At 62.2% G+C, this 56,008-nt stretch carries 51 protein-coding genes and 1 pseudogene (1 of these 52 cut by a window edge); 30 read left to right on the top strand and 22 right to left on the bottom strand.

Going from position 1 to position 56,008, the window contains the following annotated elements:
* A protein-coding gene (locus tag LNV06_RS11420) for a ParA family protein (RefSeq protein ID WP_263538409.1) crosses the window boundary here: on the top strand, positions 1–469 show its 3' portion. Its footprint begins 302 nt before the window's first position; only the last 469 of its 771 coding nucleotides appear in the window; its start codon lies off the left edge, out of view; the stop codon is at positions 467–469.
* A complete protein-coding gene (locus LNV06_RS11415) occupies positions 466–1,257 on the top strand; it encodes a GNAT family N-acetyltransferase (RefSeq protein WP_263538408.1) in 792 nt (263 codons plus the stop codon). The genes LNV06_RS11420 and LNV06_RS11415 overlap by 4 nt, the downstream gene beginning before the upstream one ends.
* A gap of 11 nt (positions 1,258–1,268) precedes the next feature.
* Here the strand turns inward: LNV06_RS11415 and LNV06_RS11410 are convergent, their stop codons facing one another.
* A complete protein-coding gene (locus tag LNV06_RS11410; RefSeq protein ID WP_263538407.1) occupies positions 1,269–1,712 on the bottom strand; it encodes a GNAT family N-acetyltransferase in 444 nt (147 codons plus the stop codon).
* Positions 1,713–1,739: 27 nt separating this feature from the next.
* Entirely contained in the window at positions 1,740–2,681 is a 942-nt protein-coding gene (argC, locus tag LNV06_RS11405; protein WP_263538406.1) for an N-acetyl-gamma-glutamyl-phosphate reductase, read from the bottom strand.
* Positions 2,682–2,732: 51 nt separating this feature from the next.
* Here argC and LNV06_RS11400 point away from each other — a divergent pair, with 51 nt between their 5' ends.
* The 5 genes from LNV06_RS11400 to LNV06_RS11380 all read left to right on the top strand — a co-directional run bounded on the left by LNV06_RS11400 (position 2,733) and on the right by LNV06_RS11380 (position 9,548).
* On the top strand, positions 2,733–3,272 hold the full coding sequence (locus LNV06_RS11400) for an RBBP9/YdeN family alpha/beta hydrolase (RefSeq protein WP_263538405.1): 540 nt from the start codon (positions 2,733–2,735) through the stop codon (positions 3,270–3,272).
* Positions 3,273–3,297: 25 nt separating this feature from the next.
* A complete protein-coding gene (locus LNV06_RS11395; RefSeq protein ID WP_263538404.1) occupies positions 3,298–4,209 on the top strand; it encodes a ParB/RepB/Spo0J family partition protein in 912 nt (303 codons plus the stop codon).
* A 415-nt stretch (positions 4,210–4,624) separates the two neighbouring features.
* Positions 4,625–6,547: a PrkA family serine protein kinase gene (locus LNV06_RS11390; protein WP_263538403.1), complete on the top strand. Its 1,923-nt coding sequence runs from the start codon at positions 4,625–4,627 to the stop codon at positions 6,545–6,547.
* A 122-nt stretch (positions 6,548–6,669) separates the two neighbouring features.
* Positions 6,670–7,953 carry a YeaH/YhbH family protein gene (locus LNV06_RS11385; protein WP_263538402.1) on the top strand — a complete coding sequence of 428 codons (1,284 nt, stop codon included), beginning with the start codon at positions 6,670–6,672 and terminating at the stop codon, positions 7,951–7,953.
* Positions 7,954–8,039: 86 nt separating this feature from the next.
* Entirely contained in the window at positions 8,040–9,548 is a 1,509-nt protein-coding gene (locus LNV06_RS11380; protein WP_263539127.1) for a SpoVR family protein, read from the top strand.
* 141 nt (positions 9,549–9,689) lie between these two features.
* Here the strand turns inward: LNV06_RS11380 and LNV06_RS11375 are convergent, their stop codons facing one another.
* Positions 9,690–11,090: an FAD-binding oxidoreductase gene (locus tag LNV06_RS11375; RefSeq protein ID WP_263538401.1), complete on the bottom strand. Its 1,401-nt coding sequence runs from the start codon at positions 11,088–11,090 to the stop codon at positions 9,690–9,692.
* Between the two features lie 255 nt (positions 11,091–11,345).
* On the opposite strand from LNV06_RS11375, the gene LNV06_RS11370 reads away from it, so the two are divergent.
* From LNV06_RS11370 to LNV06_RS11355, 4 genes are all read left to right on the top strand, one after another.
* The gene (locus LNV06_RS11370) at positions 11,346–12,821 is read left to right on the top strand and encodes an OmpP1/FadL family transporter (protein WP_263538400.1); all 1,476 of its coding nucleotides are present in this window, start codon (positions 11,346–11,348) and stop codon (positions 12,819–12,821) included.
* A gap of 101 nt (positions 12,822–12,922) precedes the next feature.
* Positions 12,923–13,180 (top strand): hypothetical protein, encoded by a 258-nt coding sequence (locus LNV06_RS11365; protein WP_263538399.1) that lies wholly within the window; start codon positions 12,923–12,925, stop codon positions 13,178–13,180.
* 101 nt (positions 13,181–13,281) lie between these two features.
* Positions 13,282–13,863 (top strand): cob(I)yrinic acid a,c-diamide adenosyltransferase, encoded by a 582-nt coding sequence (locus LNV06_RS11360; RefSeq protein WP_263538398.1) that lies wholly within the window; start codon positions 13,282–13,284, stop codon positions 13,861–13,863.
* A 166-nt stretch (positions 13,864–14,029) separates the two neighbouring features.
* The gene (locus LNV06_RS11355) at positions 14,030–14,431 is read left to right on the top strand and encodes a DUF3597 domain-containing protein (RefSeq protein ID WP_263538397.1); all 402 of its coding nucleotides are present in this window, start codon (positions 14,030–14,032) and stop codon (positions 14,429–14,431) included.
* Between the two features lie 67 nt (positions 14,432–14,498).
* Here the strand turns inward: LNV06_RS11355 and LNV06_RS11350 are convergent, their stop codons facing one another.
* Positions 14,499–15,500 carry a helix-turn-helix transcriptional regulator gene (locus LNV06_RS11350; RefSeq protein ID WP_263538396.1) on the bottom strand — a complete coding sequence of 334 codons (1,002 nt, stop codon included), beginning with the start codon at positions 15,498–15,500 and terminating at the stop codon, positions 14,499–14,501.
* Between the two features lie 154 nt (positions 15,501–15,654).
* On the opposite strand from LNV06_RS11350, the gene LNV06_RS11345 reads away from it, so the two are divergent.
* Both LNV06_RS11345 and LNV06_RS11340 read left to right on the top strand, forming a co-directional pair.
* Positions 15,655–16,803, top strand: coding sequence for a hypothetical protein (locus LNV06_RS11345; RefSeq protein WP_263538395.1), 1,149 nt, complete (start codon positions 15,655–15,657; stop codon positions 16,801–16,803).
* Between the two features lie 219 nt (positions 16,804–17,022).
* A complete protein-coding gene (locus LNV06_RS11340; protein ID WP_263538394.1) occupies positions 17,023–17,820 on the top strand; it encodes a PEP-CTERM sorting domain-containing protein in 798 nt (265 codons plus the stop codon).
* 51 nt (positions 17,821–17,871) lie between these two features.
* Here the strand turns inward: LNV06_RS11340 and LNV06_RS11335 are convergent, their stop codons facing one another.
* From LNV06_RS11335 to LNV06_RS11305, 7 genes are all read right to left on the bottom strand, one after another.
* Complete coding sequence (locus LNV06_RS11335; protein WP_263538393.1) at positions 17,872–18,102, bottom strand: hypothetical protein; 231 nt, start codon at positions 18,100–18,102, stop codon at positions 17,872–17,874.
* Positions 18,103–18,158: 56 nt separating this feature from the next.
* A complete protein-coding gene (locus LNV06_RS11330; protein ID WP_263538392.1) occupies positions 18,159–18,626 on the bottom strand; it encodes a PIN domain-containing protein in 468 nt (155 codons plus the stop codon).
* Positions 18,623–19,180, bottom strand: a complete 558-nt coding sequence (locus tag LNV06_RS11325) for a hypothetical protein (RefSeq protein WP_263538391.1) — start codon at positions 19,178–19,180, stop codon at positions 18,623–18,625. Before LNV06_RS11325 ends, LNV06_RS11330 begins: the two co-directional genes overlap by 4 nt.
* 240 nt (positions 19,181–19,420) lie before the next feature.
* Positions 19,421–19,939 carry a GNAT family N-acetyltransferase gene (locus tag LNV06_RS11320; protein WP_263538390.1) on the bottom strand — a complete coding sequence of 173 codons (519 nt, stop codon included), beginning with the start codon at positions 19,937–19,939 and terminating at the stop codon, positions 19,421–19,423.
* A gap of 147 nt (positions 19,940–20,086) precedes the next feature.
* On the bottom strand, positions 20,087–20,761 hold the full coding sequence (locus LNV06_RS11315) for a 3'-5' exonuclease (protein WP_263538389.1): 675 nt from the start codon (positions 20,759–20,761) through the stop codon (positions 20,087–20,089).
* Complete coding sequence (locus LNV06_RS11310) at positions 20,758–21,084, bottom strand: nucleotide pyrophosphohydrolase (protein WP_263538388.1); 327 nt, start codon at positions 21,082–21,084, stop codon at positions 20,758–20,760. The genes LNV06_RS11315 and LNV06_RS11310 overlap by 4 nt, the downstream gene beginning before the upstream one ends.
* Positions 21,085–21,538: 454 nt before the next feature.
* Entirely contained in the window at positions 21,539–23,863 is a 2,325-nt protein-coding gene (locus LNV06_RS11305) for an alkaline phosphatase D family protein (protein WP_263538387.1), read from the bottom strand.
* A 443-nt stretch (positions 23,864–24,306) separates the two neighbouring features.
* On the opposite strand from LNV06_RS11305, the gene LNV06_RS11300 reads away from it, so the two are divergent.
* Positions 24,307–25,452, top strand: coding sequence for an SGNH/GDSL hydrolase family protein (locus LNV06_RS11300; RefSeq protein ID WP_263538386.1), 1,146 nt, complete (start codon positions 24,307–24,309; stop codon positions 25,450–25,452).
* A 30-nt stretch (positions 25,453–25,482) separates the two neighbouring features.
* Positions 25,483–26,160: an OmpW/AlkL family protein gene (locus LNV06_RS11295; protein ID WP_263538385.1), complete on the top strand. Its 678-nt coding sequence runs from the start codon at positions 25,483–25,485 to the stop codon at positions 26,158–26,160.
* A gap of 389 nt (positions 26,161–26,549) precedes the next feature.
* Here the strand turns inward: LNV06_RS11295 and queE are convergent, their stop codons facing one another.
* The 4 genes from queE to LNV06_RS11275 form a co-directional block, all read right to left on the bottom strand.
* A complete protein-coding gene (gene queE / locus LNV06_RS11290; protein WP_263538384.1) occupies positions 26,550–27,185 on the bottom strand; it encodes a 7-carboxy-7-deazaguanine synthase in 636 nt (211 codons plus the stop codon).
* Positions 27,182–28,300 carry a 6-pyruvoyl trahydropterin synthase family protein gene (locus LNV06_RS11285; protein ID WP_263538383.1) on the bottom strand — a complete coding sequence of 373 codons (1,119 nt, stop codon included), beginning with the start codon at positions 28,298–28,300 and terminating at the stop codon, positions 27,182–27,184. Before LNV06_RS11285 ends, queE begins: the two co-directional genes overlap by 4 nt.
* A gap of 385 nt (positions 28,301–28,685) precedes the next feature.
* Positions 28,686–29,402 carry a class I SAM-dependent methyltransferase gene (locus tag LNV06_RS11280; protein ID WP_263538382.1) on the bottom strand — a complete coding sequence of 239 codons (717 nt, stop codon included), beginning with the start codon at positions 29,400–29,402 and terminating at the stop codon, positions 28,686–28,688.
* Between the two features lie 195 nt (positions 29,403–29,597).
* Positions 29,598–31,853, bottom strand: a complete 2,256-nt coding sequence (locus LNV06_RS11275; RefSeq protein ID WP_263538381.1) for a helicase-related protein — start codon at positions 31,851–31,853, stop codon at positions 29,598–29,600.
* Positions 31,854–32,015: 162 nt separating this feature from the next.
* Here LNV06_RS11275 and LNV06_RS11270 point away from each other — a divergent pair, with 162 nt between their 5' ends.
* From LNV06_RS11270 to LNV06_RS11260, 3 genes are all read left to right on the top strand, one after another.
* Positions 32,016–32,813, top strand: a complete 798-nt coding sequence (locus LNV06_RS11270; protein ID WP_263538380.1) for a CHAP domain-containing protein — start codon at positions 32,016–32,018, stop codon at positions 32,811–32,813.
* A gap of 89 nt (positions 32,814–32,902) precedes the next feature.
* The gene (locus tag LNV06_RS11265; protein ID WP_263538379.1) at positions 32,903–34,333 is read left to right on the top strand and encodes a DUF2868 domain-containing protein; all 1,431 of its coding nucleotides are present in this window, start codon (positions 32,903–32,905) and stop codon (positions 34,331–34,333) included.
* Positions 34,323–35,729 (top strand): GTPase/DUF3482 domain-containing protein, encoded by a 1,407-nt coding sequence (locus LNV06_RS11260; RefSeq protein WP_263538378.1) that lies wholly within the window; start codon positions 34,323–34,325, stop codon positions 35,727–35,729. The genes LNV06_RS11265 and LNV06_RS11260 overlap by 11 nt, the downstream gene beginning before the upstream one ends.
* Before the next feature lie 10 nt (positions 35,730–35,739).
* Here the strand turns inward: LNV06_RS11260 and LNV06_RS11255 are convergent, their stop codons facing one another.
* A complete protein-coding gene (locus tag LNV06_RS11255) occupies positions 35,740–36,339 on the bottom strand; it encodes a DUF2242 domain-containing protein (RefSeq protein ID WP_263538377.1) in 600 nt (199 codons plus the stop codon).
* A 164-nt stretch (positions 36,340–36,503) separates the two neighbouring features.
* Here LNV06_RS11255 and LNV06_RS11250 point away from each other — a divergent pair, with 164 nt between their 5' ends.
* The gene (locus LNV06_RS11250) at positions 36,504–37,001 is read left to right on the top strand and encodes a cache domain-containing protein (RefSeq protein ID WP_263538376.1); all 498 of its coding nucleotides are present in this window, start codon (positions 36,504–36,506) and stop codon (positions 36,999–37,001) included.
* Between the two features lie 6 nt (positions 37,002–37,007).
* Here the strand turns inward: LNV06_RS11250 and LNV06_RS11245 are convergent, their stop codons facing one another.
* Positions 37,008–39,239: an ATP-binding protein gene (locus LNV06_RS11245; RefSeq protein WP_263538375.1), complete on the bottom strand. Its 2,232-nt coding sequence runs from the start codon at positions 39,237–39,239 to the stop codon at positions 37,008–37,010.
* 112 nt (positions 39,240–39,351) lie between these two features.
* Between LNV06_RS11245 and LNV06_RS11240 the strand changes: the two genes are divergently transcribed.
* The 6 genes from LNV06_RS11240 to LNV06_RS11215 all read left to right on the top strand — a co-directional run bounded on the left by LNV06_RS11240 (position 39,352) and on the right by LNV06_RS11215 (position 43,956).
* Entirely contained in the window at positions 39,352–41,220 is a 1,869-nt protein-coding gene (locus LNV06_RS11240; protein ID WP_263538374.1) for a DUF885 domain-containing protein, read from the top strand.
* A 163-nt stretch (positions 41,221–41,383) separates the two neighbouring features.
* The gene (locus tag LNV06_RS11235; protein ID WP_263538373.1) at positions 41,384–41,785 is read left to right on the top strand and encodes a hypothetical protein; all 402 of its coding nucleotides are present in this window, start codon (positions 41,384–41,386) and stop codon (positions 41,783–41,785) included.
* Positions 41,786–41,939: 154 nt separating this feature from the next.
* Positions 41,940–42,326 (top strand): GNAT family N-acetyltransferase, encoded by a 387-nt coding sequence (locus tag LNV06_RS11230; protein WP_263538372.1) that lies wholly within the window; start codon positions 41,940–41,942, stop codon positions 42,324–42,326.
* Between the two features lie 29 nt (positions 42,327–42,355).
* On the top strand, positions 42,356–42,706 hold the full coding sequence (locus LNV06_RS11225; RefSeq protein ID WP_263538371.1) for a DUF3147 family protein: 351 nt from the start codon (positions 42,356–42,358) through the stop codon (positions 42,704–42,706).
* Positions 42,707–42,751: 45 nt separating this feature from the next.
* A complete protein-coding gene (locus LNV06_RS11220; protein WP_263538370.1) occupies positions 42,752–43,396 on the top strand; it encodes a LysE family translocator in 645 nt (214 codons plus the stop codon).
* Positions 43,393–43,956, top strand: coding sequence for a DUF2939 domain-containing protein (locus LNV06_RS11215; protein WP_263538369.1), 564 nt, complete (start codon positions 43,393–43,395; stop codon positions 43,954–43,956). The genes LNV06_RS11220 and LNV06_RS11215 overlap by 4 nt, the downstream gene beginning before the upstream one ends.
* Here the strand turns inward: LNV06_RS11215 and gshA are convergent, their stop codons facing one another.
* Positions 43,957–45,510: a glutamate--cysteine ligase gene (gene gshA, locus LNV06_RS11210; RefSeq protein ID WP_263538368.1), complete on the bottom strand. Its 1,554-nt coding sequence runs from the start codon at positions 45,508–45,510 to the stop codon at positions 43,957–43,959.
* A 159-nt stretch (positions 45,511–45,669) separates the two neighbouring features.
* On the opposite strand from gshA, the gene LNV06_RS11205 reads away from it, so the two are divergent.
* From LNV06_RS11205 to LNV06_RS11190, 4 genes are all read left to right on the top strand, one after another.
* Positions 45,670–46,932, top strand: a complete 1,263-nt coding sequence (locus LNV06_RS11205) for an acyl-CoA dehydrogenase family protein (protein ID WP_263538367.1) — start codon at positions 45,670–45,672, stop codon at positions 46,930–46,932.
* Positions 46,933–47,031: 99 nt separating this feature from the next.
* Entirely contained in the window at positions 47,032–48,585 is a 1,554-nt protein-coding gene (locus tag LNV06_RS11200) for a diguanylate cyclase domain-containing protein (RefSeq protein ID WP_263538366.1), read from the top strand.
* A gap of 98 nt (positions 48,586–48,683) precedes the next feature.
* A complete protein-coding gene (locus LNV06_RS11195) occupies positions 48,684–49,232 on the top strand; it encodes an adenine phosphoribosyltransferase (RefSeq protein WP_263538365.1) in 549 nt (182 codons plus the stop codon).
* Between the two features lie 22 nt (positions 49,233–49,254).
* Entirely contained in the window at positions 49,255–49,488 is a 234-nt protein-coding gene (locus tag LNV06_RS11190; protein ID WP_263538364.1) for a DUF2805 domain-containing protein, read from the top strand.
* A gap of 22 nt (positions 49,489–49,510) precedes the next feature.
* On the opposite strand, the gene mnmE is transcribed toward LNV06_RS11190, so the two are convergent.
* From mnmE to LNV06_RS11170, 4 genes are all read right to left on the bottom strand, one after another.
* Positions 49,511–50,887, bottom strand: coding sequence for a tRNA uridine-5-carboxymethylaminomethyl(34) synthesis GTPase MnmE (gene mnmE / locus LNV06_RS11185; RefSeq protein ID WP_263538363.1), 1,377 nt, complete (start codon positions 50,885–50,887; stop codon positions 49,511–49,513).
* Between the two features lie 81 nt (positions 50,888–50,968).
* On the bottom strand, positions 50,969–53,170 hold the full coding sequence (locus LNV06_RS11180) for a TonB-dependent receptor plug domain-containing protein (RefSeq protein WP_263538362.1): 2,202 nt from the start codon (positions 53,168–53,170) through the stop codon (positions 50,969–50,971).
* Between the two features lie 102 nt (positions 53,171–53,272).
* Entirely contained in the window at positions 53,273–53,941 is a 669-nt protein-coding gene (locus LNV06_RS11175; RefSeq protein WP_263538361.1) for a response regulator transcription factor, read from the bottom strand.
* Positions 53,942–54,024: 83 nt separating this feature from the next.
* On the bottom strand, positions 54,025–55,632 hold the full coding sequence (locus LNV06_RS11170; protein ID WP_263538360.1) for a sensor histidine kinase: 1,608 nt from the start codon (positions 55,630–55,632) through the stop codon (positions 54,025–54,027).
* Positions 55,633–55,791: 159 nt separating this feature from the next.
* On the opposite strand from LNV06_RS11170, the pseudogene LNV06_RS11165 reads away from it, so the two are divergent.
* A pseudogene (locus tag LNV06_RS11165) lies at positions 55,792–56,008 on the top strand (YncE family protein); the annotation flags it as partial.

The following is a 56,008-nucleotide window of genomic DNA, read 5'->3' as shown; positions in this document are numbered from 1 at the left end:
GGAGCGCCGCGAACGTCGTTTGAAGACCGCCTTGGCCGCCGCCAAAGACGATTACGACTTTGTGCTGATCGACTGTCCGCCCTCGCTGTCGATGCTGACGCTGAACGGCTTGTGCTGCGCTCACGGCGTGGTCGTGCCCATGCAGTGCGAGTATTTTGCTCTCGAAGGCTTGTCGGACCTGGTCAACACCATCAAGCAGGTGCATGCCAACCTGAATCCCGACCTGCAAATCATCGGCCTGCTGCGGGTCATGTTCGACCCCCGCATCACCTTGCAAAACCAGGTCAGCGATCAACTGAAGAGCCACTTCGGCGACAAGGTGTTCGACTCCGTCATTCCGCGCAATGTGCGCTTGGCCGAAGCGCCCAGCTACGGCCTGCCCGGCGTGGTCTTTGATCCCTCATCCAAAGGCGCGCATGCCTTCGTGGACTTCGCACGTGAAATGGTGCGCCGCGTCAACACGATGTGATTCAGGAGCAAGCCGGCTTGGTCGATGAAGCGCTGGCGCGTCGCGCCGAAGAAGCCGGGCTGAACGCCAGCGCACCGCCGCAGCAAAGAACGGTGGATGGCTGGCTGATCCGCCTCTCCCCCGGCAAGGCCAAACGCTCGCGCTGCATCAATGCGCTGGCCCAAGGCAGCCTGCCTTTGGACGAACTGCTGGCGCGCAGCGAGGCCGCCTTCAAGGCCGCCAAATTGCCGCTTATCGTCCGCGTTACGCCTTACAGCCAACCGGCAAATCTTGACGAGCTCTTGGCCGCCAAAGGCTGGCTGGCTTTTGATTCAGCCGATGTCTGGGTGCTGAATCGCATCGACGCCCAGGGCCCTGAGGACAGCGCTGGAGAACATCGTTTGGAACGCCTGGAGGCGGAAGCCTATGCCACCCTGGTCGGCGCCCTGCGCGGCTCATCCGCGACCGCCATCGCCGCCCACGCCGAGCGCATGAAAAAGTCGCCTGTGGTCTATCGGGGCTTTGCCCTGCGAGATGCGCAAGGCGCCCTCCTGGCTTGCGGGCAGTTCGCCCGCGAAGACACCCTCGTCGGTCTGTACGACATCTTCACGCCGCCTGAGCAGCGCGGTCGTGGTCATGCATTTCAGCTGTGCAGGCAGTTGCTGCAAGAGGCTCGAGCCGAAGGTGCTAAGCAAGCCTATCTGCAAGTGGGTTCGGATAACGCGGTGGCCCAGCGTGTTTATGCGCGCCTCGGCTTTGTTTTTGCCTACCGCTATCACTACCGCAGCCCGGAGTCGGTGGTCGACTGAGCGCCCTGCCTTCAGTCGCGCGGCTTCCAGACCTTCAGCAAGATATGGCGGGTGAAGCCCGGCACATAGTCGTGCACATGGGCGATGCAGACATAGCCCAGATGCTCATCGATCTGCGCCGTGTCGTCCGACAGGGTTTCGATCAAGGCGTCAATACAGCCGCGTTGCAGCGCTTGGGCCTCTAACTGGCGCAGGCATTTGCTGCCCAAGCCCTGGCCGCGATGCTCGGCCTCGACCCACAGATAGTTGATGTAGAGCCGCCCGAACTCGGTGCGGCCCTGGGCGCCCGCCAAGAGGCGCTCGCCTTCATACAAGGCGCAAGCGATGTCGCGTGCATCGCTGCCCTGAGCTTGCTGGCGGCCGTACAGCAAGACGCCCGCGCGTACCGCATCCAAATCGGCCTGCGGCACTTCGGCATCACGCCGCCAAATCAAAGACTGATCAGCCGAAGTCACCTGAGCCTCTCAATGCCCTTAGGGCGATTAAAGGCCCAGACCCTCATCAAGCCCCAAGTGCACATTCATCGCCTGCACAGCGGCCCCGCTGGCCCCTTTGCCGAGGTTGTCCAGGCGAGCCATCACCAAGACCTGGGTCTCGGAGCCAAACACGAACAGGTCGACCCGGTTCGTGTCATTGCAACCCTGCACATCGAAGAAGCCGCAGGCCAAGGTGTCGGCATCGCGCAGCGGCATCACGCGGATGAAGCGTTCACCGGCGTAATGGGCAGACAGCGCGGCATGAATATCCTCAGCGCGCGCACCAGCGCGCAACTGGCTCAGGTGCAGCGGCACGGTCACCGCCAGGCCTTTGTAGAAGCTGCCGACGATGGGCATGAAGACCGGCGCGTTTTTCAAACCGGTGTGCGCCATCATCTCGGGCAGATGCTTATGCGCCAGGCCCAGGGCATAAGGACGGGGTGAGTTCAGCAAAGCATTGCCGCCCGCTTCGTACTCGGCAATCATGCTTTTGCCGCCACCGGAATAGCCGGTGATGGAAGTGGCCGAAACCAAAGCGTCCGGGCTCAGCAGACCGGCATCGACCAGTGGGCGCAGGGCCAGAATAAAGGCCGAGGCATGGCAGCCGGGGTTGGCGATGCGTTTGGCGGCGCGCAGTTGCTCGCGCTGGCCCTTGGCCAACTCGGGCAGGCCAAAGGCCCAACCCGGCACGGTGCGGTGCGCGGTGCTGGCGTCGATCAAGCAAGTATTGGGATTCGTGATCATGGCGGCCGCTTCACGTGAAGCCGCATCGGGCAGGCACAAAAACGCCACATCGGCCGCGTTCAACAAACGCGCACGTTCAGCGGGGTCCTTGCGCTTGTCGGCGTCGATGCGCAGTACTTCCACATCGCTGCGCGCCGCCAGATATTCGTGAATACGCAGCCCCGTCGTACCCTCTTGGCCATCCACAAAAACCGCGTAAGTCATGATCTCTCCAGCACAATCAAATTCAAAGACAGCTAAGCATAAGGCAAGCCCATGAATCAAGAACACCGAGTGCTGCTCTTACCCGGTTGGCTGAACTCTGACCCCGCGCATTGGCAGAGCCTGTGGGAGCAACAATTTGGTTTTGAGCGCGTCGAACAGGCCGACTGGGACTGGCCGCGCCGCGGCGACTGGATGGCCCGCTTGGATGAAGTTTTGCTCGGCGACGAGCGCTCCGCCTTGCTGGTCGCCCACTCGCTGGGCTGCCAATTGGTGGCCAGCTGGGCCGAGCATTCGCGCCATACCGCACGGGTGGCCGGCGCGCTGCTGGTGGCGCCGCCCGACACCGAGCGCGCGGACATGCCGCCGCAGCTGCATAACTGGCGACCCATTCGGCGCAGGCGCCTGCCCTTCCCCAGCATCGCGGTGATCAGCAGCGATGACCCCTTTTGCGCACCCGAGCGCGGCAGTGCCATGGCCGCCGACTGGGGTTGCCGATTGGTCGAGGCCGGGCCACGAGGACACCTGAACAGCGAATCAAAGCTGGGCGACTGGCCAGAGGCTCAGGCCTGGCTGGCCGAATTACGGGCCTAGACAACGGTAAGAGACAATCGCACCCATGGTCACAAAAAAACCCAAAGGCCTCGGCCTCGGCCTTGAAGCACTGCTCGGCCCCAAAGTCAGCGATTCCGAAGCGGCCGCCGCCCGCGAAGGCAGCCCTAGCGCCTTGCGCCTGGAACAGATGCAAGCCGGCAAGTACCAGCCACGCACCCGCATGGACGAAGGCTCGCTCTATGAGCTGGCCGAGAGCATCAAGGGCCAGGGCATCATGCAGCCCATCCTGGTGCGACCCATCAAGCCGCCTTCAGACCTCAGCGAAGTGCGCTACGAGATCATCGCCGGTGAACGCCGCTTCCGGGCCGCCAAGCTGGCCGGTTTGCGCGAGGTGCCGGTGCTGGTCAAGGCCGTCCCCGACGAGGCCGCGGCCGCCATGGCCCTGATCGAAAACATCCAACGTGAAGACCTGAATCCGCTGGAAGAAGCGCAAGGCCTGCAGCGCCTGGTGAACGAGTTCCACCTGACCCATGAGCAGGCCGCGCAAGCGGTGGGCCGCTCGCGCAGCGCCGCCAGCAATCTGCTGCGCCTGCTGCAATTGGTGGAACCGGTGCAAAACATGCTGATGGCCGGCGATATCGACATGGGCCACGCGCGTGCGCTGCTGCCTTTGGACGGCGCCCATCAGATCACCTGCGCCACCGAGATCGCCGCCAAGAAGCTCAGCGTGCGCGAGGCCGAGAAGCTGGTGTCACGCCAAGGCGCAGGCCGGCAGACGCCGCTGCTGCGCGTCAAAGGCGACAAGAGCCGCGATCTCTTGCGCTTAGAAGAAGAGTTATCTGATCTGTTGACCGCCGTCGTCGAGGTGCGAGTCAAGAAGCGCACCAAGCGCGGCGAACAAGGCGAGTTGTCGATTCAATTTGGATCGCTCGATGAGCTGAACGGTCTGATCGACCGTCTGCGCGGCCCGCAATAAGTCGGCATCCGTCGCAAGGCCAAGCGCTAGTTTGCTTGGCCAACTTTCTAATCTACACCGACTGCGGCCACGCCGACCGCGCTGCCGAAAAATTGCCTTGTTTTCGCGACAGCCTTTGCAGCAGTTCTCGCAAGGCCTAAGCAGGCCACAAGCAATCGGCGTAGCATCGCATCCAGAATTGCTCAGCAAGCAGTTTTGTACCAAGCTGAACTCTGGCCTTTTCATTCGTTCAATGGAAGCCCAAGAGTTCAAGCTCTGAGCAAGGACTGACAGAGCCGCTCTCGGAAAGCTCTGATGACGCCCCAGCCCTCGCGCGCCCGATGTGGCCCGCACGGGACGCCATCAGAACTTCCCAGCCGGCACATAGCCACCCTGTGTGTCTGTGTGTCGCCTGGGCCCAACCGGAGGCCAGAGCATGGACGTGATCAGCAGTTTCACCAAGCGCTATGAACGCACCCGCGTCGAAGAGATGTCTCTTGAAGACTATCTCGCGGAATGCAAAAACAACCCCATTGCCTACGCAAGCGCCGCCGAGCGAATGCTGCAGGCGATTGGCGAACCCGAGATGATCGATACGCGCAACGATGTGCGCCTGTCGCGTCTGTTCGCCAACAAAACCATCAAGATCTACCCCGCCTTCGCCGAGTTCTACGGGCTTGAAGAGGCGATTGAACAAGTCGTTAGCTATTTCCGCCATGCCGCCCAGGGCTTGGAGGAAAAGAAGCAGATCCTTTATCTGCTCGGGCCTGTGGGCGGCGGCAAGAGTTCGATCGCCGAACGCCTCAAGCAGTTGATGGAGCAAGTGCCCTTCTATGCCTTGGCCGGCTCGCCGGTGAATGAGTCGCCGCTGGGCTTGTTCGACCCCGCCGAAGACGGCCCGCTGCTGGAGAAGGAATACGGCATTCCGCGCCGCTACCTGAACCGCATCCTCAGCCCCTGGGCGGTCAAACGCCTGGATGAGTTTGGCGGCGACATCCGCCGCTTCAAGGTGGTGAAGCGCTACCCCAGTGTGCTCAAGCAGGTGGGTGTGGCCAAGACCGAGCCGGGCGACGAAAACAACCAGGACATCAGCTCTCTGGTCGGCAAGGTCGACATCCGCAAGCTCGAGACCTTTGCGCAGGACGACCCCGATGCCTACAGCTACTCCGGCGGTCTGTGCCTGGCCAACCAAGGTCTGCTGGAGTTTGTGGAAATGTTCAAAGCGCCCATCAAGGTGCTGCACCCACTGCTGACCGCAACGCAAGAAGGCAATTACAAAGGCACCGAAGGCTTTGGCGCGATTCCCTTCGACGGCATCGTGCTCGCGCACTCGAACGAGAGCGAGTGGAAGACCTTCCGCAACAACAAGAACAACGAAGCCTTCCTGGACCGCATCTACATCGTCAAGGTGCCGTACTGCCTGCGCGTTAGCGAAGAGGTGAAGATCTACGAGAAACTGATCCGCAGCTCATCCCTGGCCGAGGCCAAGTGCGCCCCCGGCACACTCAAGATCATGAGCCAGTTCGCGGTACTGACTCGGCTGAAAGAGCCGGAGAACTCCTCGCTGTACTCCAAGATGCAGGTCTACGACGGCGAGAGCCTGAAGGACACCGACCCCAAGGCCAAGAGCTTCCAGGAGTACCGCGACTACGCGGGGGTGGACGAAGGCATGAGCGGCATCTCGACCCGCTTCGCTTACAAGATCTTGTCCAAGGTCTTCAACTTCGACTCCTCCGAAGTGGCGGCCAATCCAGTGCACCTGATGTATGTGCTGGAGCAGCAGATCGAACGCGAGCAATTCCCCACCGACACCGAGCAAAAGTATGTGGGCTTCATCAAGGAGCTGCTGGCGCCACGCTATGCCGAGTTCATCGGCAAAGAGATCCAAACCGCTTATCTGGAAAGCTATAGCGAGTACGGCCAGAACATCTTTGACCGTTATGTCACTTATGCCGACTACTGGATCCAGGACCAGGAGTACCGCGACACCGACACCGGCGAGGTCTTTGACCGCTCGGCCCTGAACGGTGAGTTGGAGAAGATCGAAAAGCCCGCCGGCATCAGCAACCCGAAAGACTTCCGCAACGAGATCGTCAACTTCGTGCTGCGCGCCCGCGCCAATAACGCTGGCAAAAACCCGGCCTGGACCAGCTACGAAAAGCTGCGCACGGTGATCGAGAAGAAGATGTTCTCCAACACCGAGGAGTTGCTGCCGGTCATCAGCTTCAACGCCAAGGCCAGCACCGACGAGGCCAAGAAGCATGAGGACTTCGTCAATCGCATGGTCGGCAAGGGCTACACGGCCAAGCAGGTTCGACTCTTGTGCGAATGGTATTTGCGCGTCAGAAAGAGTTCTTGAAGCCAGCCTGGCCCCTGGGTGCGCCTGAAGCACCCAGGGTGACCAGGCGCCGCATCTAAGCCGGCACTGGGCTGGTGAAGGCTTTGCTGACACACCGCTGAGCGGGGGAAGGCATTTTTTCCATGCTTCAACAAATCATCGATCGCAGGCTCTCGGGCAAGAACAAGTCCATTGGCAACCGCGAGCGATTTCTGCAACGCCACAAGGAACAGGTGCGCGAAGCGGTACGCCGGGCGGTGGATGGACGCGGCATCCGCGATATGGAGCGCGGCGAGGATGTGCACATCCCGAAGAAAGACCTCAGCGAGCCGGTCTTCGGCCATGGTGAAGGGGGTGTGCGCGAAGTGGTGCGGCCCGGCAATACCGAGCATGTGAAGGGCGACCGGGTTGCCAAGCCCAAAGGGGGTGGCCAAGGTCAAGGGGGCGGGCAAGCCAGCGACTCCGGCGAAGGCGAAGACGACTTTGTCTTCCACCTCAGCCGCGAAGAGTTCATGCAGGTCTTCTTCGAGGATCTGGCCCTGCCCAATTTGGAGCGCACCCAGTTGGCCGAAACCCCGGAATGGAAGAGCCACCGAGCCGGCTTCGTCTCCGACGGCACCCCCACCAATCTGCATGTGGTGCGCTCGATGCGCGGTGCCCTGGGTCGACGTATTGCGCTGGGCACCAGCAAGCGCCGCGAATTGCATGAGTTGGAAGAACGCCTGGAGTTACTGCTCAAGCATGAGAACCCGGCTGACCCCGAGGTCCAGCGCATGCGCGTCGAGACCGAGGAGCGCATCGCCTTTTTGCGCGGGCGCATCGCCGCCATTCCCTTTCTGGACCCGATCGATCTGCGTTTTCGCAACCGAGTGCGCGTGCCGGTGCCGAGCAGTCGCGCCGTCATGTTTTGCCTGATGGATGTATCGGGCTCGATGGACGAAAGCCGCAAGGACCTGGCCAAGCGCTTCTTCATCCTGCTCTACCTCTTCCTGACCCGGCATTACGACAAGATCGAGGTGGTCTTCATCCGCCACCACACCCAGGCGCAAGAAGTCGACGAGCAGAACTTCTTCCATGCCACCGAAACCGGCGGCACGGTGGTGTCGAGCGCGCTGGTCTTGATGGAAGAAATCATCCGCGCCCGCTACCCGCGCAATGAATGGAATATCTACGGCGCCCAGGCCAGCGATGGCGACAACTGGCACCACGACAGCGGCCGTTGCCGCGAACTGCTGGCCCAGCAGATCCTGCCGCTGTGCCGCTACTTCGCCTATGTGCAGGTGGCCGACGCCGAACAAAACCTGTGGGAGGAATACAGCAAGCTCAGCGAAGAGGTTGGGCACTTTGCGATGCGCAAGGCCACCGAGGTTTCGCAGATTTACCCGGTCTTCCGTGAACTGTTCAAGAAGGAAGGAGCGCGGGCATGAGCCAGATTGAAAACCGCCGCCAGATCGGCATCGCCCCCCTCACCGATGAGTACGGCGGGCGGCGCTGCAAGCCGCCGCTGCGCGAAATGCTGCCCTTGAAAGCACGCCCAAGCCAACCACTGGCCTCGCCCAGCGACTGGACCTTTGAGCTGATTGATGAGTACCACGACGTGATCCGCGCCACCGCCGAGCGCTTTGGCCTGGACACCTACCCCAACCAACTGGAGATCATCACCGCCGAGCAGATGATGGATGCCTACGCCTCGGTCGGCATGCCAGTCAATTACCGGCACTGGAGCTACGGCAAGGAGTTCATCGCCACCGAGCGCAATTACAAGCGCGGGCAGATGGGCTTGGCCTATGAAATCGTCATCAACTCCGACCCCTGCATCGCCTATCTGATGGAAGAAAACACCATGGCCATGCAGGCCTTGGTGATCGCCCATGCCTGCTATGGGCACAACAGCTTCTTCAAAGGCAACTACCTGTTCCGCATGTGGACCGATGCCTCCAGCATCATTGACTATCTGGTCTACGCCAAGAACTTTGTGGCCGATTGCGAGCAGCGCCACGGCATGTCCGAGGTCGAAAAAACGCTGGACTCCTGCCACGCCTTGATGAGCTACGGCGTTGACCGCTACCGCCGCCCGGCCAAGCTCTCGCTGAGCCAGGAGCGCAGCCGCCAGGCCGACCGTGAGGCCCATGCACAGCTGCAGATCAATGAACTCTGGCGCACCCTGCCCAAGCGGGCCGATGCCGCGGCCGAAGCCGCCTCCGCGCGCCGCTTCCCCGATGAGCCGCAGGAAAACATCCTCTACTTCATCGAAAAGAACGCGCCGCTTTTGGAGCCCTGGCAAAGAGAAATCGTGCGCATCGTGCGCAAGATCGCCCAGTACTTCTACCCGCAGCGCCAGACCCAGGTGATGAACGAAGGCTGGGCCACGTTCTGGCACCACCGCCTGCTGAACCAGATGTATGACGACGGCTATTTGAGCGACGGCATGATGATTGAATGGCTGAAGTCGCACACCAATGTGGTGGCGCAGCAGCCCATGGCCAATCTCAACCCCTATGCGCTGGGGTTTGCGATGTATACCGACATCAAGCGCATCTGCGAAAAGCCCACCGAGGAAGACCGTCGCTGGTTCCCCGACCTGGCCGGTGGTGACTGGCTGCCCACCATCGACCATGCGATGCGCAACTTCAAGGACGAGAGCTTTATCGGCCAGTACCTGAGCCCGCATTTGATGCGCGAGTTCCGGCTCTTCTCCATCGTCGACGACGAAAAACAAGCCGAGTACGAGATCTCCGCCATCCATGATGAGAGCGGCTACCAGCATGTGCGCGAGGCGCTGTCGCGCCAATACGATCTGAGCACCCGTGAGCCCAATATCCAAGTCTGGAACGTCAATCTGCGCGGCGACCGCTCGCTGACGCTGCGCCACACCCAGCATCTAGGCCGTCCTCTGCACGACAGCGCCCAAGAGGTGATCAAGCATGTGGCGCGTTTGTGGGGTTTTGGCGTTGAAATCGAAAGCGCCAATGAGCGCGGTGAAGTGACACAGCGTTGGACCGTACCCGCACCGGCGCACTGATAAGCCTCTGAAGTTGAAATTTGCGGTTTGCAACCACGGAGGCGCGCAGGCCCAGGGTGTTGCAGGACCTCGGGTCCGCCCTCCGCCTACGCGCCTCTGTGCTTGCTCTTGAACTCGCGTCGCTAAGCCAAAAGCCTGGCTTTAAAGCCTGAAGATCTTGCCGGGGTTCATGATGTTTTGCGGGTCCAGCGCCTGCTTGAGGCTGCGCATCATGGCCACCGCCGCCTCCCCCAACTCCTCCAACAAGAAATCTTGCTTGTGCAGGCCGATGCCATGCTCGCCAGTGCAAGTGCCGCCCAAGCGCAGGGCACGGGCCACCATTTGCTGGCTGAGCCGCTCCGCCGTCTCGCGCTCGGCAGGCAAGGCCGGGTCGATCAAATAGCCCATATGGAAATTACCATCGCCGACATGGCCGACGATGAAATGGTCCAGGCCGGAGACCTGGGCTTCGCGGACCGATTCATTGATGATCTCGGCCAGATGCGATATCGGCACGCAGGTGTCGGTGGTGACACAGCGGCAGCCCGGCTTGGTCTGCAAGGCCGACAGATAGGCATGGTGCCGCGCAGCCCAAAGCCGGCTGCGCGCCTCGGGTGTGGTGGCCCATTCAAAATCCTCGCCGCCCTGCTCTCGCGCCAGCTCCTGCACCGTCCGCGCCTGCTCTTCCACCGAGGCCGGGCTGCCATGAAACTCCATCAAGAGCATGGGCGCTTCGCGCAGGCCTAACTTGTCATGCGCATTGACCGCACGAATCGCATGCGCGTCCAACAACTCACAACGCGCGATTGGCACACCCAGCTGAATGATCAGCATGGCGGTCTGTACCGCCGCATCGATGCTGGGGAAGAAGCAGATCGCCGCCGACAAGGCCTCAGGCAGCGGATAGACGCGCAAGGTCAGCTCGGTGATCACGCCCAGCGTGCCCTCGCTGCCGACGAAGAGCCGCGTCAAGTCATAGCCCGCACTGCTTTTGCGCGCACGGCTACCGGTGCGGACCTCTTGCCCTTGTGCGCTCAGCAGTTTCAGGCCCAAAACGTTTTCGCGCATGGTGCCGTAGCGCACTGCATTGGTCCCGCTCGCTCGGGTGGCCGCCATGCCGCCGAGCGTGGCGTCTGCACCGGGGTCGATGGGAAAAAACAGGCCCGCGTGTCGCAACTCCGCATTCAGCTGATGACGCGTCACACCGGCCTGCACCGTCACCGTCAAGTCCTGCGCATGAACCGCCAGGATTTGCTTCATGCGCGACAGGTCCAGGCTGATGCCTCCTTGCACCGCCAAAAGATGGCCCTCCAAAGAAGTACCCGCGCCATAAGGAATCACCGGCACCTGGTGCGCGTGGGCCTGCGCCAGCACGAAAGCGACGTCCTCGGCCGACTCGGCAAACACCACCGCAGCTGGCGGCGCCACATCAAAGGGCGACTCGTCCCGGCCATGTTGCTGGCGATGCGCCAGCGCCATCGTCAAACGTTCGCCCAAGCGCTCTTGCAGCGCCGTCAAAAAGTCCTGGGGCAAGGCCTCGGAGGGCAGGGTCGGGTTCAACATAACAAGGCTCCGGTCGAATCAAGAGGCTTCATATCAGAACCTTCAAGTTCAGATCTAGGTTCAAGACCTTGCACTTGCTGCAAGCTAAAGATGGCTTACACCAAACGGGGCGGCCTGTGCTCGAACCCGTGTTTTTACCTATGGAGAGTTAGCTCTAATTCGGGATTGTCACAACACTGAAATTTGGCGGGCCCTCCTATCATGAGGTCACAAGCGACCCCTTTTCGGGGGTGACATGAATACAACGGAGACCTTATGCAGTTCAAACTCTCTTCTCTGAGCCTGGCCCTGATCGCTAGCCTGTGTGCTGGCAACGCCCTGGCCTCGGGCTATCACTTTGGCTCCCAGTCGGCCGCTTCGCAAGGCACGGCCAATGCCAATTCAGTTGAGGGCGATGATGCTTCGGGCTTGTTCTACAACCCGGCCGTCTCCAGCCGCCTGAAGGGTCTGCAAGTCTCTGGTGTTTTGAACGTGGTTCTGCCCACGGGCGAGTACGAAGACAAGGGCAGCATCACCGCCCTGCGCACGCCCACCGGCGGCGGCAATGGCGGCAAGTTCGTCAAGCCGACCGCGGTGCCCCATGCCTATCTGTCCTACCAGCTGAGCGATCAGCTGAGCTTGGGAATGGGCATGTTCGTGCCCTTCGGCTCCAAGAGCGAGTACGAGAAAGACTGGGCCGGCCGCTACAACACCATCGGCACCGAGTTGAAGACTTTTGCCTTGAATCCGTCGATCGCCTTCAAGGTCAACCCCACCCTGAGCATTGGTGCCGGCGTGACGGCTCAGTACATTCAAGGTGATCTGACCAAGGGCGCCGACTTCGGTTCGGGCGTGATCGGTTTGATCGTTCCCGGTCTGCCTCCTGCCCTGCAAGGCCCACTGACTGCTGCACTGGTCCCCAAGCTGGCCGGCAATGCCAGTTCCTCGGGCGGCGTTGAAGTGTCCGGCAAGGACTGGGGCTACGGCTTCAACCTTGGCCTGATCTTGAACTACGACGAAAACACCCGTTTCGGCGTGGCATACCGCTCCAAGATCTCGCACACCCTGACCGGCGATGCCAAATGGCAAGTCAAGGATCAAGCCGCTTACATCGGCCAGGTTCTGGGCGCAATTCCCGCCCTGGCTGCCACCGGCACCGACAAGAAAGTCGTCGCCGCCCTGCTCGCCAAGTATCAAGACGGTGGCGCCAGCCTGGATGTGGTCACGCCTGAGTCCCTGTCCTTCTCGGTGTTCAAGCAGCTCGACCCGCGTTTGGCGGTGATGGCGGATGCCACCCTGACCCGCCACTCGCGCTTCCAAGAGCTGCGCATCAACTTCGATCAGCCCACTTTGGCTGACTCGAATACACCGCAGCGCTGGGTGAAGACGGTGCGCGCCGCCTTTGGCGTGAACTACCAGCTGAGCGATGCCATCAAGCTGCGCGGCGGCCTGGCATTTGACCAGTCGCCCGTCAGCGATGCCAACCGCACACCGTCGATTCCCGATGGTGACCGCAAGTGGATATCCGGCGGCCTGAACTGGAAGCTGGACCAGCAAAGCTCCGTCGACTTCGCACTGAGCTACATCCAAGTGAACACCGGTCTGGTCAACAACTATGACAACGGCGGCATCACCAAGAACGGCGTGGCAAGTTGCGACTCCAACCTCAACACCTCCAGCTGCGCCACCATCAAGGGCAACTACAAGCTGAGCTCGGGTCTGATTGGCGTGCAGTACAACCGCCAGTTCTGATGCACTGAAGGGCAAGCAAGACCGCAGCTTGATCCAGAGCACTTGTCTTTGGCTCGCTGCGGTGCGAGCATGAAGCATCGCCCACCCACAAGGAGATGCTCATGTTCGGACTGGATCTAGGCTGGATTGCTCTGGGGCTGGTCTTGCTGCTCGCCATCGCTGGCGTGCTGCGCTGGGACTTGCTGCGAGCCATGGGGCGTGAGGCCCTCAACAAGCCTTTGAATCCTCCCACCGGCTTTGCAGCAGGCGGCGCCGAGCCGCAACACGGCCACGCGCCGCTGGATCTGAATCACGCCGAGCAACAGCAGCGGCCCACCCACCCCAAGCCTGAATTCCATCGTTCGGGCAAGCGCAACTGAAGCCACCGAAGCCGCCCTAGCGCGCTTCACCTGTCAGCCTCTGGGGCTGATGGATTTCGGGCAAGATGCGGGTCTTCTCAGCCTGACCCGACTTCAGCCCCATGGCCAATCGACTCTCTCAAATAGCCACCCGCACCGGCGACGACGGCAGCACCGGCCTCGGCGACGGCAGCCGCGTGCCCAAAGATCATCTGCGCGTGCAAGCCATGGGCGATGTGGACGAGCTGAACTCCAATCTCGGCGTGCTGCTGGCCGAGCCGCTGCCCAACGATGTACGCGAGCTGCTGATCACCATTCAGCACGAGCTCTTCAATCTGGGTGGCGAGTTGTGCATGCCAGGCTATGAGTTGCTGAAGATCGACGCGGTCTTGCGCCTGGATGAAGCCCTGGCCCATTTCAACGCCGAACTGCCACGCCTGAAGGAATTCATCCTGCCGGCAGGCACCCGCAGCGCCGCCATCTCGCATGTGTGCCGCACCGTGGCCCGCCGCGCCGAACGCGCCGTGGTGACCCTGGCCGCCAACGAGACCATCAACGCCGCGCCGCGCCAGTACCTGAATCGCCTTTCCGACCTCTTGTTCGTCTTGGCCCGCGTCTTGAACCGCGCCAATCTGGATGGCCTGGGCGGCGACGACGTCTACTGGCACAGCGAACGCCTGCAAAAGCTGCAAGCCGAGAGCTAAATATTCCCATTCCCTGAATCCCTAGTTCGGCGGTGCCTCCGCAGAGCCCAACGGTCACAATGCTGACGCCAAGTCTAGACAGACTGGGCTTCTTCATTCGCCTCGGCCTCACCCTCAAACTCGAGGCTGCGGGCGGCCACCATTCCAACTCAGGGAGAGATTAAAAATGGGAATGTTCAGCAATATCCTCAGCAAGCTTGGCTTCGGTCCCAAGTCCGCCGCCCCGGTCGAAGCACCGGTTCTGGAAGCTGCATCCGCCTCGGCGGCTCCAGCCGAAGTCGCAGCCCCTGCACCGGTCGCCATCTCGGTGGTCGATGTGGTGTCGCAACTGGAAGGCCTGGCCGCCAAGCACGCCGAAAAGCTCAACTGGAAGGTCTCCATCGTTGACCTGCTGAAGCTGCTGGACCTGGACAGCAGCCTGGCCTCGCGCAAGGAACTGGCCACCGAACTGGGCTGCCCGGCTGAAAAAATGGGCGACTCGGCCCAGATGAATATGTGGCTGCACAAGACCGTGCTGCAAAAGCTGGCCGCCAACGGCGGCAATGTGCCGGCTGATCTGATTGCCTGATTTTTTGGGTTTGGCCTTGGGTTCTTTGATCGGTTGATCGCTTGATAGGCGGACCGGTCAAGCCAACTCAAGCCTCCAACTGAGCGACCGCCTCACGTAGTCGTTTGGCATAAGCCGCCCGCAAGTCTGCGGGCGCTTTTACTTCCACCTGCCCCGCATGGCGCAGCAGGTCCATCAACAGCTCGGTGGCATCGACAAAAGGCACTTTCAAGCGCCAACGGCCGTCCTCCAACCATTCACTTTGCTGAGCCGGGTGCCATTCCTCTTTGGACACCCACTGCGCCGCCTCGGCGCTGAACACCAAGTTGGCTTGCTTTGGGCTGGCGCCGGCAAAGATGCCGTAACCCTGGTCCAACTCGGCCTCCAACTGCGCGGTCGGCACGGTCTTGGCTTTCTCGTCCAGCAACTCGGCCCCTTCCATTGCATCCAGGGCAAAGCGCCGGAAACCCTCGCTCTGATGGCACCAGGCGTCCAAATACCAAGTGTTTCGGTAATGCACCAGGCGCTGCGGTGAGACCTCGCGCGCACCGGCTTTGGCCGTTCGCCTTGCAGCGGCACCCTCGCCGCGCCCCCGGCTGCGATACAGCAAACGCAAACGCCGGCGCTTCACCACCGCGCTGCCTACGGTCTCGAAATACTCCGACGCCACCCGCCGCCTGGCGGTGCTGATCAGTTTGATGCGCCGGGTCAGTTCCTGCGCCTCGACCTCGTCCACGCCCAGCATGCCGGTCAGCTTGTCGAACATCGGCGTCAGGTGCCGGCTCAAGATGCCTTGGTCATCCAGGCTGGCCAGCATTTGGTGCATGGTCAACAAGGCATGCAACTCTTTCTCACTGAACCAAACGCCGGGCAGCTCATGCTGGCGCCCGCGCCATTGCTTGCCGAAGCGATAGCCATTGCCCATGGCGTCGTACTCAATCGGCGCATCCATGCGCTCGCGCAGGTATTGCAGATCGCGCTTCAAGGTGGCCGGCGACACCTCCAGCGCCTCTAGCAAAGTGGCAAAGCTGACGCATTCGCGCGAACGAATCAGCATTTCGATTTTGTAGAAGCGCTCGGTCCGGTCCATGGCGTTCTTCCTAACTTTTTATCGCTTGGCTTTTACTGGCTCACGCAATGAGCCAGTTGAGATCGAGACTGTGCCACAAGCTTGAACGAAATCCCTCGATCAAGCCCCAAAGTCAGCAGCGGCAGCAGAAACGGCCGCAACACCGGAGCAAGCCATGGCACAGATCGCAAGCACAGCAGCAGTCACCCTTCCAACAAGCAACTTGTTGGCAGCCCAACTCGAACTTGGCATCAGCAGAGATGAGGCCCAAGACGTAGTGGCCGAGCCTGCCGCCGCCTTGCCGGCAAGCCAAAGCCTGGGCTTCGCCCTCGGCTGGGACTATGCCCACCATGGCCTGACGCCCCCTGCCCTGCATCTGTTTGCCGCCTCACCGCTGCGCCAAGGCTATCAAGCCGGTTGCGCCACCTTTGGCCACCGCACCCTGCGTGCCCACCGCCACACCCAGCTCTGGCTGGCACTACGCACCCATGCCTGGACCCGCGGCCGCAGCTTTGAGGATGTGCAAGTCACGCCCAACTACCTGCAGCAGATCGAGGTCAGCCATTGCCCCATCACCCGCCAGCGTCTGGACGATCATCCCGGCAGCAGCAAGCAACGCAGCATCGACCGGGTGCGCAACGACGCCGGCTACGCGGCTGGCAATCTGGTCATGATGAGCCGCGCCGCCAACCTCGCCAAAGCCGAGCATGGCTGGCTGCAGGCCTTGGAGGTGGCGCGCAGTGTCGAAGCCGGCCCCATTCAGCGCATTGCCAGCCTGGGGCCTGCCGAATGGCAACGCGTGGCGGTACTGAGTTCCTTCGTCACCGAATTGAGCCATGAAGAAGCCGCTGCAGTACCTCTGCTGGTGATGCCGCCGAATCGCCTGCGTCTGTTCAACCCCATCCAGGCCTTGCAAGCCCTGGTGACTCGCCAACTGGCCACGCCGGGCTGGAGCGCCCGCCTGGCGCGCATTGAAGCCCTTTTACCTACCGAGGGTGCCAAGGGCGATTTCAATCGCTTCCTGATGGCTTTGGCGCCCCGCGTGCTGGCGGTTCAAGACCTGAATCAAGAGCCGCAGATCCGCTGGGCCCTAGAAGACGCCTGGCAACAGCCGCTGCTGCAAAAACGCTGGCTGCGCTTTGCCCTGCACCTGAACGCCGCTCAAACCGAAGCCTTGGTCCAACGTGCGGCCGCCAAACGCCTGATCAGCTGCATGCATGTGCAACAACACAGCCAGCCGAGTGCCACCGAGGGTTGGGCTTTGGAGCGCAAGGGCTTTTGTGCACCAAGCATCCAAGGCTGTGCGTCGAGCACAAATCACTAACTTGCTAACCCCTCATTCACGGGGTCATGAGCCGAACAGCCATAGGGTATTCACGTTGCAGTCATAGCCCGCGTCCACAGTCCGCTCAGCACCACCGGCGCTTGCAAAGGGAGGACATGCCCGAGTTTGGCGATGGGGTGACAAGAAACGCAAACGCTTGCGTCTCAATTTTTCAGTCTTGACTGAACTTCACTTTCTTCTAATTCTCTGGAGTACCTCATGCAAAAGACTCTGCTCGCACTGGCCCTGGCCGCTGCTGCTATCGCCCCGGCACAAGCTGCACTGACCACTGGCGACATCGCTTTCACTTCCTTCAACGCTGATGAAGATGGTTGGGCTTTGGTGGCCTTCACCCAAATCGCTGCTGGTACCAAAATCTACTTCACAGACAACGAGTGGAACGGATCTGCCATTGGCGCCGGTGGCGCATTCAATACCGGTGAAGGAACCAGCGAATGGGTTGCCGGCTCGGACGTCGCCGCCGGCACCGTTATTCGATTCAGTGCTGTTGACACTGCCAATGCTGCAGCGACAAACGGCTTCTCTCGTACTTCGACTGTCACTTCAGGCAGCACAGTAACAAGTGCACTGGGCAATTCTGGTGAGACTGTGTACGCTTACATTGGCGTTTCTGGTGCAGCTCCAACAACATTCCTTGCAGCCATCACTAATGCAAGCTTCTCAGTTGCTGGCGAAGGCGTTTTGACAAACACCGGTTTGACCGTTGGCAGCAGCAACGCGATTCGTCTAAACACCCTTAAACCAACGGCTTCGCCAGACTATGGCGTTTACTCAGGCGTCCGCAGCGGTTTGGAAAGCTTTGATCTTTACAAAGCAAAGGTTGCTGACTTGAACAACTGGACTGTTGACATCACCGATGGTTCCTACGCAAGCGCCATCCCCGACACCACCGCCTTCACCGTAGCTGCCGCTGTCCCCGAGCCACAAACCTACGCCATGCTGCTGGCTGGTCTGGGCGCTATCGGCTTCGTGGCTCGTCGCCGCGCTGCCAAGTAAGCACTCCTCAAAAGGGGACAACGGCCTGCCCTGGAATGGACAAAACTAAAGTCAGCCAGGCAGGCCGACGCTGAAGCGTTCCAGTTCACCGAACTGGTCTTGCAAGGCGACGTAGTAGCCCAAGGCACCGAACCAATTGGCCCATTGCAGGGCCAATTGTTTTGTCGGCAGCCATGGGCCTGTCTTGTCCACATGCACCCGGTTGGCGCGGCGCTCGTAGAACACGACGCGCCACATGCCCTTGGATATTTCGGGCTGATTGAAGCCCTTGCTATTGATCATCGTCCTCGTCATCCCAACGGAGGAGAAATCTACCAGAGCCCGGCCTCAAACTGCGCTCAAGGTGTAGACAGCGCTGCCAAAAACTCCGCTGAACTCAGCAGTTGGCAAGCGCCCAAACGCGACTTTTCGAATGCTCGGCGCACCGTTGCGCATTCGCTGACCAAGATGTCAGCACCGGCAGCTTTAGCCAACCTCAATACGGGGGCTGCAAGCACCATTTGGCGAGCCTGAGACTCGGCCTTCACCGCCTCGGCATAAGGCAAAAAATCCGCCAGCAACTCGCGCTGTTGCGAGGCATCCAAAGCAAAGTTTGGAAATCCCAAAGTCTTGATCAAGAGCTGCGCACCTTCGGCCGCGATCACCGGCTGGCACTGCCCTGCTTGCCAAGACTGGCGAAGCGATTGCGCCAAACGATCGCTGCCCAGCAAGGCGCGCAAGAGCACGTCGGTATCGAGCGCAACGCGAGGCGTCTTCTGAGCGGATGCAAGGGCTGACTTCTTATTCCGCACTACGCTTCTTGTCATTGCTGAAGCGCCGGCTGTCGTTTGCTGGCGGGGCTACTCGAGGCTTTGGGACTGCTGAGCACTGTCTTCTTTTTGACGCTATCTGCCACCGTTTTCTTGCTCGGCGAAGGGCTGCTGCTGCTCAACGTTTTTTTCACTGCCACGGTTGCAGTTTTTTCAGCAAGCTTGCCGGCTGCTCTTGGCACAGTTTTAGGCGCTGTTTTGGCACTCAATGGTTTTGCAGCCGCTTTTGGGCTCGCAGCCTTTTTTGCCACCGTTTTTTTCAGCGCTGGTTTCGCCGCCGTTTTCTTGACGAGCACTTTTTTCGCTCCTTCGGCCCAGCTCAAAGCGGACTCAATGGTTTTTTCGTCGATGGCCAGCTCGGCGAGTTTGGCGCGCACCGCATCACCGCGTTGAATTTTGACCGGGGTCAGGATGATTTGGCCCGCCTTGGTTTGCACCTCGAAGTACTGCACGGGTCCGAGGGGTTCTGTCACGCTTTTTGGCAGCGTCAATTGGTTCTTGGAAGTCAGCTTGGCCAGCACTTGGGAGAGATTCAGAAAGTAAGGGGCCATTACTTTAGCGCGTTAATGCAAGCTGCCTTTGGCGAAAGTAATGAGGAAAGAAAAAGGGACAAACGCTGAAGGCGATCACAACAAGAAAAGGCGAGCCAAACAAGGGGGTCAGGTCTTGCCTCGTCTGAATTTTTTACTCACCTTTATGGTCCATTCTGGACGAAAAAAAACCGTGAAGCCCAAGGGCTCACGGTTTCTTTAGCGGCCGTTTTTCTCGGCCAAATTCGTGGGTCTGAAGGATCAGACCAAGGAGCGATGCAGACGCAGTTCTTCCAAACGGGTGCCGGCCACTTCGGTGGTCTTGGCGCTGCCCAGTTCGCGCTTGAAGCCGGCCAACTCGAAGAAACGCAGCGCGCGTTCATTGCGCAGATAGGTCCACAAAGTGACCTTGGTGCAGCCTTCTTCTTGCAGGCCGTCGCGGGCAGCATCCCACAGCGCCAGACCCACGCCCTTGTCCCAATGAATCGGGTTGGCGTACATGGCCCAAATCTCGCCGGTGCTGGACGGCGTACCCTTGTCGCGCGACCGGTCGAAGCCGACAAAACCCATCACTTCATTGTCGAGATGAGCCACCACAACCTGGGGCTCACACAAATCGATGGCTTCACGCCAGAAAGCCTGGCGCTTTTGAACCGACAGCGCATCCAGCGCGGAGTCGGGCAACAAACCCTTGTAGGCGTCTTGCCAAGCCGCGACATGAATTTCTGCAATGACTTTGGCATCACGCAGTGTGGCGGGGCGAACCTGAATACTCGACATACAAAGAAACTCTATGGGGACACGAACGGAAGGGCGGTATTTTGCGCGTCAAAGCGGCCTGCATCAGCGCTTGACAGGGCGATATTTTGCTCAACCGGATCGGGCGTCCATCGCACGAATCTGGCTCAGCCCGAGCACTGGGCTGCTTCAAGCGACAGCTTCTTGACCTTCTTCTTGCCTTTCTTGGGCCAAGCGGAAGTCTTGAATGCAACGCTTCAAGGCGGTCTTGCTGCTGCGCTGAAGCCTGTTCAACAAGCCATGACTGACCGCCATGCCCTGCAACTCATTTTCAAAGCGACGTGAGACATCGTCTTGAATCCGAAGCAGCAAATGCGCGGTGGTGCTGGCGTCGGCCAAGGCGCGGTGAGCCCGGCCCATATCCGGCAGGGCATGAAACTGCGCCAGGCTGCCGAGCTTGCAATTGGGGGCTTCCGGGTAGAGCCGCCGCGACAACAGAACAGTGCAAGCGAACTCATGTGCAGGGTCTGGTTCACAAGCGGCAAGACTCAATTCGGCTTGCCAAAAGCCTCGATCAAACGAAGCGTTGTGTGCCACCAGCGGCAGGCCACGGGTAAAGCTCGCCAATTCACGCATCACCTGACTGGCCGGCGGCGCCGTGGCCAGCATTTCATTGCTGATGCCGGTCAGCGCTTGAATGAAGGGTGGCACCCACACACCGGTTTTCATCAGGCTTTGAAATGAATCAACGATTTGCCCATCGCGCACCAGCACAGCGGCAATCTCGGTGGCTCGACCTCCTGCTGTGGGTCCTAAGCCCGAAGTTTCAAAGTCGATCACCGCAATGGTTTGTTTGCTGCTCATTGCGCCGCTGTTGGAGCCGGGTGTTTGACAGCGTTCAAGGCCAGCTTTCGCTCTAAGGCAGCTTCCAGGTCGATTCCGCTGTGGTCAGCAATCTGCAAAAGGTAAAGCATCACGTCGGCGATCTCTTCGCCCAAATGCTGGTGTTTGGCCGGGTCGCTTTGAAGTTGCTGCGATTCTTCAGGTGTCAGCCATTGAAAGATTTCCACCAGTTCAGCAGCTTCCACCACCATGGCCATAGCCAGGTTCTTGGGCGTTTGATAAGGCTGCCAGTTGCGCTCAGCGGCGAACTCACGCAGCCGCTTTTGCAAAGTTGCTATGTCCATGGGTCGCAAGTGTGGCATGTCCAAAGCGCCTGCGGGCCCCAGTGTGCAGTTTCAAAAAAAGTGCTCCGACTTCTTATTCATAGCAATGTAATTTTTTAAATTGGTAGTCTTAGTAGAGGCGACCCTTTCCTGTGGATAAGCCGTTTTTTCCTTTTTAGCTCAATCACTTGAGTCTTAGAAAACCATGTGGGCGGAACCCGGGTTTGCAAAGTGCTGAAGCGATAACAAGTCCGGATTTGCGCTTGGGCCTGTGGATAAACCCCTTCTTGTACTTTTTTTATCCACAGCCTTGTTCCTTGACAGCGCACGGAGCCTGTGCAGACGCTGAATTTCATGGTTCTTTGCGCCTCGTCCAGACGAAAAAAAGGGGAGCCACTGGCTCCCCTCTCACTCATACCGTTTGCAGCCCTGGCAAGGCCTCCTAAAGCGCCCTGCTGGCTTGATTGACCCTAGATTAGCCCAGGGTGACCTGGGCCTTGCCCACAGGCACGCGCACCCGTTTGACCGAAGCGATTGGAGTCGTCGGCGCCACGCCAGCGCTCAGCGGTGCAATCTTGTTGAAGTCGCAAACCAATTCGGTCTTGCTCAGGCTGACCACCGCATAGCCCTGGGCGTTGGAGTCGGCATGGCGAATCCAGGGGTTGTTGATGGCCGGCGGCACACCGGTCGTCGGGTTGGCGAAGGGGTTCATGCGCTTGACCACCTCGGCGGCCGGCACAAAGGCGACCGGAATGCCCAAGGCCGTGGCCAGGTTTTGGGCGATCAGGCCGTACAGCGTCATGGCCGGCACCGACTTGCTGGCGCCTGCCAGAGCAGCGTTGGTGGCCGCAATGGTGTTGCCCATATTGCCCATCAGCGTCTCGTCAAAGGTGTTGATCGGCGCCGTGCTCAGGCCAGGGGTCGCGCTGACCGCAGCAGCCGGAATCTTGCCGGCACCGATGGCGCCCATCACTGCCGCTTGCACCGCCGCCGTATTGCTCAGATCGGTGACACCCGCAGCCATGGCGACGGCCGCCGACAGCATCTGGATGGCAATGCCTTCGGCTGCCACTTCATTGATCACCACCAAAGGCTTTACCGGCGCAAATGCGGGGTTGGCCGAGGCGCCAACAAAGTAGCTGAAGAAGGAGTTGCTGGAGATACCGGAGGTGACCAGGTCCACCATCACCGGCGTGGGTGTGGCGGCGGCGTAGTCGTCCATCACCTCGCCGGCAAAGAAGGCATGCAAGTCGCCGGTGATGGCCACCACATTGCTGATCTTGTTGCTGCTCAGGTGCGCCATCAGGTCTTTGCGCTCACCGTTGTAGCCGTCCCATTGGTCGGCGTTCAAGATGAAGCGTGTTTTCAGATCGGCAGGCGCGGTGGGCAGTGCGGCACCGTTCACGCTCATCTTCAGCAGTGAGGTTTCATTGCCCCAGATCTTCCACAAGGCGGTCGAAGCCTTCATGGTGTCCTTCCACCAAGCGCGCTGGCTGGTACCCAACATGCTGACCATGGTGAGCTTGTCGGCCAGACCGAAGGAGGCCGCCACATCGATCTTCTGTTTTTCGACGGCGGCCAAGCTGGCCTCGGGCACCATATAGCGGGCACCAATCTCGCCCAGTGGCTGGCCGGTGGAGGGGTTCGGCGCAGCTTCGGGGATCAGGTGGTCGGCGCGGTAGAGGCGTTCGTCGGTCATCACCAGATGCATCAGCTTCCCGAACTTCAGGTCACGGTAGATGCGAATATTGTTGATGCCCGAGGCGGCGTCCAAGGTGAAGGACACCTCGGCTGGCATGAACTCAAACCAGGCTTGGCTGGCGGAGCGGCGACGGCTGGGCTGGGCCACATTGTCACCACCGGTCGCAGCGTTGTAGCTGCCGTTGTCATAGGTTTCGCGGTCTTGCCAGCAGTCGTCCGAGAACTCATGGTCGTCCCAGATGGCGACGAAGGCAAAGCGCTCATGCAAGGCTTGCAGGCGCGGGTCGCTGCGATAGCGCTTGTAGAGGTAGCGGTAGTCCACCAAGGTGTTGGCGTACTTGCCGCCGCTGGGCAGGGCCACGCCATTCGGCAGCACCAAGGCGCCGTGGGCGGCTTCCACCGCGCCGGCCTGATAGCTGGCACCGACGGCTTCGTAGATGTAGTCGCCCAAGTGGACGATGAAGTCCAGGTCTTCCCTGGCCAGGCTGCTCATGCCGGCCCAGTGGTTGACGCTCCAGTCCTGGCAGGTCATGAAGGCGAACTTCAGCTTGTCGATGTCGGCATCCACCGCCGGTGCGGTCTTGAAGCGGCCGACCTTGGAACGGCTGTCGCCAGCTGTGAACTGGTAGTAGTAGACCGTCGCAGGCTTGAGGCCGCTGATCTTGTGGCGCACCGTGTTGTCATAGAAAGCGTAGACCGGCACATCGACCTCGCTGTCGATATTGCCGCCCAGTGCGGTGTTGCTGCCCAGCAGGGCGGCGTTGTCGGCGCTGCTGATGCGCAGTTTCACCTGGAAGTTCGCGTCGGCTGCGGCCGTGACGACATCGTCGGCCGAGTTCGGCACCACACGCGCCCACAACAGGGCGCCGTCGCTCTTGGGGTCACCGGAGGCCACGCTTTGCGGGAACTTGAAGACACCGCTGGCGGGAGGCGTGTCGGGCAAGGCGGTGCTGCTGCCGGGGAAGGTGGGAGGCAGGGGCTCAATGCCTGAGCCGTTGTCATTGCTCATGCAACCACTGAGGCCGGTCAGTGCGGATGAGGCGGTAATCAAGGCGCCGGTCTGAATGACCGATTTGCGCAAAAAGCTACGTCTGTCCATGAGGGTGTCTCCTTTTTCTCAAAATCGTTGGTGCTCTGATCTATTGCCGGAGCTGGGGGTTCAAGCACCAAAAAAGGCGCTGAACAAGAGCGATCGATTGTGCAAACAGAAGACGAGGGCCTCACCGGTGAAAGCCTTGAGCTTGTCGTCTGGTCCCGACGAAACGCAGGTGATTAGAGTCCTGGGCCTAGAAAAAAGATAGCGTGATCGGCTCTTTTGAGCGGGGGCGGAACTTGTGTCTCAAAGGCCGCTTCAACACCACTTAAAAAACTTGTCGCCTGGGTGACAGAAACGCACTTTCTTGTCGTCAAAGCGTCACAAAAAATCATGGCAAATCACGTCATCTCGGGCAAACCACCATGCCGGGGGCCGACAAGCGTGGCTAGATTGCATGGTCGGTCAAAGTCAGAGCCTCAATGAAGGCCAATAGCAGGAGACACCCCATGAAACATTTGAAGTTCACGATCGCGGCGCTCGCAAGCAGCTTGCTTGTTGCCGCCTGTGGCGGCGGCAGTACCGCGGACACTACGCCCCCAATTGAGGTCAGCACCGTCAAGGTGTTCGGTGACAGCTTGGCTGACTCGGGCACCTTTGGGCTCAAGTTCACCGTGCAGAGCGCGGACACCCAGATCTACCCGGAGCGCATTGCCGCCGCGTACGGCAAGACCCTGTGCAACTTCTACGCTTTCACCGGAACGACTTTTGCCCCCAATTCAAAAGCAGGGTGCACCAATTTCGCCATTGGCGGCGGCGTGATCAACTCCGCCACGCTGGTAGCCGCTGATCCGCGCCGCGTGCCGGTGCAATTGGCGACAGCGGCTGCGCTGGGTGCCTACAACGCCACCGACTTGGTGGTGATCGACGGTGGCGGCAATGATGCAGCCGACTTGGTCGGCGCCTATCTCGCCATCCCCAAAGACAGCGGCGCTTCCTACATGAAGCTGCTCGGCACTTTGCTGACGCCTACCCAGGTCGGCGCCATCATGGCCGGTGGCGCCAGCACCATTGCCGCCGGCGGCGTGACCTATATGCAGGCCCTGGCAGACACTTTCCAAGCCAGCATCAAGACGAATGTTCTGGACAAGTCTGCTCAACGCGTGGTGATTCTGAACATGCCCAGCATCACCAACACACCGCGCTTCCAGATGGTCTTGGACGGCATTGCCGCAGCCTCGGGTGGCGGTACAGCCGGTGCCACCGCGCGTGCGCAGTCAGAGGCCTTGTTCCGCTCGTGGATGGAGGGCTTCAACAAGCAGCTGGACAGCAAGTTTGCCGGTGAAAGCCGGGTCGCGATTGCCGACTTCTACACCGCCTTCAATGACCAGGTCTCCATGCCGGCTCAGTTCGGCCTGACCAATGTGAAGACACCGGCTTGCCCCATCACCGGCATGGGTGCCGATGGTCTGCCGACCTATACCTTTGCGACGTGTTCGGCCACGGCCTTGAACGCGGCGCCGCCCAGTGGCGTGACGGGTGCCGACTGGTGGAAGACATATGCCTTCTCCGACGGTTTCCACCCGACGCCCTATGGTCATCAGCTGCTCAGCCAGCTGATCTCCAAGAGCTTGACCCTCAAGGGCTGGCTGTAAAGCGCGGCAAAGCACAGGAGCAATCGCACCATGAAAAACAATCTCTTCTGTCTGGCCACGATGGCCTTGATGGCCATGTCGGCCGCCGGCAGCGCCCAAGCCCAAGCGGTCGGCAGCCTCACCGTTCGACTCGGCGCCACCATGATCAAACCAGCCGTTAGCAGCGGTGACCTGAGTGCGCCAAGTTTGGTAGGCACCAAGGTCGATATCAAAGACGCCAGTCAAATCACCGGCGGTGTCTTCTACATGCTGACCGAGAACATCGCGATCGATGTGCCCATCGGCATCCCCTTCAAACACGATGTGATGGGGGCCGGCGCGATCGAGGGGACCGGCAAGTTGGCCGACGTCAAAGCCTTGCCCATCACCGTGACGGCACAGTACCGTTTTGGTGCTCCGAGCAGCATGTTCCGTCCCTTTGTGGGCGCCGGTCTGACCTATGCGGTGTTCTCCAACGCCAAGGCCACTTCAGCGCTTTCGGGTCTGACAGGCGGCAGTCCCAGCAATCCGACCACCATGTCGATGAAGAACGCTTATGGCCCAACGGTGCAACTGGGCTTGGATGTGAAGTTCAGCGATCGCTGGTCATTGAACGGCTCGGTCACCAAGGTCTTGTTGAAGACCACCGGCACTTTGTCCACCGGCCAAACCATCGAAACCGAACTGAACCCCTTGGCTTTGTCGTTTGGTATTGGCTATACCTTCTGAGCAAAAAATTCATAGCTTCCTTGTGAAGCAGCAAGGGGAGCTTCAAGCTCCCCTTTTTTTGTCGGTGAATCTGTCTAGCGCATAGGACCAACGCCCTTCTCTGGCCAAGTCCATCGGGTGCACGATTCCGCTCATGTCCTCCGGCTCTGGCTACGCCAGACCCTCCCCCTTTACTTCGCTTCACCGTACACCCGACGCCCTTGGCGTTTGCTTTTGGCCAACGACCAATCCTGCCGGAGCAGGACGGCTGGGCGCTCTGAACCGCGAGGTAAAGGAGGAGACCCAGGCATAGCCTGGGGCGGGGGACAGGAGCGGGGCAGAGTGCCCAGTCGGCCTGCTAAGGAGCAGCCATCAGCAATCGAATGCTGGCTCTCAAGCTTCAGCGCGAATCAAGCGATCCCAATCACCTTATGCATCTGCACCGACAAACGCCACTGCGGATGGGCCATGCAGTAGGCCACGGCGTCGCGGGTGTGCTGAGTCTTCAACACACTGTCCATGGGCTGCAGGAAGAAATGTTGGAAGTCCATGGCAGCAAAGCGCTCCGGGCGCGCCAAGGGCTGAGGAAACACCAGTTTCAATTCATGGCCACGGGTCAACACGATCTCGGCATCGGCCTTGGGGCTGACGCAAATCCAGTCCAGGCCTTCAGGCGCGGGCTGGGTGCCATTGGTCTCGACCGCAATCTCAAAACCTCGCGCATGCAAAGCGTCGATCAAAGCCTTGTCCAATTGCAAAAGTGGCTCGCCGCCGGTGCACACCACATAGGGCTTGCCGGGCTGGCCTTGCGGCCATTTGCTGGCAATCGCTGAGGCCAGTGCTTCAGCGTCGGCAAACTTTCCGCCGCCTTCACCATCGGTGCCGATGAAATCGGTGTCGCAGAAATTGCAGACCGCGCTGGCCCGGTCTTCCTCGCGGCCATTCCACAAATTACAACCCGCAAAACGGCAGAACACCGAGGCCCGGCCGGCCTGTGCGCCCTCGCCTTGCAAGGTGTAGAACATTTCCTTGACGGCGTAAGTCATACGGGAATCACCGGCCCTTCCACATCGGCGCAGACGATGGCGCCGCAGCCGCGGGTTTCGTACATATCGACCCGGTCCAACTGCGGCAGCACGGCGCGGCCCTTGGCCAGGATCCAGGCCGAAAGACTGGCGGTGTCGCCATCAGGCAGGTCGGCAATCTCGAACAAAGGCCGGTGGTCAATCGCCTTGAAGATCGGATCGAACTGCGTCTTGACGTCGCCGAAGTCCACCGTCCAACCCATCAGTTGATCCAACTCCGCACTCAGATGCAGACGCAAGGTGTAGGTGTGGCCATGGATGCCGCGCAGCGGATGCTCGTTCGGTGCGCGCTTGAGCTGGATCGCGCTGTCCAACGTCAGCTCCTTCCAGATGCGGTAATGCTGGCCATCGAAATTGGCGCCGCAAGAGCCGGTCTCGTAGACGGTCAACCACGACAGCTCGGGCAACTGCGGCTTCATGCGTGCCCACAACCAGGCCGAGATCACTTCGCTGGTCGGATTGCTCAGCCCTTCGATCTCGTTCAGGCAGTGGTAGTTCAGCTGCATGTGGAAAGGCGCCCAGACCTCGTCCAGATGGTCGTAGTCCACGCTCAGATCGCGCTCACCCAAATCTTGGTTGGCATGAACAATCACTTCAAAGCCATGGCCATGCATGCGGCCACATTTATGGCCGGCCGGCACATTGGGCAGGCGATGCGCGGCCTGGAAGCGATAACGCCGCCACACATGAGCCATGCCATCGGCGTCGAGATCCACGCCCGAATGCTGGGTGCTTTGAATCCCCACCTGCTGAATGCCGGGCACGCCGAATTCATGCTCCAGGCGATGCTTGATCCAGCGTGCAATGTTTTCGTCGGTCGGCTCGGTGATGGAGGCGTTCAGCAGCGCATGGTCAAGCGGCGCCACGCAGGCTTCCAAGCGGCGGCGCAGTTCTTCCACCTCGGCACCAGGAAACGGTGCCCAGCCTTCGGGCAAATGGGCGCGGATGGTGGCGAAATAGCTGTGGCCATGCAGGCCGCGGCTGCGGTGGCCTTCAGGCAGGGCCGAGATCTGGCAGGCAGACTCAAAGCCGCAAGAGGCGGAGTAAATCGTGGGTTGTTGGGTGCTTGTCTTCAAGGGATTCCAACACCGGCATCAGGCGGGTGCGTGGGGCAAGAGTGTGACATGAAGCGCGCACTTCGTGCGCAGCGCTGGCATCAGCACGGCTATCCCCCAGCACATCAGGGTTTGAGTCTCAAACGAGTTCTCTCTTCTCTTATAAGAATTTAGATTTAGAAAGATAGTGGTTGTAATAGGGGCGGGCTGTCTTTGTGGACAAGGCTGTTTTTCCATCTAAATTCAAGCACTTGGGAGCAGTGAAAGCTTGTGTGCCGAAGGCCTTGAACTGGAAGCAGCAAACTGAACAAGTCGCGGCGCTTGCCTCGGCCTGTGGACAAGCCCTCAGTTATTCAAGATCCATCCACAAGCTTATACACAGCCAGGAGCGGCGTTCCTCAGGCCTTCAGCAACGATGAATCTGGCCGCTGTGGCTGCGGGTGTAGTGCAGCAAACGACCCTTGTAGGCCAGAGCCTCGGCGCTGGCCGAAGTCTTGATGGGGCTGTCTTGCAGGCTGTAGCCCAAGGCGGCCATGCGCTTGCTGAAAGCGGCGCGGTTGCCGCGATCCGGGTCGATGATCATGACCTGGCTGGCCGGCAAAGCATGTTTGGCGATGAAGGCGGCCAAAAGCCCCTCTTCATCGCGCTCGTACAGCACATCGCTGCCAATGATTAGATCAAAGCGACCCTGCACCGAAGGCACGCGGCCGCTCAGCGCCTGGCCCGCCACCTGTTTGGCCCAATTGCCGTGGCAGTAACGCAGCGGCGGCAATTCATTCAAGCGCAGGTTCTCCAGCAAAAAGCTGCCGGCCAGTGGATGGGAATCGCTGGCCGTGACCAAGCCGCCGCGCCTGTGGCTGACCAGGCTGGCCAGACCGAGGCCGCAGCCAATCTCCAAAATGCTTTCATCCACCACCATGGCTCGCTTGGCCATCAACTCGGCCAAGTGCAAACCCGAAGGCCAGAGCAGGCCGAACAAGGGCCAGGCAGCGGAAGAGATGCCCAAAGACTCGGCCTCGCCCAACGGGTCGGCAAACTGCTGCTTGTCCAGCAGCGAGCGAATCATCAAATCGGCGACGCCGTCGATGGCGATGCTCTCTTGCTTGAAGAGAAATCCAGGCATGACCATTCCCTTGCGGGTTCCCGCGCTTGGGGCATGCAAGCCCGAAACGAGGTCCTTCAATCGGCGCAGTGCGGCACGGGAATGGTCGGGTGTAGCGCCTGTGAGGCACGTACACGGGAGGCATGCTCGGAGGCAAGACGGGCTGGCAAGCAGGTTTCAAAACATCCGCTCGCTCCAGCCCAGTGTAGGGCCAGCCTAGCGCCTGCCGCCGCGCGTCTGCCACAAAGGCTTTTTGCCCTTGAGGTGGCGCTCGATGCCGTCGTTCAAACGGCCACGCAAATCCACCACGGCCTCGACCTGGCCATAAACACCGGGGAAGCGCAGATCCAGCCACAGCCACAAGGTGCAAGAGCGCAGCGCCTGCTCCATGCGGTCCAGGCGGCTGTGTTCATCCACATCTTGCAAGAACCAGGGCGAGCCAGCGTTGCCGGTCAAGGCGTGGCGATGCGTCCAATCGAGGAACTGCTGCACTTGGGCATCGGTGCGGGTGTCGACCGGCGCTTGCGCATAGATAAAGCGCTGCTTCAGACCCAAGCCCTTGGCGCTGCGGTCCAGCTCATCGGCCAGCTCCAACATCTGCTCCAACTCGGCCACTGCGAAGTGGGCATCGTCCAGACGCAGCTGCTCCATGAAGACGCCCAGCACGGCGCGCAACTGTGTCAGCCCCAGCCGATTGGCAATCGTGCTGACATGCCACCAGTTGGGCGCCACCGCCGCCTTGAAGTCGCGCGGCGCGCGCGGCGTCTTGGGCAACAGCTCCTTCAGGATGCGCGCGGCCTTGGGTTCAGCCTCGCGCAGCACGCCGCAAAAGCCCTCGTCGTGCATGCCATAACGCCCCGCCCGACCGGCAATTTGGTGCACTTCGGAGACGGTCAAGTCGCGGTCGCCCTGGCCATCAAACTTGCTCAGGGTGCTGAACAGCACTCGGCGAATCGGCAGGTTCAAACCCATGCCGATGGCATCGGTGGCGACCAGAATATGGCTGGCCCCATTGGCAAAGCGCTCGGCTTCGCGGCGCCGCACCTCCGGTGGCAAAGCCCCGTAAATCACCGAGACTGGATGACCGGCGGCGGCAATCTGGTCGCGCAACATCAGCACCTCGCGGCGGCTGAAGGCCACCACCGCATCGCCCTTCTTCAGGCTGGCAATCGGCACCGGCGCGGGCAGCAGCTGCACCTCTTGCTTGCGTTCGAAATGCCGGACTGTGCAGCGCTCGCCGCATAGACCTAAGAGGTTCTCAATCGCGGGCACCGCATAAGCCGAGCAAATGATGATCAGCTCATTGGCAGGCACCGCCACGATGGCTTGAGTCCAGGCCCAGCCGCGGTACAGATCAAAAAGCATCTGCGCTTCGTCGATCACCGCCACGTCGATGGGCCGTGTGGTGTTGACCATCTCGATGGTGCTGGAGACCACGCGCGCCTCATCGGCCGGCACGTTCTCTTCGCCGGTCAGCAGCGAGCAAGGCACGCCGCGGCCGACCAGGCGGTCGCGCCCTTCCAGGGCCAGCAAACGCAGCGGCGCCAGATAGGCGCCGTCATGCGCTTGCGCCAGGCGCTCAAAGGCGGCGTGGGTCTTGCCGCTGTTCGGTGGGCCAACGTAAAGCGTGACCGAGCGCTGCAGATTGCGGGCGGTGTCAAAGGTATCGGGATAGCCTTGGAAGGCTAACTCGCTGTTCAGTCCGGCCAAGGCATTCAGCTCGGCGACGCGGCGCTCCCAGCGGTCTTGCGCGCGGGTGCAGCCGGCCTTCAGCTCCGGCAGGGCCTGCGGCGTGGCGCATTCGGCTTGCAAGCGCGGCAGCAATGAGTCCAGATGCTCGCTGTGACCAGAAGCGCTGCGGGCTAACAAGTTCTCTAAGTGGCTCAGCAGTTCAGCGGCATGGGCATAAGGTGGCTGCGGGCCGATGGCGGCTTGCAGAGCGGCCATATCGCCGTCTCTGAAATAGTCCCAGACTGGGCCCGCCTCCAGCTCCACGCGAAAAGCCACCGGCACCGTCCAGCCCGCTTGCGAGAGCTTCAGGCTCTGGCTGCACAAGCGTTCCCAGCGCAGGCCAAAGCGGCTGATGCCGGCGGACTCCAACTGACCGAGTCTTTGCTGCATCAAAGCGCGCACCGCCGGCGCAGTGCCGATCACGTCCAGATGGCTCAGTGCCACGCTGATCAAGTCCGGCGCGATCCAACGACTGGGCCTTGCACCCGGCACCGCTTTTTGCAGCAGGATCAAGCCCAGCTTGTCCATGCGATCTTCTTGGCGCTTGGCGTCTTCGTCCTCGCCAAAGTCCTCAGGCGTGCTGACCTGGGGCAACTGGTACGCGGCTTGACGCACACGCAGCAGCATTTCAGCGTCCAGCCCGGCGGGCAGGCGTTGCAGATGACGGGGGTTGGGCAGGGCCGGTGCGGCTTTGGGGCTGGCGGCCGGGCTCAATGGGGTTTCTTTTTTTGTTTCACTCACGCCGCAAGTGGAACACAGGCGGCCGTGCGGCTGCGGCCTGAGGTGGCGCCAATGGGCTTTGATCGCGGTCCTAGGGATGTTGGCGCAAGGTTCTTGTCCGCACACTGGCGGCCAAGCTTGCGCCACACTCGGCACAGGCAGTGAGGAAGCGAGGATGTTGCCATGCTGTTTCCTGGACACACGATCAAGGCCGGTGAGCCCGACGCCACCATCGTCAAAGCGCTCAAGGCCCAACTCAATTTGGTTCTGAGCTTGGCGAATGATCCAAGCCTGCGGCTCGATGAGAGCGAGGGCAGCTTTGGCGCCAAGATGCGCCAAGTGGTCAAGCTCTTTCAGGCTCGCCATGTGGACCCCGAAGGCCGTCCGCTGAAGCAAGACGGCGAGGTGGGCGCCATCACCTGGTCGGTCTTGTTCGGCCAACAAAGCGTGCCTCAAGCCGCCACTGCCCTCGACCCCTTGATGGCCGAGGTCATCAAGGTGGCTCGTGTTGAATTGGGACGACCGGTGCGCGAACAACCCACCAATTCCAACCGCGGCCCGGATGTAGAGAAGTACCTGGCCAGCGTTGGCTTGGACGGCGGCTTCTCCTGGTGCTGTGCCTTTACCTACTGGTGTTTCCAGCAGGCGGCCACTCAACTGCACCGACGCAACCCGATGGTGAAGACCGGCGGCTGCCTCAAGCACTGGCAGGATGCGCCGGCACGTGGCGCCAAGCTGATCTCGGCCGCGGCTGCCCAGGCCGATCCAGGGCTCTTGCGCCCCGGCATGCTCTTCATCATGGACCATGGCAAGGGCCTGGGGCACACCGGCCTGATCGTGTCGGTCAGCGGGGGTTTGTTGAACACCATTGAAGGCAATACCGATGCCAGTCGCACCCGCGAAGGCGGTGGCGTCTATGCCCTGGTGCGCAAGCTCAGCGAGATCAACAAGGGCTATATCGATTACGCCGGCGTGCCCTGAGCGCTGCCCCAATCGAGCCGCCCCAACCCCTACACTGACGCCTAAAGTCAGCGTGTCAGCGCCGCAGGGCGGCGCCAGGGGATTCCTTCTTGAAATCGAGTTCAGCCGCAGAAGTTTGCCGCTCGGCCAGCTTCGCTCGTTTGCTTCAGATGCAGGCCGTGCAACTGGCCGAGCAAGGGCCACGCCAGCACGGCCTTGATGATATTCAAGCCATGCGCGAGGCGCATGCCGCTTTTGACAGCGGCCCCGACCGCGTCTTGGCGCGCGCCGCCTTGCTGGCGCCACAACTGGGGCTGGACCATGAAATGCGCCATTGGCGCGGGCGCCTGCTCTTGGTGGCGGCGTTTGCCGCCTTGTTGGTGGGACTTTTGTCTTATGGCCTGGTCAACGCCGTGGTGGGCAGTGACCGGCGCATCAATGCAATGGCGGCGCTGGTGGCCGTTCTGGCCCCACATCTGCTGAGCTTGTTGCTTTGGTTGGCGGCGCTTGTTTTTGGTGGATCGGGGGGCGGCTTTCTGCCGGCGTTGTTGCGCGCCAGCACCCGCATCCCGGGCTTGGGCGGCGAGCCCAGCCGATTGCTCTTGGAGGCCATGCAAGCGCTCTTGCAGCGTGGGCCTGCGCGTATGGCCGCTTGGGCCTTGGGTCTGCTGAACCATGCCGTTTGGAGCTTGGCCTTTGTCTTCACGCTGCTGGGCCTGTTGGCGGCCTTTTCTTTCATGTCATTTCAGCTGACTTGGGAGACCACCATCCTCGACGCCAGCGCTTTTGCCCGCTTCGCCAGCTTGATCGGCTGGCTGCCGGCCCAGTGGGGCTTTGCCACGCCTGATGTGGGCCATTTGCTGGAGGGCAGCGGCGACCATCGCGGCTGGGCCATTTGGCTGCTGGGCTGCACCTTGGTCTATGGCTTGGGCTTGCGCCTCTTGTGCTTGGCGATCAGCGCCCTGGTCTTGTGGACTCAGCTGCGGCCTTGGGTGGGCGTGGACGTCAGCGACCCCTATGTGCGCCGTTTGCTGGCCCGCTTTGAGGCCATGCAGGCGGTCGAAGTCTTGGACCCTGAACACCGCCCCAATGCGGCCGCCACAGCGCCCCGGCGTGCTCAAGCCCCTACCCGGCCCGGCCTGGCGCTGATTGGCTATGAGCTGCCCCAAAGCCTGACCTGGCCGCCTTTGCCGGCCTTCAGCGGCAATCCCCAGCCCTTGTTGCAAGCGCGCTGCGATGGCTCGGTGGCGGACAAGCGGCAACTGCTGGCCCAGCTGCAATCGCTGCAGGCGCAAGGTCTGCTGCTGGTCTGCAATGCCTCTGCCAGCCCGGACCGCGCGACCGAGCGCTTTTTGCGTGACGCCGGTAGCCAGGTCGCTAGCCTTGCCGTTTTGTTGGCCGGCGGTGAGCTCAGTGCAACGAGTCTGCAGCGCTGGCGCCAATGGCTCGCGCAACTGGATGCGCCGCCCGATGCGGTATTCGATGAGGCGGCGCATGCGCTGACCTGGGCCGCCGCCTTGGGAGCTCAAGATGCGCGCTGAAAGCAGCCCGCTCAGCTTCGCCCTGGTGGGCCACACCAATGCGGGCAAGACGTCTTTGATGCGCACATTGACGCGGCGCGCCGACTTTGGCGAGGTCTCTTCGCAACCCGGCACCACCCGGCATATCGAGGCGCTGCTGCTGAAGGCCGGCCCGCAAACCCTGCGTTTTCTGGACACGCCGGGCCTGGAGGATGCACCCGCGTTGCTGGACTATTTGCAAGAGCTCGATGCCCGCCTGAGCCGTGAGCAGCGTTTGCAAGCCTTTTTGGGCGGCCCGGCGGCGGAGGGCGATTTTGAGCAAGAGGCCAAGGTCTTGCGCTGCCTGCTGGAGGCGGATGCGGCGCTTTTGGTGATCGACGCCCGCGAAACGCCCTTGCCCAAGTTTGAGAGCGAGATCGAGGCTTTGATGCTCTGTGCCAAACCCTTGATGCCGGTGCTGAACTTTGTTCAAAGTGCCGCCTCGCAAGAACCGGCTTGGCGGCGCCTCTTGGCTGCCCACGGCCTGCATGCCTATGTGCGCTTTGATGCGGTGGCGCCCTTTGTTGGCTCTGAGCAGCATTTGTATTCGGACTTGGGCGCCCTCTTGCCCCAGCGGCGCCAAGCTCTGCAAGCGGTGGCCACACATCTGCGTCAGGAAGCCGAAGCGCGCCATCTGGCCAGCCTGCGTTTGCTGGCCGAGATGTTGCTGAGCCTGGCGGCGACTCGCGAAGCGCTCGACAAGCCCAGCCAAGCCGCCCCGCAGATTCGCGCAGCGCGCATCCAGGCGTTTCGAGGCCGGGTGGCGGCACGCAGCTTGCAGGGTTTACAAACACTCTTGGCCTTGCACGGCTTTGCGCCAGACAGCGCTGAGGTGGCCGAGCTGCCGCAGCTGGCGGGACGCTGGGAGGCTGATTTGTTCGAGCCCGAGGCCTTGAAGGATGCCGGCCAACGCTTGGGCCGCGGCGCAGCGATTGGTGGCGCTATCGGCCTGGGGCTGGACGTGGCGCTGGCCGGTCTGTCGCTGGGCGCGGCCACCAGTGTGGGCGCAGCGGTGGGCGGGGTGCTCAGCCAGGGCGGTGGTTTGGTCGGGCGACGCTTGCTGAACAAGTTGCGCGGCAGCATCGATTTGAGCCTGGAGGACAGCGCCTTGCTGCTGCTGGCGCGCCAGCATCTGAGCCTTTTGGCCGGCCTGGAGCAAAGAGGCCATGCGGCTCTGGGTATCTTGCGCACCGAGCTGGGTTTGTGGCTGGATGCGCAGCAGTCAGCGGCTCTGTTGGGGGTATTGGCTGCGGCGCGCAGCCATCCCGAATGGGCCGAGGCCTCGGTGGCAGCGGCGCAGGACAAGCTGCGCCAAAAACACCTGCAGGCCTTGCTGGGCCAGTTGCAGGCGCTGGCCGGTGAAGCGCCTCAGCGCTAAGGAGGCTGCTTTACTTGTCGGCGGCGCGCTCGCTCACCAAACGCTGCATCAGCGCGAAGTAACGGTCGTAAAACGCGCCGGCCGGAATCGTCTCCGAGGCCACCTTCACCAAGGCGTCATCCGAGGACGACAAGGGCAAAGAGATCGAGCCGATGGCGCTCACGCCGATGCTGGTCGAGTTGGGGCTTTTCTTCAGCGAGTAGCGGTCTTGCAGCGCCGACACAAAAACGGTGGTCAGGCGGTCGCCTTGACCATCGGGCACGCAAACCACATTGAAGTTGATCTCCACATGCACCTCGCCCTCGGGCTGGAAGCGCTTGCGGCCATTGACGCGGCTTTTGTCCGGCAGGTCGCTGATCAGATAGCCCTGGCTCAGCAAGGCGCGCCGTGCCGCTTCACAGGTTTCTTCGACATTGCCGTCAAACAGGCGCGAAAAAGTCTCGTCGGCCTGAAAGTTCTCGCGCAGATAGACCTGCGACTTGGGCGCGGCCTTTTCTTCGCCAGAAAACGGACTGCGCAGGCTGGAGCAGCTGCACAGGAGCAGCAGCGCCGCAGCGCAGGCGCTGGCTCGCTTGAAAAATGTGGAGAGTTGGGCGGATCCGGTCATCATGGTCAGAAGGTCGGCTGCCACGGGGGCACGCATGAACCCAGAGCGCGCTGGGTCGCAATCAAAGAACTGGTGGAACGTCATTATCGAGCCAAGCGTTGACTTAATATGGCTGAGCGCCGTTCACCGCTCGCACACCACTTCACTTCACAGCGGGGAGATTCAGCATGAAGCACCGGGCATTCAAGACCTTGACGATGGCTTTGCTGCTGAGTGTCATGTCCAGCACGCCCTGGGCCAATGAGCGAAAAAGCACAGCCGAGGAAGCCACCGCGCTGATGAAAAAAGCGCAGGACTATTTGAAGACCCATGGGCGAGAGAAGGCCGTGCTCGAGTTCAACAACCCGGCCAGCCCCTTCAACAGCAAGAGCGAAATCAATCGCAATGGCGACCTCTACCTGTACTCGGTGGACCCGAAAGGTTTTCAAGTCATCCACGGCATCAACCCGCGCATCCGTGGTACCAATAAGTACGATATGCGCGATGTAGACGGCGTTTACCTGATCCGCGAGTTCGTTCGCGTTTGCTTTGCCACCCCCGAGGGCAAGGGCTGGGTCAATTACCGCTGGCCCAATCCGGTCAGCAAGCAGATGGAAGACAAGGCCGGCTATCTGGAACGGGTGCCCGGCACCGATCTATGTCTCGGTACCGGCATTTACAAATAGCCCAGCTCAGTCCACCGGCCCACCCAAGCTCGGGGCTTTGAGCGGCAATGTGAGACGCAGGCGAGTGCCGTTGCCGACGGCGCTGGACAAAGAGATGCTGCCGGCCAGCACGCCGGTGACTAAGTTGTAAACGATGCTCATGCCCAGGCCCGAGCCGCCTTGGCCCAGCTTGGTGGTGAAAAAGGGCTCAAACACATGGTCTAGGTCTTCGGGCGGAATGCCGCGGCCGTTGTCACTGAAGACGATCTCGACCTGTTCCTCGGCCATCAAACGGCTGCTGATACGCATCTCGCCCTGTTCGCCCTCGGCGAAAGCATGGGCCACCGAGTTGCTGATGAAATTGGTCAACACCTGGGTCAATGCGCCGGGATAACTGTCCATCTGCAGACCCGTACTCAAGTCCAGCACCACCTGATGCTTGTTGCGGTACATCGACTCCAGCATCAAGACCAATTCGGCAATGGTGTCCTTCAGATCAAAGCTGCGGCGCTGGTCGCTGGACTGATCCACCGCCACATGTTTGAAGCTGGAGATCAGCGCGGCAGCGCGATCCAGGCTGCGCACCAAGATGTCGGCACCTTGTTGAATGGCGCCCAAGACCGGCTCAATGCGCGAGCGGCGCGGCCGCTCTGAGCCGAACTCTTCCATCAAGGCGCGGCTTTGCGCTTCTATGGTGCTGGCCATGGTGACGCCATTGCCAATGGGGGTGTTCAGTTCATGTGCAATGCCGGCCACCAAGGAACCCAGGGCCGCCATCTTCTCGGAGCGCACCAATTCGCCCTGCATATTCTTGACCGTGGCCAGTGCGTCTTCCAGATGATGGGTGCGCTCAGAGACCCGTTGCTCCAGCTTGGCGTTCAGCTCCCGAATGTCCTGTTCGACCTGGCGCTGCTGGCTGATATCGATGACCGACAAGATGCCCACTGGGCGGCCACCGGTGTCGATACGACGGGTCGCCAACTGGCAGGTGAACAAGCTGCCGTCACGGCGCCTGAGCACCGCTTCGAAGCCGTCGATCTCTTCGGCCTTGGCCAGCAGGGTGAGATAGGTCTCTCGCTGCTGCAGGTCCTGCCAATGCTGGGCGTCCATCGGCGAATGCGCGGCCAGGTCTCGGCGATCCAGACCGAACTGTTTCAGCAAGGCATCGTTCGCCTCCAGCGTCTGCTGGCTTTGCACCAAAACCAGAGCCAGCGGAACGGGCGAGCGCTGAAACAGATCGACGAACTTGGCTTCACTTTCACGCAGCATGGCCTCTGATTGCTGCAAACGCCGCATATGCAGCAGCAAGACATAGGTCAGCAGCAGATGCAGGGCAATGAAGACGCCCGAGAACAGCACCCGGTCCCAGGCTCGTTGTCGCCAGGTGGCCAAGATGTCGTCATAGTCGCGGCCCAAGCCCACCACCAGGGGAAAGCCGCTGATCTTGCGGTAGCTGAGCAGGCGCGACACGCCGTCCACCAAGAGGCTTTGGTCCTGCACTGAGCCTTCCTGGGGCCCCGCTTGCAGGGACTGCATCGCCGGGCCGCTGCTCAGGTCGGCGGTGGCGGTTCGCGCGTCCTCCGGTGAGCGCGCCACCACAAAGCCGGCTTCGGCAAAGAGCTGCACCACCGCCCGGTTGTTCTTGGCCACATTCGCATAGATGCCGCTGAAGTAGTCGACATTCACCTCGGTACTGATCAGGCCCACATGGCGGCCGCCGCGCTCGTAGAGATTGCGCGCCATCGGCAGCACCAACTCGCCGTCAATGAAGCGCTTGAAAGGGCGCCCAAACACCAGGCCGCGATGCTCGGGGTTCTTCAGCAAAAAGGGAATGAACTCCCGCTCCTCGAGTGCAAACACAAAGGCCGGAAAGTCGGTCATGCTGGCCCAGCGCAGGCCTTGCAGATTGACAAACTGCAGGGCGTTGGCGGTGCGGCTGGATTTGAGTTGCTCCTCGATCAGCGTGCGAATGTGCTGATCGACCTCGGCCTCGCTCATCGGCCCCATGGCCGCAATCGAGGCAATCACTTCCAGGCGACTGGCGGCGGCCTTCAGCTGCTGGGCCGCATGTTCTTCCAGCAAGCGTGCGGTGACGAGGCCGCTTTGCCGCTCGGCTTCCAAGGTCAGCTCGCGATCCTGGCGGATGGCCCAGCCGGTCTGGGCCAAGATGGCGACCGAGGTCAGGCCGACAAAAATGCCCAGGATGGCGCCCGCATGACCCCATGCCAATGCACGTTGAAGCAGAGACTTGCCAATCAAGTGAGGCCTTGGTTTGAGCTTTGATGGGCGCCAGGGTGGCCGGGTTGACGATAGCAGAAGCCAGCCCGTACTTGCTAGCCGCTAGCATCCGGGTTGAACTTTCTGAGTCCGCATGAAAAAACAAGCCCAAATCAAGTCTGCCCTCGCTGCGCGCCTGAGCGCGGCCTCCGTGTTGTCGCTCTCGGCCTTGCTGAATCTGGCCCCGCCGGCCTTTGCCGTTCAGGCTCCGAGCAGTGCGCAAGTGCAGGCTGCCGCTGCTCTGCAGTTTGAAACCGAGGTGGATGCCTTTTTGGCGGACTATTGGCGTCTCGTCCCAGACGCCGCCGTGGCCGCTGGCCGCTTTGAGGCAGCCGCCCAGCTGCCAGCGCCCACCGAAGCGCGTCGGCAGGCCTTGCTGATTTTTTGTGAGCGCTGGTTGCAGCGTCTGGCCGACTTGCCGGGCCGCCTTCAGGCCGCCGGCAAGTCCGCGCTGACGCCGGCCCAGCTCGGCGATCTGGCCCTGTTGGATAACCATTTGCGCGCCATGCGCTGGAGCATGACCGAGCTGCGCAGCGATCAGTGGGACGCCAGCGAATCCAATGTGGCCGACCCTTTTGCTCAGTTGCTGAACAAGCCGGACTATGCGCCGGCGGGCCAGCGCTTGGCCTGGATCGATCAACGCTTGCGCCAGGTGCCGGCCTACTACCAAGCCGCGCTGAAGCAGCTGAAGAACCCCAGCCCGGTGCATCTGAAGCTGGCCATTGATCAGCTCGAAGGTGGCTTGGTCCTGTTCCGCGAAGACATCCCCAAGGCCATCAAGCAAGCGGGATTGAAGGGTGAGGCCGCAGCATCGCTGCAGCGCCATAACGCCCAAGCCCTGCGGGCGGTGCTTGCGCATATCGCCGCCTTGAAGCGCATAGATCGTTCGCTTGAGCAGTCCGGCGGTGGCCGCAGCTTCCGCCTGGGCAAGGCCTTGTTCGAGGCCAAGTTTGACTATGAGATTCAAGCCAGTGTGGATGCCGCCGGCCTGTATCAACGGGCGCTGGCCGACAAGGCGCGCCTCTTGCAGCGCATGGACGAGCTCTCGGAGCAACTCTGGCCGGGCTTGTTCGGCGATGCCGCCAAGCCGGCCGACCGCTTTGACAAGATCGGCCGGGTGATCGACAAATTGTCTGAGCGCCATGTGGCGCCTGAGCGCTTTGTCGACGAGATCAAATCGCAGATCCCGGCGCTGGCCGCCTGGGTCACGGCGCATGATTTGTTGAGCTTGGACCCGAGCCGGCCCCTGGTCGTGCGCGAGACGCCGGCCTATATGCGCGGCGTGGCTGGCGCTTCCATCAGCGCCCCGGGACCTTTGGACCCCAAGGGTGACACCTATTACAACGTCGATCCGCTGGACAAGTACACACCCGCCGAAGCCGAGTCTTTTCTGCGTGAGTACAACCACTGGATGTTGCAGGTCTTGAACATCCATGAGGCCATTCCCGGCCACTATGTGCAGCTGCTGCATGCGAACAAATCACCCTCCAAGATCAAGACCTTGTTTGGCAACGGGGCGATGGTGGAGGGTTGGGCCGTCTATGCGGAACGCATGATGATGGAGAGCGGCTGGGGTGCGGTGGACGGCAAGCCCAGCCTGGAGATGGGCCTGATGTACGCCAAATGGAATTTGCGCGTGGTCTCTAACGCCATCCTCGATTACAGCGTGCATGTGCTGGGCATGTCTGAGTCTGAGGCCCTGCAATTGCTGGAGCGCGAGGCTTTTCAGTCCAAGACCGAGGCCAAGGAAAAATGGCACCGGGCGCAAGTGAGTTCCGCACAACTGAGCAGTTACTTTGCGGGATTTTCCGAGATCCTGGCGCTGCGCGAGCAACTGAAAGCGCAGCGTGGCGAGGCTTTCAAGCTGAAGGCATTCCACGAAGAGTTCTTGAGCCATGGCAGCGCGCCGGTGCGCATGGTGCGGCGTTTGATGCTGGAGCAAGCCGCTGGTCTGAGGAATTAGGGGGTTGCTGGCACTTGTCAGCAAATCGACACCTAATTGCGTAAATGCTCGCGCAGAATGCGGGCGTTGCCGAGTCTTTGGGGGTGGGCCGCGCGCTGTCATCGCGCTGCGCACCTGAACCCAGCGGCACATTCCATCGTTAGCGCAACAGGGAGAAAGAGTCATGTCCGATTTGTGGAACAAGGTCAAGGAAGCCGCGCATCAAGCCGGTGAGGCCGTGGCAGAAGCCAGCAAGCAGGTGGCCGAAGTGGCCGCCGAGAAGGCGCATGAAGCCAAGCTCGCCGTCAGCGAGTTGGCAGACAAGACCGCCGAAGTGGCCAGCAGCGCCTGGGACTCCAGCAAGGAAGTTGCCAGCAATGTGGCCGAAATCGCCGCTGAAAAAACCCATGAAGCCAAGGCCGTGGCCGGCGAGGTGGCCGAGAAAGCCGCCGCCGCTGCAGGCGAGGCTTGGGACTCCACCAAGCACGCTGCCAGTGCCTTGTCCGAGAGCGCCAATGAGTTGAGCAAAGATGCTTCAGCATCGGCCGCTGAAGCCGCCGAGGCGGTGAAGAAGACGGTCGCCTGAGTCGCGCGTCAATTCAAGCCTGAATCGCCAAGGTCCGCGCCGAAAGGTGCTGGTCCCTGGCGTGCTTCACAATGCGGTTTCCTCAGAGATTGCTTAGAAGCCCCAGGCCATGCCCCTTCATTTCCGACAGGCGACAAGCGCCGATATTCCCGCCATGTCAGCCATTCGCCTGGCGGTGCGAGAGAACAAGCTGAACAACCCGGCGCGAGTGACCGTGCAGATGTACGAGGACTATCTCGAAGCGCTGGGTCGTGGCTGGGTGTGTGAGCAAGACGGCGTGGTGATTGCTTTCTCTTATGCCGCCAAGGCCGATGCTTCGATCTGGGCCTTGTTTGTGCATCCCGACAAAGAGGGCCTGGGTGCCGGTGGCCCCTTGCTCCAATTGGCGGTTGACTGGTTGTTCAGCCTGGGCCATGCGCAAGTGACGCTGGGCACCGAGGCCAACACCCGGGCCGATCGTTTCTATCAAGCCAAGGGCTGGACGCGCGGCGAGATGAAGGATGCGGTGGAAGTCTTCTACACCTTGCAGCGCCCACACTGAGTCTTGAGCAAAGGCATCACCACATCACCATGGCTTGGCTGATCATCAAATATCTGTTGACTGCCGGCGTGGTGGTTTTGGTTTCGGAGTTCGCCAAGCGCAGTGACAAATTGGGTGGCCTGATCGCTGCCTTGCCCTTGGTGACGTTATTGGCCTTGATCTGGCTGTATCTTGAAAAGCAGCCCATGGACAAGATCGCCAACCATGCGCGTTACACCTTTTGGTATGTGATCCCGACGCTGCCCATGTTTCTGGTTTTCCCGGCGCTGTTGCCGCGTTTTGGGTTCTGGCTCAGCCTGGTCTTCAGCGTGCTGATCACGGTGCTGTGTTTTGCCGCTTTTGCGCTGGTCCTGCGCCGCTTTGACATTCATTTGCTTTGAGATGCGGCTCCGATGATGGAGCGCTTTTGCGGAGTTTCAGTCGCCATGCTGGGCATTCAAGATTTACCCCTTTTTGTGGCCTCCGGTTTGCTGCTGAATATGGCGCCTGGGCCCGACTCGATGCTCATCATGACGCGCAGCGCCACCCAGGGCTGGCGTGCGGGCTCGGCGGCGGCTCTGGGCATAGGCGCGGGCACCTGTTTGCATGTCTTGGCGGCGGCCTTGGGGCTATCTGCTTTGATGGCCAGTTCGGCCTGGGCCTTCGGGCTTTTGAAGTATTTGGGCGCGGCCTATCTGGTTTATCTCGGTGTCGTCATGCTCTTCAGCCCTAGAAAACCGAGCCGGACCCCGACGCAGGCGGCGGAGCAGCCGGTGATGCTGTCCTATCGCAAGATCTTTGCGCAGGGCTTCTTGACCAATGTGCTCAATCCCAAGGTGGCGCTGTTTTTCTTGGCCTTTGTGCCGCAGTTCATCGCGCCCGACGCGCCGCACAAGGCCTTGGCTTTCTTGCTGCTCGGGGCGATCTTCAATTTCAATGGCATGTTGTGGTGCCACGGCCTGGCGTATGCCACCGCTCAGGCCAGTCGGCGGCTTCGCTTGGGTGGGCGCTGGGGCTATGCTTTGAATCGCCTGATCGGGCTGATGTTCTTGTCTTTTGGCCTGAAGCTGGCCCTGGGCGAGCGCACGTGAGCGCCAACTGGTTTGTGTCGAGACGGCGCTGGGCACTGGCGGCCGGAGCTTCTTGCTTGGTGGTGGCCGTGCTCGCGCTGTACCTGAGCCCTTACCTGAGCTTGCAGCGCATGCAGGCCGCGGCCGCTGCGCATGAGGGTGAACGGCTGGCCGCCTGGATCGACTTTCCGGCCTTGCGGGCCAACTTGAAAGTCGGTGTCCATCAGCGTTTGGCCTTGTCGCGACAGAACGCGCAGGGGCAACCCACCGCAGCCTCGCTGATGGGGGCGGCGGTGGCTGGGGCCTTGCTGGGGCCTATGGTGGATGCCTTGATCACGCCAGACAGCCTGGCGCGCTTGTTGCGAGGCCAGAGCCCGGCCCAAGCCCTGTTGAAGCCACAGGGCGCCGACAAGTCCGATGCAGAGCTGCCAAAGCGGCTGGAGACTCAGATGCGCTACGAGGGTTTGAACCGCTTTGTGTTCAGCGTGCGCCAGGCGGGTGAGGATGAAGACCCGATCGACCTGGTGCTAAGTCGCCAGGGCCTGTTCAGCTGGCGTTTGACGGAATTGCGCCTGCCCTGATCAAACTTCCATGCGTGCCGGGGACAGGTATTGCCTCAGGTACTCATCAAAGGGCAAGGTGTCTGCCGCTTCGATGCGCGCCTGCTCCACCAAGGATGCCTCGGCCTGTACTTTGAAGCGCTGGGCTTGTGCTTCGCTATAGGGCAGGTCCATCAGCGTCTTGCGGGTCTGCTCGGACTGCTGGCGCAGAAAGTCGATATAGCTGTCGTCAAAGTCCTGGGCCATGGCACGCAGCACACGGGCCGAGGGGGTGCTGTGCGGATCGGCCAGCGTGGCCTTAGCGGCGGCCAGGGCTTCCGCGTGGGCGGTGCCGCCTTGGGCTTCGTCCAGCATGCGGGCCATGGGCGCACATTGCGCCAGCAGCTCGGCCGCCCAGTCGCTCAAGAGCGTTTGGCTGCCGTCGGCCCGCGTCAGCTTCAAGCCGGGCTCGCGTCCGCGTGCCGCGACCAGGTGCTGGTTTTCGGCCAGCGTGGCGATCTCGGCCGGGGTGTCCGGCGGGCTGTCGGTCAACAGGCAATGCAGCAAAAAGAGATCGAGGAAGCGAATCGTCTGTGCATTGATGCCCACCGGCACAAAGGGGTCCAGATCCATGCAGCGCACTTCGACGTACTCAACGCCACGTTCGCGCAGCGCATGCAAGGGGCGCTCCCCCGCTTGAATCACGCGCTTGGGGCGGATGGTGCCGTAGAACTCGTTTTCAATCTGCAGCAAGCTGGTGCTGAGCTGGTTGTAGTCGCCGCCAGGGTTGCGCACGCCAATCGCTTCATAGGCCGGATAAGGCCGCGTTAGCGCTTCGTGCAGCGAGTCGGCATAACTTTCTAAACAGTTGTAGCTGACCGCCAGCGAAGACTGGGCATCGCTTTGATAGCCCAAACGGCCCATGCGCAGCGAGGTGCCGTAAGGCATATAGAGCGTGTGGCCGCCCAGCGCCTTCAGCTCATGACGGCGCCCTTCCACAAAGCTGGAACATAGGGCCGGCGAGGCGCCAAACAGATACAGCAACACAAAGGAGTGGCGGCGGAAGTTGCGAATCAGCGAGAAATACTGTTCGCTGCTGACGCCGGGCAAAGACCAGTTGTAGTGGATGCCCGAAATCGTCTGCATGCGCCGGCCATAGCGCTGGCCCAAACCCATGCGGTAGACGCTCTTGGAGCGCCCGACATTCGATTTGCCATAACGCCCCAGTGGAATGGTCTCGTCGGTGGGCAGGCCGCAGGGCATGGAGCCGACCCACAGGCGTTCGGCTTCTTGGCCGCAACTTTGCTTGTCCAGCACCCGGTAGACGCCTTGGTGCACCTCGGTCAACTCTTGCAAACAGGCTTCGACGCTGCTGTGCACACCGGTGATCAACTCGACCTGCGACTCGCTGTAATCGGTGGTGATGTGCGGGTGCGTCAGGGCCGAGCCCATGGCCGCCGGATGTGGCGTCAATGCCAGCGTGCCATTTGGTCGGGCGCGCAGGCTTTCTTTTTCGATCCCACGGCGAATGCCTCGCAAATCGTCCGGGGTGACGGCGAGGGCGGCTGCTTGGGCGCGCTTGTTTTCTTCGCTCATGCGTATTGTTCCAATTCACCAACTTTTTCTAAGGCCGCACGGTAACAGACAGAGGCCAAACCTGTCTTGGGCGGGGCTGAAACTTGCCACATCGGCGACAGCCCCGCGGCCCGCTTTCGGCCACACTGCCGAGACTGCAGCCCGAAAGAGCGAATTCGAATGAACTTTGACTACAGCCCCAAGGTCCAGGACCTGCAAGCGCGCCTGTTGGCTTTTTTTGAAGCTCATATCTACCCGAATGAGCGGCGCTTTTTCGAGGAAGTGGATGCCAACCGACGGGCTGGCAACGCATGGGTGCCGACTCGGCTGGTCGAAGAGCTGAAGCCGCTGGCGCGTGCCGCCGGCCTGTGGAATTTGTTTTTGCCCCGCTCCAGCCGGGCGCCCGAAGGCTTGTCGAATCTGGAGTACGCGCCGCTGTGCGAAATCATGGGCCGGGTCAGTTGGGCGGCCGAGGTCTTCAATGCCTCGGCACCGGACACCGGCAATATGGAAACGCTGGAACGCTACGCCTCAGAAGATTTGAAAAACCAATGGCTGGAGCCGCTGCTGCGCGGCGAGATCCGCTCGGCCTTCTTGATGACCGAGCCCGAGGTGGCCTCCAGCGACGCGACCAATATCCAATGCCGCATCGAGCGGGATGGCGATGACTACGTGATCAACGGCAGCAAGTGGTGGTCCAGCGGCGCGGGCGACCCGCGTTGTGCGGTCTATATCGTGATGGGCAAGACCAATCCGGAAGCCGGCCGCCATGAGCAGCAGTCCATGATCGTGGTGCCGGCCGATACGCCAGGGGTGAGGGTCAAGCGCCCCTTGAGCGTGTTTGGCTATGACGATGCGCCGCATGGCCATATGGAGATCGAACTGAAAGAGGTGCGCGTGCCGGCCAGCAATCTCTTGCTGGGTGAAGGGCGCGGCTTTGAAATTGCCCAGGGGCGCTTGGGCCCCGGCCGCATCCACCATTGCATGCGCAGCATCGGCGCGGCCGAGCGGGCGCTGGAACTGATGTGTCAGCGCGCTATCGCCCGCGTGGCTTTTGGCGAGCCGATTGCCCAGCAGACCGTCACCCAAGAGCGCATCGCCGAGGCGCGCTGCAGCATTGAGCAGGCCCGTCTTTTGACCTTGAAGGCCGCCTACATGATGGACACAGTGGGCAACAAGGTCGCCAAGGCCGAGATCGCCATGATCAAGATCGTGGCGCCCAGCATGGCGCTGAAGGTCATCGATTGGGCGATTCAGGTGCATGGCGCGATGGGCGTCAGCGATGACACGCCTTTGGCCATGATGTGGGCTCACCAGCGCACCTTGCGGCTGGCCGATGGCCCGGACGAGGTCCACCGCAACTCATTGGCCAAGCTGGAATTGGCACGCCATATGCGCCAAGTGGCCAGCGAGATCGAGATGCCGGTAACGCGCGGCAGCTAGCCTAGGGATTTCCCGGGGGCGCTTTGTCGCGCGATCGAAACAGCCCCTCCTTGTGGGGGGATGGTGCCTGCGCTGAGGCTTGCGATAGCCTGAGCGGCAATGAAAGCCACCTCGTCCACCCAGCCCAGTGTTTCAGTCGCGCCATCCGCCTTGGGCTTGGCGTTGACGGCGTGTTTGGGCTCGATGTTGGCTTTGGTGGTGCTGGTGGCACGCGGCCCTTGGTTCGAGGTCAGCGGCGGCGGTACGAGTGCTTTGGGTGCCTGGGTGCTGGGGCTGGCTTGCGCCGCCTTGTTGATGGCGGTGCTGACCGCCCTGCTGGGCTTGCGGGCCTTGCGCGGCGCGCAGCGCACGGCAGCAAAAGTCCGCAGCACTCTGGATGAAGCCATTGCCGCCCTGCCCGCCAGCGTCGAAATCTTTGATGAAGAAGATCGTCTGGTGGCCTTCAACCCTCAGCTCTTGCACATCTATCCGCATATGCAAGCGGATCTCAAGATTGGCGTGCGCTTTGAAGAACTGGTGCGCACGTCTATCCGCCGGGGTTGCGTGCCCGGGGCGGTGGGTCGTGAGGAGGACTGGTTGGCCGAGCGCATCGCCGCGCGTCGTCTGCGCGCTGACGCTGCTGCCGAACCGCTCTTGCAGCATCTGCAACTGCCCAGTGACCGTTGGATTCGGGTCTATGAGCGGCCCTTGCCCTCGGGTGGCACGATTGGCGTTCGCATGGATGTCAGCGATCTGGTGCGCGAGCAGCAACGCTTGGCGGCCAGCAAGGCGCATTTGACGGCCTTTGTGCGCGCCACGCCCAATGGCGTCTTGACCTTGGACACGGCCGGCCATGTGCTGGAGCTGAACCCGGCGGCCGAGGCGCTCTTCGGCTTCAGCGCCCCGGAGCTGCAGGGCAGCCATATCGATCTGCTTTTTGGCATCTGGATGGGCGAGCGCCTGAGTCCGGCCGCCATGCTGGGCCGCCCGCAGGAACTGAGCGCGCGGCACCGCGATGGCCGGCTCTTGACCTTGCAACTCAGTGTGGCCGAGGTCAAGACCGAGACCACCCATCGCTTTGTATGCGTCATCACCGACCTCAGCGAGCGCAAGCGCCAAGAGACCGAGTTGAAAGAGGCCAATGCTTTGCTGGCGCGACAGTCCATCACCGACGGTCTGACCGGCGTGGGCAACCGTCGCTACTTCGACCAGCTCTTGCAACAAGAGTGGCAGCGCAGCGCGCGGCATGGCCATTCGCTGGCCTGCATCATGGTGGACATTGATCACTTCAAGCTTTTCAATGACCGTTATGGTCATGTGGCCGGAGACGATTGCTTGCGTCGGGTGGCCGACCTGCTGCGCGCTTGTGCCGGTCGCAGCTCCGATGCGGTGTGCCGTTATGGTGGCGAGGAGTTTGTCATCTTGCTGGCCGAGTGTGATTTGGCCGAGGCCCAGGTGGTGGCTCAACGCTGCTTGGACAGCATTCGCTTGGCCGCCATCCCCCATGAAGCCGCGCCAATGCGTCGGCGCCTGAGCCTCAGCATTGGCGTGGCTGCCTGCATCGCCGATACGCATTCCAACGGGCTGCCCATGTTGGAGCGGGCCGACGCTGCGCTCTACGCCGCCAAGCAGGGTGGTCGCTCACGCATGGTCAGCAGCGAGCTGGCGGCCTGAGGCTGCCCGCCGCGGCGCAAGCCGCTACGATGCGGGCTATTCGCCGCCGCGGTCTTCCCGCTACTCAGCGCGGCCCCAGCTTCAGCGAGCCCTTCCCCATGTCCACGATCAGCCCCGCCGACTACATCCGCAGCCACATCCGCACCGTGCCTGATTGGCCCGCGCCCGGCGTGCAGTTCCGCGACATCACGCCGCTGCTCTCCAACCCACGCGTATTCCGGGTGCTGATCGATCAGTTTGTGCACCGCTACTTTGATGCCCGACCGACGGCGATTGCCGGGCTGGATGCGCGCGGCTTCATCATCGGCTCGGTGCTGGCTTATGAGCTGGGCCTGGGTTTTGTGCCGATTCGCAAGAAGGGCAAGCTACCCTTCACCACGGTGGAAGAGAGTTATGAGTTGGAATACGGCAGCGCCACGGTGGAGATGCACACCGATGCCGTCAAGCCGGGCGACCGGGTCGTCTTGATCGATGATTTGATCGCCACCGGCGGCACCATGATGGCCGGTGCCAAGCTCTTGCAGCGCCTGGGCGCCGAGGTGATCGAAGGGGCTTGCATCGTCGACCTGCCCGAGCTCGGCGGCTCCGCCAAGCTGCGAGCGGCCGGCTTGCCGCTGTTCACCTTGCTCGAGTTCGAGGGCCATTGACGCTTTGACGGACAATTGAGCCATGGCCAAAACAATCCCCCGCCTCAGCCCCGAGCAAATCCAAGCCATCATCAAGACGGCTTGGGAAGACACGCCGCCCTTTCGGAAGGTGTTCTTGCAACACGCTTTGGGCGAGGGTGAGCTGGTGCAGCTGATGAAGCGCGAACTGACCCCGGCCGCTTACAAGATGTGGGTCGCCCAGGGCAAAGGCGTGAAGAAGCCCACTGCCAAATCGACCTTCCCGCACGGGCGTTGATCGCTCGGCGCAAGGCCGAGCCTCACTTGCCGATACAGAATTTGCTGAAGATCTCGCCGAGCAAATCGTCGACCGAGAAGGCGCCGGTGATCTCGCCCAGCGCGTCGTGAGACAGGCGTAACTCTTCCGCCAATAAGTCGAGTGCTGGTGGCTGCAGATGCGCCACTGCCATCGCTTGCGACAGATGTTCGCGGGTGCGCTTGAGCGATTGCACATGGCGTTCGCGCGCGATGAACACGCCTTCGGGCGTGGCATGCCAACCCACTTGCTGCAGCAGGCGCTGGCGCAATTCGGCCAAGCCTGCGCCGGACTTGGCCGACATCCGCAAAGCGCCTCCGGGCAGCGCCTCGGTGTGGGCCGCATCGGCCTTGTTGAAGACCTGCACGATGCGCTCGGGCGGCACTTGCGCCAAGCGGGCCGAGATCAGCTTGTCCTCGGCTTCGTACTCGGCTTGGCCCAGGCGCGTCAGATCGTGCATGAACAGCAACACGTCCGCATCCTCAATGGCTTCCCAGCTGCGAGCCACGCCGATGCGCTCGACTTCATCCTCGGTGTCGCGCAGGCCGGCGGTGTCGCTGATGTGCAGCGGTACGCCTTCGATCTGAATCGTCTGGCTGACCTTGTCTCGGGTGGTGCCGGCAATCGGCGTGACGATGGCCAGCTCGGCCCCGGCCAAGGCGTTCAACAGCGAGCTCTTGCCCACATTCGGCTGCCCGGCCAAGACGACCTTGATGCCTTCGCGCAAAAGCGCGCCTTGCTGGGTGCGATCCAGCACGGCTTCGAGCCGCTCTTGCAAGCGCGCCAGCCGGCCCAGCGCGTCGGCTTGCTGCAGGAAATCGATTTCCTCTTCAGGAAAGTCCAGCGTGGCCTCCACCAGCATGCGCAGCTTGATCAGCGCATCGCGCAGCTCGCCCACCTCGTGGGAGAGCGCACCCGCCAGCGCGCGGCCGGCGCTGCGCGCCGCAGCCTCGGTGCTGGCGTCGATCAGGTCGCTGACGGCTTCGGCCTGGGCCAGGTCCAGCTTGCCATTGAGAAAAGCCCGTTGGGTGAACTCACCCGGCTCGGCGAGGCGAATCTTCAGCTCGGCGCCAGCTTCCAAGCAGCGTGCCAACAGCAGCTGCAGCACCACCGGGCCGCCATGGGCTTGCAACTCCAACACATGCTCGCCGGTATAGGAATGCGGCGCCGGGAACAGCAGGGCCAGGCCTTGGTCGATGGCCACGCCGGTCGCGTCTCGAAACGGCAGATAGGTTGCTTCACGCGCTCGCAAGGCTCGGCCGCAAATCGCCTCCACCAAAGGGGTCAGGTCTTGCGGGGAGGACACCCGCACGATGCCCACGGCCCCGCGTCCAGGGGCGGTGGCGATGGCGGCGATGGGGTCTTGATGACGGGCAAGCATGGGCCAGATTGTCGGTCAAGACAGACCCCCGGCTGCCGTGCTCACGTGCTTCGGGCCATCGTCACCCCGCGTCGCCGATCTTCAAACCGGCCAGTCGAGCGACACCTTCAGGACCGGCGGACGATCGGCCGAGAAGCGGCTGCGCCGACGATTGCCTGCTTCGTCGGTCCAGCTCAGCTCGCTGCCTGGATTGCGGGGCCCGATATCGGTCGCGCCGATGCGCAGGCGCACCGGCTGTTGTGCCTGTGCTGCGGTGGCGTTGGAAGCGCTGCGCCAAAACGCCGGCAGCTCGGTCTGAACGCCCAAGTCCAGCCGCAATTCGGCATCGCGCTGCAGCGTCTGCACCGCCGTCGTGCGCGCCGCGTAGCCAGGCTGCCAGCGAAGCGCCGCGTTCAGCTGCCAAGCGGCAAGCCCGCCCTGCAGGGACAGGGTGGTGCGCGCCGATGGCTGGCCGACGAGGCGGTTGTCCGGCGCCGGCAGAGCCTCGACCGTGGATCGGTACAAGGCGTGGCTGAGGGACAGCTGCCACCCCGGCAGGAGCCGCCCCTCGGCCGACAGCTCCAGCCCGGTGCTGCGCACGCGCCCGACATTGCGCGTCTGCTGCTGCCAGCGGCCGTCTGCCGTGGGTGAAAGCACAGGCTGCATCGCATCGTCGAAGTGCCGCCCAAACACGCCCACGCGGCCGGTCCATGCCGCAGCAAGCGAGCCAGCAAGTGCCAGCTCGGCGCTGTTCACACGCTCGGGGCGCAGCGCCGGGTTGCCGACTAAATCTGGATAGCTCAGCGTACCGGCACGCTCACGCACGCCGTCATGCAACTCACGCAAGCGCGGCAGCCGCATGCTGCCCGCGAGCGAGGCTTCCAGCCGCAGTGCATGGGCTGCGCTCAAGGTCTGCTGCCATCCCAGATTGAGCAGGGTGAACCGATCATTGCGCGGGCTGGCAATACCCTCGAGCTGACTGCCCTCGCGTCGGAGCCCCAGCACCAGCTGATGCAAGGCGTCTGGCTTCCATTGCAACTCGCCCCAGAGGGCCGGTTGACGCCGGCGCTGGCAGGGTTGGGGGCCTTCGTCACCTTCGCTGACCGTGCACGACTCGGAAGCGCCGAGCTGAGCGCCGGCCGCCAACACCCATTGGGGCGTCAATTCGCGCTCCAAAGTGGCGGCAGCGCGCCATTCGTGTTCATGTTGCTGGTCGGCCCAGCGATCGGCGTTGTCGGGCGCGGCGCCGACGGCGAGCTGTTGCCCAGTGCTGTCATTGCGGTCGCGGCGCAGCCAAGCGTCGATGGACAGCGTCGTCGTGCCGTGCCGGCGCCAGCTCGCGTTCGCCATTTCGGTGACGCGTCGTTCGGTCCACTGCAAATCGCTGCCCTCGTCGTCGGGCGGGAACGGTGCCTGGTGCAGCGCATGCCGGGTGGCGGTGCGCTGGGATGCATCGTCAGCGGAACGCATCAGCTTGAGGAGCCATTGATCGTTGTCGCTGATGGCCTGCAGCGTGGCGTCCAGCACGAGCGCGCGGTCCGAGGCATGGCGCGACAGCGCATCTTCCATCCGTGCGGGCGGCGGGGCCTCAGACCCGGCGAAATCGATGTGTTGCCCGACCCGGTCGGTCCAAGCCGAGGGCGCATCCCGTCCCATGGCACCCAGCTGCGCCTGCCAACCGGCCCCCACCCAGCCTTGTCGCCAGCCGACTTCGGCACCCAGCCGGCTGCCGCGCGGCAGCAGGGCGGTCGACAGCCTGGCCCCGGGGGGCGCCGATTCGCGCAAGACCACGTCAATGATGCCCGCCACGGCCTCGCCCCCATCGGCGGCGCGCGGCGCTGTGCGCACCTCCACCCGCTCGACGCGATCCAAGGAAAGCCCGTCGAGTGCGAGGCCGGGGCCCAGCGTTTTCATCGGCAGGCCATTCACCCGCACCAGCGTGTAGCCGCCGCTCATGCCGCGCAAAGACAAGCGTGGCGGGTCGCCCTCGCCTTCGCCGGAGCGGTCCAGCACGACGCCTGGCAATTGCGCCAGTGCCGCGGCCAGATCGCGCGCGCCGGTGCGCTCCAGCGTCTCGCGGTGGATCACGAGGGCCAGCAGTCCCGTCGCTTCGCGCTTGGAGACCAAAGACTGCGGCTCCAGCACGGTTTGTGCTTGAGCATTCAGCAAGACGGCGCCACCCAGCATGGCGCTCAGGGCGGTTAGGGCGCTCAAGCGGAGCGCGTGCGCTGTGCGGAGTCGCAGCGTCCAATCGACCTTGGGCACGGACGGAAGGCGCGACAGCGGACGGATATCCAAATTCATGGCAAAAGCAGATCGGGGCATGGGGTTGGGGAAACTGGGGCGCGACGGGCTGCCGTCTTGAGCAGACGCAGACGCGCTGGGCGGGTCCGGGCGCTGCAGCGCTCAGCGCGCGCCATTGGCGATGAAGTGCTCCACCGCCGCTTTGACGAGTTGCAGATTGTCTGCCAGGCCCAGCTTGCTGCGCAGACGCTGGCGATAGGTCTCGACGGTGCTCTCGCTCAGACCCAGCCGTGTTGCCATTTCCGGCTTGTCGCAGCCTTCCGCCAACAGCGTGAAGACCTGCCACTCGCGGGGTGCCAGCGCCGGGAGACCGCCTTGGCTCAGCTCAGCGCCAACCAGGGCGTCCAACACCGCGCTCGACCAGTAGTGCCCGCCTTCCAGCAAGCTGCGCACGGCCTTGGCCAGCTCCTCAGCGGCCGAAAGCTTGGATACATAGCCGCGCGCGCCAGCCTTGAGTGCGGCATTGAGCAGGGCTGGGCTCTCGTGCATCGACATCACCAAGACAGGCGGCACGGCCGTCCGCTCACGCAGAGCGTGCAGCAGGTCCAGGCCTGTTTCATGGCGCAGCTTCAGGTCCAGCACCACCAGCGCATAGCGCTGTGTGTCTAGCGCTGCCAGCCCGCCAGCCACGGTGTCAGCCTCGTCGCAGGCGCGCTGCGGCCAGGCTTGACGCAGCAGTTGCGCCAATCCGGCACGCACAACCGGGTGATCGTCGACCAGCAGAAAAGGACTCTCCTCGAAGGCCTTGTCAGAGGGGCAGGGAGCAGGCATGGAAAAGGCTTGGAAAGGGCATGGAACGGGCTTGGATAAGGCGTTTGGGCTTGTGCGGCAAGGCGCTGAGGCGGGCGCGAGGTTCAGGTGCTTGTGACGCTGACGCGCGTCCAGCCACTGGCGCGGTCGACCGCGAGGCGGGCTCCCAGTGTCGCCGCGCGCGCGCGCATCGAAGCGAGGCCCACGCCGCTTTCGACGCGGCCCGCATCAAAGCCGACCCCGTCATCTTCGATGCGCAGCAGTTCATCGGGCCCCGGACTCAGCAACAGCCGTACGGCACTGGCGCGCGCATGGCGCAGCGCATTGCTGACGGCTTCCTGTGCGATGCGAAGCAATGCTTGGCAAGCGTCCGCATCCCAGGCTGGCAATTCATGCGGCAGCACCAATTCCACCGGCAGCGGTCGGCTGCGTTCGGCCAGGCGAGCCAGTTCGGCGAGCAGGTCCGGAGCGTCCGCCTGGTGGGTCGGTGCGAGGTGCCAGTCATGGGACAGTTCGCGCACCGCCTGTGCGGCATCGCGCAAGGTGTCGGCCAAGGTCTCGCAAGCGGGCTGCAGCGCCGGGTCGACCACCAGGGCCAAATGTCGGGCCTGCAGCTGGGCGGCCGTGAGCAATTGGCCGGTGTTGTCGTGCAACTCGGCGCCCAGCCGCTGGCGCACCACGGCGCCGGCCTGGCGAGCCGCCCCCACCAGCGCGCGGTTCACCTCGCGGCTGTCGGCGAGGGCGCGCTGGCGGTGCTGGGCCCTGGCCGTGCGCCGCGCCAGCACCTCGGCCAAGCGCACGCGGCTGGCCAGCAGACGCCAGCTGAGCCACCACAGCGTGCCAAACAACAGGCCCAGCACAGCGGCCGTGCCCAGCATCACGGTCGCCACCGGCTCGAGCGCTTGGCTCGCATAAAGCCGCATCGGCAGCGGCGACCCGGCGAGATCCAAGAAGCCCGCGCCCAGCGAGTCCGTGTAGGCCCGCACCGGCAGCGAGCCCTGCGACCACAGCACCCGGGTCGGCGTTCCCACCGAGCCGAGAGCCAGCGCGCGGTACTGCACGCGGGCGGAGTGCTCCCAGCGCGACGTGGCGCGGGCCATCATCGCGGCGATGGGCATCTCCAGCTGGACGTAGCCGACGACGCGCCCAGGCATGGCGCCAGCCTCTGCAGCCCAGGGCGGCGCGCCCTCCCACACCGGCATCAGCCAAGCCGGCGCGCTGTCCTCGGGCTCAAGCCGAACGCGCACCGTGTCCTCGGGCGTCCGATAGCTCAGCCGGGCCATGCGCTCGAGGGTGGCGTGTTCATCGGCACCGGGCGCGCTGACCACAGGCGAACCGCTGTCCGCAGGGTCGCAGGTCCACCGCCGGTCTTGCCACACCAGGGCCGAGCGCGCGCCCTGCTCGCGCAGCCGCTGGCAGGCGGCTCGCAAGGCGGGCGACCCCAGGTCCAGCGTGAGTTGACCGTCGGCGCCGCGGACGATGTGCTCATGCCAAAAGTCGCTGGCGCTGAAGAATCGTTGCCGTTCAGCGTTGGCAAGGATGCTGATCCGATGCAGCTCATCCTGCACTTCGCGGTCCACGCGCTCTCGATCAAGCATCCAGGCTGCGGCAATGCCCGAGACCCACAACAAGGCCAGAAGCAGGCCGAGCAAGGCGAGGGCAGTTCTTGCGCGGGTGGGCAGGTGGCGGTTCAGGTCAACACTCCTCGTCATGCGGCCGTGTCGTCTTGCGGTTGACATCGATGTCAACTCCGAAGCGATTACGGTGGCGCGAGTGTATCCATAGCATCCGGGGCCATGCCCTTGTCTCTGGCGCCAAGCATGCCGAGGCAAGGCCTTCACTGATCGTTGACTCCATCAAGACCTCCTTCCATGCAGCCTTCCCCATCTTCTCGCTCCCCCCGCAATCGCCGCCCTCGTGGGGCGGACAACTTGCTGATGGCCGCCGCGCTGGCGGCAACAAGCGCCGCCATGCTGAGCGCGTGCGGAGGGGGCGGCAACAGTGAAGGCAGCCCGAGTCCTGCTCCCGCACCCGCACCCGCACCCGCACCCGCACCCGCACCCGCACCCGCACCCGCACCCGCACCCG

Source organism: Paucibacter sp. Y2R2-4 (assembly GCF_025717535.1).
Taxonomy (GTDB): Bacteria; Pseudomonadota; Gammaproteobacteria; order Burkholderiales; family Burkholderiaceae_C; genus Paucibacter_A.
Note: the sequence above shows the minus strand (reverse complement) of the source record. Positions and strands in the feature narration are given on the sequence as shown.

What these genes read in the sequence shown, in the direction of transcription:
- LNV06_RS11280 (WP_263538382.1), bottom strand. Translation starts at nt 29,402, where the DNA reads ATGCCTGGATTTCTCTTCAAGCAAGAGAGCATCGCCATCGACGGCGTC.
- LNV06_RS11170 (WP_263538360.1), bottom strand. Translation starts at nt 55,632, where the DNA reads ATGACGAGGAGTGTTGACCTGAACCGCCACCTGCCCACCCGCGCAAGA.
- LNV06_RS11320 (WP_263538390.1), bottom strand. Translation starts at nt 19,939, where the DNA reads ATGTCGAGTATTCAGGTTCGCCCCGCCACACTGCGTGATGCCAAAGTC.
- LNV06_RS11200 (WP_263538366.1), top strand. Translation starts at nt 47,032, where the DNA reads ATGAAAGCCACCTCGTCCACCCAGCCCAGTGTTTCAGTCGCGCCATCC.
- LNV06_RS11345 (WP_263538395.1), top strand. Translation starts at nt 15,655, where the DNA reads ATGGCACAGATCGCAAGCACAGCAGCAGTCACCCTTCCAACAAGCAAC.
- gshA (WP_263538368.1), bottom strand. Translation starts at nt 45,510, where the DNA reads ATGAGCGAAGAAAACAAGCGCGCCCAAGCAGCCGCCCTCGCCGTCACC.
- argC (WP_263538406.1), bottom strand. Translation starts at nt 2,681, where the DNA reads ATGACTTACGCGGTTTTTGTGGATGGCCAAGAGGGTACGACGGGGCTG.
- LNV06_RS11355 (WP_263538397.1), top strand. Translation starts at nt 14,030, where the DNA reads ATGGGAATGTTCAGCAATATCCTCAGCAAGCTTGGCTTCGGTCCCAAG.
- LNV06_RS11240 (WP_263538374.1), top strand. Translation starts at nt 39,352, where the DNA reads ATGAAAAAACAAGCCCAAATCAAGTCTGCCCTCGCTGCGCGCCTGAGC.
- LNV06_RS11330 (WP_263538392.1), bottom strand. Translation starts at nt 18,626, where the DNA reads ATGACAAGAAGCGTAGTGCGGAATAAGAAGTCAGCCCTTGCATCCGCT.
- LNV06_RS11205 (WP_263538367.1), top strand. Translation starts at nt 45,670, where the DNA reads ATGAACTTTGACTACAGCCCCAAGGTCCAGGACCTGCAAGCGCGCCTG.
- LNV06_RS11195 (WP_263538365.1), top strand. Translation starts at nt 48,684, where the DNA reads ATGTCCACGATCAGCCCCGCCGACTACATCCGCAGCCACATCCGCACC.
- LNV06_RS11180 (WP_263538362.1), bottom strand. Translation starts at nt 53,170, where the DNA reads ATGAATTTGGATATCCGTCCGCTGTCGCGCCTTCCGTCCGTGCCCAAG.
- LNV06_RS11225 (WP_263538371.1), top strand. Translation starts at nt 42,356, where the DNA reads ATGGCTTGGCTGATCATCAAATATCTGTTGACTGCCGGCGTGGTGGTT.
- mnmE (WP_263538363.1), bottom strand. Translation starts at nt 50,887, where the DNA reads ATGCTTGCCCGTCATCAAGACCCCATCGCCGCCATCGCCACCGCCCCT.
- LNV06_RS11325 (WP_263538391.1), bottom strand. Translation starts at nt 19,180, where the DNA reads ATGGCCCCTTACTTTCTGAATCTCTCCCAAGTGCTGGCCAAGCTGACT.
- LNV06_RS11235 (WP_263538373.1), top strand. Translation starts at nt 41,384, where the DNA reads ATGTCCGATTTGTGGAACAAGGTCAAGGAAGCCGCGCATCAAGCCGGT.
- LNV06_RS11390 (WP_263538403.1), top strand. Translation starts at nt 4,625, where the DNA reads ATGGACGTGATCAGCAGTTTCACCAAGCGCTATGAACGCACCCGCGTC.
- LNV06_RS11360 (WP_263538398.1), top strand. Translation starts at nt 13,282, where the DNA reads ATGGCCAATCGACTCTCTCAAATAGCCACCCGCACCGGCGACGACGGC.
- LNV06_RS11295 (WP_263538385.1), top strand. Translation starts at nt 25,483, where the DNA reads ATGAAAAACAATCTCTTCTGTCTGGCCACGATGGCCTTGATGGCCATG.
- LNV06_RS11375 (WP_263538401.1), bottom strand. Translation starts at nt 11,090, where the DNA reads ATGTTGAACCCGACCCTGCCCTCCGAGGCCTTGCCCCAGGACTTTTTG.
- queE (WP_263538384.1), bottom strand. Translation starts at nt 27,185, where the DNA reads ATGACTTACGCCGTCAAGGAAATGTTCTACACCTTGCAAGGCGAGGGC.
- LNV06_RS11385 (WP_263538402.1), top strand. Translation starts at nt 6,670, where the DNA reads ATGCTTCAACAAATCATCGATCGCAGGCTCTCGGGCAAGAACAAGTCC.
- LNV06_RS11175 (WP_263538361.1), bottom strand. Translation starts at nt 53,941, where the DNA reads ATGCCTGCTCCCTGCCCCTCTGACAAGGCCTTCGAGGAGAGTCCTTTT.
- LNV06_RS11310 (WP_263538388.1), bottom strand. Translation starts at nt 21,084, where the DNA reads ATGGACATAGCAACTTTGCAAAAGCGGCTGCGTGAGTTCGCCGCTGAG.
- LNV06_RS11315 (WP_263538389.1), bottom strand. Translation starts at nt 20,761, where the DNA reads ATGAGCAGCAAACAAACCATTGCGGTGATCGACTTTGAAACTTCGGGC.
- LNV06_RS11190 (WP_263538364.1), top strand. Translation starts at nt 49,255, where the DNA reads ATGGCCAAAACAATCCCCCGCCTCAGCCCCGAGCAAATCCAAGCCATC.
- LNV06_RS11370 (WP_263538400.1), top strand. Translation starts at nt 11,346, where the DNA reads ATGCAGTTCAAACTCTCTTCTCTGAGCCTGGCCCTGATCGCTAGCCTG.
- LNV06_RS11350 (WP_263538396.1), bottom strand. Translation starts at nt 15,500, where the DNA reads ATGGACCGGACCGAGCGCTTCTACAAAATCGAAATGCTGATTCGTTCG.
- LNV06_RS11230 (WP_263538372.1), top strand. Translation starts at nt 41,940, where the DNA reads ATGTCAGCCATTCGCCTGGCGGTGCGAGAGAACAAGCTGAACAACCCG.
- LNV06_RS11250 (WP_263538376.1), top strand. Translation starts at nt 36,504, where the DNA reads ATGAAGCACCGGGCATTCAAGACCTTGACGATGGCTTTGCTGCTGAGT.
- LNV06_RS11365 (WP_263538399.1), top strand. Translation starts at nt 12,923, where the DNA reads ATGTTCGGACTGGATCTAGGCTGGATTGCTCTGGGGCTGGTCTTGCTG.
- LNV06_RS11395 (WP_263538404.1), top strand. Translation starts at nt 3,298, where the DNA reads ATGGTCACAAAAAAACCCAAAGGCCTCGGCCTCGGCCTTGAAGCACTG.
- LNV06_RS11260 (WP_263538378.1), top strand. Translation starts at nt 34,323, where the DNA reads ATGCGCGCTGAAAGCAGCCCGCTCAGCTTCGCCCTGGTGGGCCACACC.
- LNV06_RS11220 (WP_263538370.1), top strand. Translation starts at nt 42,752, where the DNA reads ATGCTGGGCATTCAAGATTTACCCCTTTTTGTGGCCTCCGGTTTGCTG.
- LNV06_RS11335 (WP_263538393.1), bottom strand. Translation starts at nt 18,102, where the DNA reads ATGATCAATAGCAAGGGCTTCAATCAGCCCGAAATATCCAAGGGCATG.
- LNV06_RS11305 (WP_263538387.1), bottom strand. Translation starts at nt 23,863, where the DNA reads ATGGACAGACGTAGCTTTTTGCGCAAATCGGTCATTCAGACCGGCGCC.
- LNV06_RS11270 (WP_263538380.1), top strand. Translation starts at nt 32,016, where the DNA reads ATGCTGTTTCCTGGACACACGATCAAGGCCGGTGAGCCCGACGCCACC.
- LNV06_RS11255 (WP_263538377.1), bottom strand. Translation starts at nt 36,339, where the DNA reads ATGATGACCGGATCCGCCCAACTCTCCACATTTTTCAAGCGAGCCAGC.
- LNV06_RS11340 (WP_263538394.1), top strand. Translation starts at nt 17,023, where the DNA reads ATGCAAAAGACTCTGCTCGCACTGGCCCTGGCCGCTGCTGCTATCGCC.
- LNV06_RS11300 (WP_263538386.1), top strand. Translation starts at nt 24,307, where the DNA reads ATGAAACATTTGAAGTTCACGATCGCGGCGCTCGCAAGCAGCTTGCTT.
- LNV06_RS11400 (WP_263538405.1), top strand. Translation starts at nt 2,733, where the DNA reads ATGAATCAAGAACACCGAGTGCTGCTCTTACCCGGTTGGCTGAACTCT.
- LNV06_RS11380 (WP_263539127.1), top strand. Translation starts at nt 8,040, where the DNA reads ATGCTGCCCTTGAAAGCACGCCCAAGCCAACCACTGGCCTCGCCCAGC.